This window comes from Prauserella halophila (assembly GCF_024171895.1).
In the GTDB taxonomy this organism is placed as follows: Bacteria; Actinomycetota; Actinomycetes; order Mycobacteriales; family Pseudonocardiaceae; genus Prauserella; species Prauserella halophila.
Genome location: NZ_JAMTCQ010000010.1, coordinates 401,684 through 458,233, shown reverse-complemented (window position 1 = coordinate 458,233; position 56,550 = coordinate 401,684). Strand labels below are relative to the sequence as shown.

Annotated in this window: 56 protein-coding genes, 3 tRNA genes and 1 riboswitch (1 of these 60 running past the window's edge); of the genes, 19 read left to right on the top strand and 40 right to left on the bottom strand. The window is 69.5% G+C overall.

The features are described 5' to 3' along the window. Positions 1–128: 128 nt before the first annotated feature. Positions 129–497: a GatB/YqeY domain-containing protein gene (locus tag LY41_RS14555; protein WP_253864522.1), complete on the top strand. Its 369-nt coding sequence runs from the start codon at positions 129–131 to the stop codon at positions 495–497. A gap of 271 nt (positions 498–768) precedes the next feature. Here LY41_RS14555 and LY41_RS14550 read toward each other — a convergent pair whose 3' ends face one another. The 7 genes from LY41_RS14550 to LY41_RS14520 all read right to left on the bottom strand — a co-directional run bounded on the left by LY41_RS14550 (position 769) and on the right by LY41_RS14520 (position 5,239). Then, entirely contained in the window at positions 769–1,731 is a 963-nt protein-coding gene (locus LY41_RS14550; protein WP_253864521.1) for a pirin family protein, read from the bottom strand. 265 nt (positions 1,732–1,996) lie between these two features. Continuing rightward, complete coding sequence (locus LY41_RS14545; RefSeq protein ID WP_253864520.1) at positions 1,997–2,677, bottom strand: hypothetical protein; 681 nt, start codon at positions 2,675–2,677, stop codon at positions 1,997–1,999. Positions 2,678–2,778: 101 nt separating this feature from the next. Next, complete coding sequence (locus LY41_RS14540; protein WP_253864519.1) at positions 2,779–3,573, bottom strand: thioesterase family protein; 795 nt, start codon at positions 3,571–3,573, stop codon at positions 2,779–2,781. Between the two features lie 300 nt (positions 3,574–3,873). Continuing rightward, positions 3,874–3,947, bottom strand: a tRNA-Phe gene (locus LY41_RS14535). 226 nt (positions 3,948–4,173) lie between these two features. Next, positions 4,174–4,247: transfer RNA gene (locus LY41_RS14530), tRNA-Asp, on the bottom strand. An 89-nt stretch (positions 4,248–4,336) separates the two neighbouring features. Beyond that, a tRNA-Glu gene (locus LY41_RS14525) sits at positions 4,337–4,409 on the bottom strand. A gap of 581 nt (positions 4,410–4,990) precedes the next feature. Beyond that, a complete protein-coding gene (locus LY41_RS14520; RefSeq protein WP_253864518.1) occupies positions 4,991–5,239 on the bottom strand; it encodes a hypothetical protein in 249 nt (82 codons plus the stop codon). Positions 5,240–6,082: 843 nt separating this feature from the next. Here LY41_RS14520 and LY41_RS24100 point away from each other — a divergent pair. After that, entirely contained in the window at positions 6,083–6,799 is a 717-nt protein-coding gene (locus LY41_RS24100) for a hypothetical protein (RefSeq protein ID WP_372493258.1), read from the top strand. Between the two features lie 89 nt (positions 6,800–6,888). On the opposite strand, the gene LY41_RS14510 is transcribed toward LY41_RS24100, so the two are convergent. Beyond that, positions 6,889–7,092, bottom strand: a complete 204-nt coding sequence (locus LY41_RS14510; protein WP_009156738.1) for a cold-shock protein — start codon at positions 7,090–7,092, stop codon at positions 6,889–6,891. 417 nt (positions 7,093–7,509) lie between these two features. Between LY41_RS14510 and LY41_RS14505 the strand changes: the two genes are divergently transcribed. Then, positions 7,510–8,712 (top strand): L,D-transpeptidase, encoded by a 1,203-nt coding sequence (locus LY41_RS14505; RefSeq protein WP_253864517.1) that lies wholly within the window; start codon positions 7,510–7,512, stop codon positions 8,710–8,712. Positions 8,713–9,068: 356 nt separating this feature from the next. Continuing rightward, positions 9,069–9,662, top strand: a complete 594-nt coding sequence (locus LY41_RS14500; RefSeq protein ID WP_253864516.1) for a PaaI family thioesterase — start codon at positions 9,069–9,071, stop codon at positions 9,660–9,662. A gap of 111 nt (positions 9,663–9,773) precedes the next feature. Here the strand turns inward: LY41_RS14500 and LY41_RS14495 are convergent, their stop codons facing one another. From LY41_RS14495 to LY41_RS14480, 4 genes are all read right to left on the bottom strand, one after another. Further along, the gene (locus LY41_RS14495) at positions 9,774–12,452 is read right to left on the bottom strand and encodes a serine/threonine-protein kinase (RefSeq protein WP_253864515.1); all 2,679 of its coding nucleotides are present in this window, start codon (positions 12,450–12,452) and stop codon (positions 9,774–9,776) included. Positions 12,453–12,474: 22 nt separating this feature from the next. Then, positions 12,475–13,437 carry a glutamate ABC transporter substrate-binding protein gene (locus LY41_RS14490; RefSeq protein WP_253864514.1) on the bottom strand — a complete coding sequence of 321 codons (963 nt, stop codon included), beginning with the start codon at positions 13,435–13,437 and terminating at the stop codon, positions 12,475–12,477. Next, positions 13,437–14,849 (bottom strand): GlnX family signal transduction membrane protein, encoded by a 1,413-nt coding sequence (locus tag LY41_RS14485; protein ID WP_253864513.1) that lies wholly within the window; start codon positions 14,847–14,849, stop codon positions 13,437–13,439. The genes LY41_RS14490 and LY41_RS14485 overlap by 1 nt, the downstream gene beginning before the upstream one ends. Positions 14,850–15,046: 197 nt before the next feature. Beyond that, complete coding sequence (locus tag LY41_RS14480) at positions 15,047–16,000, bottom strand: acyl-CoA desaturase (protein WP_253864608.1); 954 nt, start codon at positions 15,998–16,000, stop codon at positions 15,047–15,049. Between the two features lie 404 nt (positions 16,001–16,404). Here LY41_RS14480 and LY41_RS14475 point away from each other — a divergent pair, with 404 nt between their 5' ends. Further along, on the top strand, positions 16,405–16,770 hold the full coding sequence (locus LY41_RS14475; RefSeq protein ID WP_253864512.1) for a hypothetical protein: 366 nt from the start codon (positions 16,405–16,407) through the stop codon (positions 16,768–16,770). A gap of 142 nt (positions 16,771–16,912) precedes the next feature. Next, entirely contained in the window at positions 16,913–17,269 is a 357-nt protein-coding gene (locus LY41_RS14470) for a hypothetical protein (protein ID WP_301297146.1), read from the top strand. A gap of 212 nt (positions 17,270–17,481) precedes the next feature. Here the strand turns inward: LY41_RS14470 and LY41_RS14465 are convergent, their stop codons facing one another. The 5 genes from LY41_RS14465 to LY41_RS14445 all read right to left on the bottom strand — a co-directional run bounded on the left by LY41_RS14465 (position 17,482) and on the right by LY41_RS14445 (position 20,445). Beyond that, a complete protein-coding gene (locus LY41_RS14465) occupies positions 17,482–17,832 on the bottom strand; it encodes a hypothetical protein (protein WP_253864511.1) in 351 nt (116 codons plus the stop codon). Between the two features lie 172 nt (positions 17,833–18,004). Beyond that, a complete protein-coding gene (locus LY41_RS14460; protein ID WP_253864510.1) occupies positions 18,005–18,898 on the bottom strand; it encodes a M56 family metallopeptidase in 894 nt (297 codons plus the stop codon). A gap of 8 nt (positions 18,899–18,906) precedes the next feature. Beyond that, positions 18,907–19,269, bottom strand: coding sequence for a BlaI/MecI/CopY family transcriptional regulator (locus LY41_RS14455; RefSeq protein ID WP_308292248.1), 363 nt, complete (start codon positions 19,267–19,269; stop codon positions 18,907–18,909). A gap of 121 nt (positions 19,270–19,390) precedes the next feature. Next, positions 19,391–19,906 carry an HtaA domain-containing protein gene (locus LY41_RS14450; protein ID WP_253864509.1) on the bottom strand — a complete coding sequence of 172 codons (516 nt, stop codon included), beginning with the start codon at positions 19,904–19,906 and terminating at the stop codon, positions 19,391–19,393. Between the two features lie 287 nt (positions 19,907–20,193). Further along, positions 20,194–20,445 (bottom strand): metallothionein, encoded by a 252-nt coding sequence (locus LY41_RS14445; protein WP_253864508.1) that lies wholly within the window; start codon positions 20,443–20,445, stop codon positions 20,194–20,196. A 188-nt stretch (positions 20,446–20,633) separates the two neighbouring features. Here LY41_RS14445 and LY41_RS14440 point away from each other — a divergent pair, with 188 nt between their 5' ends. Continuing rightward, positions 20,634–21,248: a DinB family protein gene (locus LY41_RS14440; protein ID WP_253864507.1), complete on the top strand. Its 615-nt coding sequence runs from the start codon at positions 20,634–20,636 to the stop codon at positions 21,246–21,248. Between the two features lie 115 nt (positions 21,249–21,363). On the opposite strand, the gene LY41_RS14435 is transcribed toward LY41_RS14440, so the two are convergent. Continuing rightward, a complete protein-coding gene (locus LY41_RS14435) occupies positions 21,364–22,392 on the bottom strand; it encodes an NBR1-Ig-like domain-containing protein (protein ID WP_253864506.1) in 1,029 nt (342 codons plus the stop codon). Positions 22,393–22,703: 311 nt separating this feature from the next. On the opposite strand from LY41_RS14435, the gene LY41_RS14430 reads away from it, so the two are divergent. The 3 genes from LY41_RS14430 to LY41_RS14420 all read left to right on the top strand — a co-directional run bounded on the left by LY41_RS14430 (position 22,704) and on the right by LY41_RS14420 (position 24,850). Continuing rightward, positions 22,704–23,624, top strand: coding sequence for a peptidoglycan-binding protein (locus LY41_RS14430; protein WP_253864505.1), 921 nt, complete (start codon positions 22,704–22,706; stop codon positions 23,622–23,624). Between the two features lie 176 nt (positions 23,625–23,800). Then, positions 23,801–24,661: a M23 family metallopeptidase gene (locus LY41_RS14425; protein ID WP_253864504.1), complete on the top strand. Its 861-nt coding sequence runs from the start codon at positions 23,801–23,803 to the stop codon at positions 24,659–24,661. A gap of 27 nt (positions 24,662–24,688) precedes the next feature. Next, positions 24,689–24,850 (top strand): hypothetical protein, encoded by a 162-nt coding sequence (locus LY41_RS14420; protein ID WP_253864503.1) that lies wholly within the window; start codon positions 24,689–24,691, stop codon positions 24,848–24,850. Positions 24,851–25,235: 385 nt separating this feature from the next. Here the strand turns inward: LY41_RS14420 and LY41_RS14415 are convergent, their stop codons facing one another. The 5 genes from LY41_RS14415 to LY41_RS14395 all read right to left on the bottom strand — a co-directional run bounded on the left by LY41_RS14415 (position 25,236) and on the right by LY41_RS14395 (position 29,631). Beyond that, entirely contained in the window at positions 25,236–27,605 is a 2,370-nt protein-coding gene (locus tag LY41_RS14415) for an ATP-binding cassette domain-containing protein (protein WP_253864502.1), read from the bottom strand. A gap of 45 nt (positions 27,606–27,650) precedes the next feature. After that, the gene (locus LY41_RS14410) at positions 27,651–28,097 is read right to left on the bottom strand and encodes a nitroreductase family deazaflavin-dependent oxidoreductase (RefSeq protein ID WP_253864501.1); all 447 of its coding nucleotides are present in this window, start codon (positions 28,095–28,097) and stop codon (positions 27,651–27,653) included. A 7-nt stretch (positions 28,098–28,104) separates the two neighbouring features. Next, complete coding sequence (locus tag LY41_RS14405; RefSeq protein ID WP_253864500.1) at positions 28,105–28,524, bottom strand: VOC family protein; 420 nt, start codon at positions 28,522–28,524, stop codon at positions 28,105–28,107. Between the two features lie 9 nt (positions 28,525–28,533). Further along, the gene (locus LY41_RS14400; protein ID WP_253864499.1) at positions 28,534–28,971 is read right to left on the bottom strand and encodes a helix-turn-helix transcriptional regulator; all 438 of its coding nucleotides are present in this window, start codon (positions 28,969–28,971) and stop codon (positions 28,534–28,536) included. Between the two features lie 198 nt (positions 28,972–29,169). After that, the gene (locus LY41_RS14395) at positions 29,170–29,631 is read right to left on the bottom strand and encodes a cytidine deaminase (protein ID WP_253864498.1); all 462 of its coding nucleotides are present in this window, start codon (positions 29,629–29,631) and stop codon (positions 29,170–29,172) included. 223 nt (positions 29,632–29,854) lie between these two features. Here LY41_RS14395 and LY41_RS14390 point away from each other — a divergent pair, with 223 nt between their 5' ends. Next, positions 29,855–30,274, top strand: a complete 420-nt coding sequence (locus LY41_RS14390; RefSeq protein ID WP_253864497.1) for a YciI family protein — start codon at positions 29,855–29,857, stop codon at positions 30,272–30,274. Continuing rightward, positions 30,271–31,497 carry an RNA polymerase sigma factor gene (locus LY41_RS14385; RefSeq protein ID WP_253864496.1) on the top strand — a complete coding sequence of 409 codons (1,227 nt, stop codon included), beginning with the start codon at positions 30,271–30,273 and terminating at the stop codon, positions 31,495–31,497. Before LY41_RS14390 ends, LY41_RS14385 begins: the two co-directional genes overlap by 4 nt. 791 nt (positions 31,498–32,288) lie before the next feature. On the opposite strand, the gene LY41_RS14380 is transcribed toward LY41_RS14385, so the two are convergent. The 7 genes from LY41_RS14380 to LY41_RS14350 all read right to left on the bottom strand — a co-directional run bounded on the left by LY41_RS14380 (position 32,289) and on the right by LY41_RS14350 (position 40,492). Next, on the bottom strand, positions 32,289–33,482 hold the full coding sequence (locus LY41_RS14380; protein WP_253864495.1) for a low temperature requirement protein A: 1,194 nt from the start codon (positions 33,480–33,482) through the stop codon (positions 32,289–32,291). Positions 33,483–33,700: 218 nt separating this feature from the next. Further along, positions 33,701–35,101 carry a xylulokinase gene (xylB, locus tag LY41_RS14375; RefSeq protein WP_253864494.1) on the bottom strand — a complete coding sequence of 467 codons (1,401 nt, stop codon included), beginning with the start codon at positions 35,099–35,101 and terminating at the stop codon, positions 33,701–33,703. A 91-nt stretch (positions 35,102–35,192) separates the two neighbouring features. Next, complete coding sequence (locus LY41_RS14370; RefSeq protein ID WP_253864493.1) at positions 35,193–36,269, bottom strand: ABC transporter ATP-binding protein; 1,077 nt, start codon at positions 36,267–36,269, stop codon at positions 35,193–35,195. A gap of 11 nt (positions 36,270–36,280) precedes the next feature. Continuing rightward, complete coding sequence (locus LY41_RS14365) at positions 36,281–37,105, bottom strand: carbohydrate ABC transporter permease (RefSeq protein ID WP_253864492.1); 825 nt, start codon at positions 37,103–37,105, stop codon at positions 36,281–36,283. 1 nt (position 37,106) lies between these two features. Next, positions 37,107–38,039, bottom strand: a complete 933-nt coding sequence (locus tag LY41_RS14360; RefSeq protein WP_253864491.1) for a carbohydrate ABC transporter permease — start codon at positions 38,037–38,039, stop codon at positions 37,107–37,109. Between the two features lie 49 nt (positions 38,040–38,088). Beyond that, entirely contained in the window at positions 38,089–39,459 is a 1,371-nt protein-coding gene (locus LY41_RS14355; RefSeq protein WP_253864490.1) for an ABC transporter substrate-binding protein, read from the bottom strand. 28 nt (positions 39,460–39,487) lie between these two features. After that, the gene (locus LY41_RS14350) at positions 39,488–40,492 is read right to left on the bottom strand and encodes a zinc-dependent alcohol dehydrogenase family protein (RefSeq protein ID WP_253864489.1); all 1,005 of its coding nucleotides are present in this window, start codon (positions 40,490–40,492) and stop codon (positions 39,488–39,490) included. Positions 40,493–40,743: 251 nt separating this feature from the next. On the opposite strand from LY41_RS14350, the gene LY41_RS14345 reads away from it, so the two are divergent. Continuing rightward, positions 40,744–41,718: a sugar-binding transcriptional regulator gene (locus tag LY41_RS14345; RefSeq protein ID WP_253864488.1), complete on the top strand. Its 975-nt coding sequence runs from the start codon at positions 40,744–40,746 to the stop codon at positions 41,716–41,718. A 488-nt stretch (positions 41,719–42,206) separates the two neighbouring features. Here LY41_RS14345 and LY41_RS14335 read toward each other — a convergent pair whose 3' ends face one another. The 5 genes from LY41_RS14335 to LY41_RS14315 all read right to left on the bottom strand — a co-directional run bounded on the left by LY41_RS14335 (position 42,207) and on the right by LY41_RS14315 (position 45,756). Then, positions 42,207–42,512 (bottom strand): DUF1416 domain-containing protein, encoded by a 306-nt coding sequence (locus LY41_RS14335; RefSeq protein ID WP_253864487.1) that lies wholly within the window; start codon positions 42,510–42,512, stop codon positions 42,207–42,209. 1 nt (position 42,513) lies between these two features. Continuing rightward, a complete protein-coding gene (locus tag LY41_RS14330) occupies positions 42,514–43,359 on the bottom strand; it encodes a sulfurtransferase (RefSeq protein ID WP_253864486.1) in 846 nt (281 codons plus the stop codon). A 97-nt stretch (positions 43,360–43,456) separates the two neighbouring features. Beyond that, positions 43,457–43,894 (bottom strand): DUF4395 domain-containing protein, encoded by a 438-nt coding sequence (locus LY41_RS14325; RefSeq protein WP_253864485.1) that lies wholly within the window; start codon positions 43,892–43,894, stop codon positions 43,457–43,459. Between the two features lie 222 nt (positions 43,895–44,116). Continuing rightward, positions 44,117–44,680, bottom strand: a complete 564-nt coding sequence (locus LY41_RS14320; RefSeq protein ID WP_253864484.1) for a thioredoxin family protein — start codon at positions 44,678–44,680, stop codon at positions 44,117–44,119. Positions 44,681–44,799: 119 nt separating this feature from the next. Next, on the bottom strand, positions 44,800–45,756 hold the full coding sequence (locus LY41_RS14315; protein ID WP_253864483.1) for an LmeA family phospholipid-binding protein: 957 nt from the start codon (positions 45,754–45,756) through the stop codon (positions 44,800–44,802). Between the two features lie 279 nt (positions 45,757–46,035). Between LY41_RS14315 and LY41_RS14310 the strand changes: the two genes are divergently transcribed. From LY41_RS14310 to LY41_RS14290, 5 genes are all read left to right on the top strand, one after another. Further along, the gene (locus LY41_RS14310; RefSeq protein WP_253864482.1) at positions 46,036–46,827 is read left to right on the top strand and encodes a response regulator transcription factor; all 792 of its coding nucleotides are present in this window, start codon (positions 46,036–46,038) and stop codon (positions 46,825–46,827) included. An 81-nt stretch (positions 46,828–46,908) separates the two neighbouring features. Next, positions 46,909–47,868 (top strand): mycothiol synthase, encoded by a 960-nt coding sequence (gene mshD / locus LY41_RS14305; RefSeq protein ID WP_253864481.1) that lies wholly within the window; start codon positions 46,909–46,911, stop codon positions 47,866–47,868. A gap of 38 nt (positions 47,869–47,906) precedes the next feature. Beyond that, positions 47,907–48,095, top strand: a riboswitch (cobalamin riboswitch). A 59-nt stretch (positions 48,096–48,154) separates the two neighbouring features. Beyond that, the gene (locus tag LY41_RS14300) at positions 48,155–49,198 is read left to right on the top strand and encodes an ABC transporter substrate-binding protein (RefSeq protein WP_253864480.1); all 1,044 of its coding nucleotides are present in this window, start codon (positions 48,155–48,157) and stop codon (positions 49,196–49,198) included. A gap of 68 nt (positions 49,199–49,266) precedes the next feature. Continuing rightward, a complete protein-coding gene (locus tag LY41_RS14295; protein ID WP_253864605.1) occupies positions 49,267–50,268 on the top strand; it encodes a FecCD family ABC transporter permease in 1,002 nt (333 codons plus the stop codon). Beyond that, entirely contained in the window at positions 50,265–51,053 is a 789-nt protein-coding gene (locus LY41_RS14290; protein ID WP_253864479.1) for an ABC transporter ATP-binding protein, read from the top strand. Before LY41_RS14295 ends, LY41_RS14290 begins: the two co-directional genes overlap by 4 nt. 252 nt (positions 51,054–51,305) lie before the next feature. On the opposite strand, the gene LY41_RS14285 is transcribed toward LY41_RS14290, so the two are convergent. Continuing rightward, the gene (locus LY41_RS14285; RefSeq protein ID WP_253864478.1) at positions 51,306–52,121 is read right to left on the bottom strand and encodes an SDR family NAD(P)-dependent oxidoreductase; all 816 of its coding nucleotides are present in this window, start codon (positions 52,119–52,121) and stop codon (positions 51,306–51,308) included. A 109-nt stretch (positions 52,122–52,230) separates the two neighbouring features. Between LY41_RS14285 and LY41_RS14280 the strand changes: the two genes are divergently transcribed. After that, positions 52,231–52,821 (top strand): TetR/AcrR family transcriptional regulator, encoded by a 591-nt coding sequence (locus LY41_RS14280; RefSeq protein WP_253864477.1) that lies wholly within the window; start codon positions 52,231–52,233, stop codon positions 52,819–52,821. Positions 52,822–52,924: 103 nt separating this feature from the next. Here LY41_RS14280 and pstB read toward each other — a convergent pair whose 3' ends face one another. From pstB to pstS, 4 genes are all read right to left on the bottom strand, one after another. Next, positions 52,925–53,704 (bottom strand): phosphate ABC transporter ATP-binding protein PstB, encoded by a 780-nt coding sequence (pstB, locus tag LY41_RS14275; RefSeq protein ID WP_253864476.1) that lies wholly within the window; start codon positions 53,702–53,704, stop codon positions 52,925–52,927. 26 nt (positions 53,705–53,730) lie between these two features. Beyond that, positions 53,731–54,816, bottom strand: coding sequence for a phosphate ABC transporter permease PstA (gene pstA / locus LY41_RS14270; RefSeq protein ID WP_253864475.1), 1,086 nt, complete (start codon positions 54,814–54,816; stop codon positions 53,731–53,733). Beyond that, positions 54,816–55,763 carry a phosphate ABC transporter permease subunit PstC gene (gene pstC, locus LY41_RS14265; RefSeq protein ID WP_253864474.1) on the bottom strand — a complete coding sequence of 316 codons (948 nt, stop codon included), beginning with the start codon at positions 55,761–55,763 and terminating at the stop codon, positions 54,816–54,818. The genes pstA and pstC overlap by 1 nt, the downstream gene beginning before the upstream one ends. Before the next feature lie 181 nt (positions 55,764–55,944). Beyond that, positions 55,945–56,550, bottom strand: partial view of a phosphate ABC transporter substrate-binding protein PstS gene (gene pstS / locus LY41_RS14260; protein WP_253864473.1) — the 3' portion only. Its footprint extends 483 nt past the window's final position; the window shows 606 of its 1,089 coding nt (coding positions 484–1,089); the start codon falls outside the window, past its right edge; its stop codon occupies positions 55,945–55,947.

The following is a 56,550-nucleotide window of genomic DNA, read 5'->3' as shown; positions in this document are numbered from 1 at the left end:
CCGACGGCTGGTTCGATCTCGTCGACCGCAAGAACGACCGGATCCGGAGGCCGTGTTGCGGATTCCGGGGGCCGTGTTGCGGCGAAAACGGGAAGCGTGTACCGGCGCGGCGTTGCTACGTTACGCCGGTGACGGAACAGGTGACCGAGCTGCGCGCCGCCATGCGGACGGCGTTGAAAGATGCCATGAAGACGAAGGACAAGGGAGCGACGTCAGCGTTGCGTTCGGCTCTCGGCGCCATCGACAACGCCGAAGCCGTGCAGGCCGAAACCGCTCCCGATGCGGGTTCGGACAACGTCGCGGGAGCCGTGGCCGGGGTCGGCACGGCCGACGTCGCACGCCGGGAGCTGACGGGCGAGGACGTGACCGGCATCGTGCGCTCGGCTGTCGACGAACGCAGGGCGAACGCGGCCGATTACGACCGGCTCGGGCAACACGACGCAGCCGAAGCCGTCCGGTACGAGGCGTCCGTGCTGGCCCGGTTCGTGGACGGCTGAACCTACGTCCGAATCGGCTGGTGGGCGAGGCCCGGTCGCACGAACGACCCGCACCCGTACCCGTACCCGTACCCGTACCCGCACGATGGCGTGGACCGGCGCCCGCGTCCGCAGGCTCCGGGCAACGCCCAGGTGCAGAACACGCGGTGCCGAATGCAGGACACGCGGGGCTGAGTGCAGAACACGCGGGGCGGACCCGAACTTGCAACACGGGCCCCGGAAAGCGCAACACGATCCCCGGAACCTGCAACACGGCGTCGAGGGCGGGGAGCTAGCTGCGCGGGCGCAGGCGGACGTTCGGCAGTTCGGGGGCGGGGATGGTCTGTTCCCATTCCTCCGGCATGCGGCCGAACCGGCCCGGCGTGCGCGACGTGCGCTCGTGCTCCCATTCGCGCCGGTACTCGGCGATCTCGTCGTGTGAACGGCCGACGAAGTTCCACCACATGACGATCTGCTCGTCGAGTGGTTCGCCGCCGAGCAGCAGCACGCGCGTGTCGGACTCGGCGCGCAACGTCAGGGTGCCGGGCCCCGCGGGCTGGTGGACGAGCATGCCCGCCTCGGCGGTCACCCCGGCTGTGTCGACCGATCCCCGGTCGACCAGCACGCCGTGTTCGAACGTCGGATCGACGTCCAGCTGCAGCTCCCGCCCGGCAGGCAGGGTGAGCTCGGCTCCGAGCAGCGGCGTGAACGTCCGTACCGGCGAGACCTGCCCTGCGAGTGAGCCGAGGAAAACGAGCAGCTGCGCGCCGTCGACGTCGACCGCGGGCGGCGCGTAGTGCTGGAACCCCGGCCGGGTGAACCGCTCGGCTTCGGGCAACGCGAGCCACAGCTGCACGCCGTGCAGCACGTCGGTGTCGGCGGTGGAGAACTCGGAGTGCGCGATCCCGGCGCCCGCCGTCATGAGGTTGAGCTCGCCGGGGCGCACATACGCGTGAACGCCGGTCGTGTCGCGGTGCTCGATCTCGCCGCGGAACAGCCACGACACCGTCTGCAGCCCGGTGTGCGGATGACCTGCGACGCGCATACCGCCGGTCGCCGACACGTCGTCGGGGCCGTAGTGGTCGACGAAACACCACGCACCGATGAACGACTGCGCCCGCTGCGGCAACGTGCGGCGCACCGCCATCGCCCGCGGACCGCCGAGAGGCACGCTGCGCGGTTCGAGCACGCGCCCGCGGTCGTTCGGTGCCGACGTACAGGTCAGCTCCTCGGGTGTGGCCTCGAGATTGCTCATTCCCGCCTCCAGGTGCTCGTCGGATCCACGCGCGCCGCCAGGTCCACGCGAGCGTCACCGTTCACCATGCCCGACGCGCTGCCACGGGACATCGCGCACGTCGACCGACCGCGGCGGCCGGAACGGCACGCGCGGTCGAGCTGTCCGACGCCCGCGGCACCGTCACCGCCGTCGGCTGACCGGCCCCGCCTGCGGCCGTCGTCCGCGGCGCCGTCGTCCGCGGCGCCGTCGTCCGCGCAGGCCGGCCCGGTGTTCGCCGCCCGCCTCAGGCAGGAGCGCAGCCGGCCGGGTCGGCCTGCACCACGGGCGCGTTCTCGGCGGCACCGTGGAACTCGGTCCGTCCGTGCAGGAGGACCGTGTCGCGCCGGACCGCGTAGCGGGTGCGCACGCCGTCGAGTCCGGTTTCGGTCCGTTCGGCGCGCACGGTCGTGAAGGTCGCGCCGCCGGTGACCGGTTCGTGGCAGGTATACGACGCCGCCGACGTCGCACCACCACCGTCGTGGAAGGCGAACGGCACCCCGTCGGTGCCGGTCACACGCACGAGCCCCTGTTCGGGGAGGTACGTGAACGCGGCGAGGGTCCGCGTGTTGGCTCCGGTCGCGATGGTGACGACGACGTCGTCGGCACCGTCCCTGCCCAGGTCGGCCACGCGCGGATCGAGCTGCAGCCGTCCGGGCACGTCCGCGGGGAACGCCGATTCCACATAGGAATGGTCGGCGAAGCGTGCGGACACGACACGGTCGTCGCCGCGGTCGCGCACGGTGATCAGCTCAGGGCCACCGTCGCCGTCGATATCGGCCTGCACGGACGCCGAGTCCGGCACGTCGCGGTCCCCGTCGGCCATCGATACGCCCGGTGCCGCCAGAGCTCCGCTCAGCACGGCGGCCGTCGTCAGGCCCACCGTTCTCGGCACGTTGCCCGCGCGGGTGTTCCCGGCAGTTGTCATCGCAGCCCCCTCGCGATGTCGACCCGCGCCGTGTCGCGCGGACTCGCTGCCAGGACGAGGTGAGCGTGCCCGCGGGTTGCACCCGCCGTTCGAAACGGCCGTTACAGGGGGCGGACGGTGAGGATCTGCTGGGCGTGGCCGACGTGACCGCGGAGGTCGTGCAGGGCGGTGCTCGTGATGCCGCGCCCCTCGGGGCCGAACGTGACGGTGGTGTCGAGGCCGGTCCAGCCCGGCTCCGGGGTCCGGTGCAGGTGGACGGTCAGGTCGACGTTCGGGAACATCCACTCCGTCGGTGGCCTGCGCACGGCGATGCCATTGGCCGCGTCGACGTGCGTGACGAACGAGGCGAACGGTCCCGCGGATTCACCGGCGACGAGATCCAGGGTGTGCGCGAGCCAAACCGTGCCGCGGCCCGGTTCCGGCGACGAGACCGGGCGGGCGTCTAGGGAGGCGATGTACCCACCGGACCACAGCTCCGACATCCCCCACGGTTCGAGATCGTCCGGTGGGGTGAGCGGCGCGTCCTCACCACCCGCGACGGACGCGGTGTCGCCCGGGGTCAGCAGCCATGCCCGCGCGCGTACCGCGGTACGGCCGCCGAGGTCGGCCACGGCCTCGACCAGCTCGATCGTCCGCCCCGGACGGATCACCTCGACCCGGATGTCGCATTCGTCGAGGGCGAGTGTGCCGAGGATGTCGAAGCTGATGCGGGAGACCGCGAGCGCGCTGCCGCGTTCGTCGCGGTCGCGTTCGATGGCGTGGGTGATGAGTCCCCCGAGAGGGCTGAAATGCTGTTCGTCCGGGTTCCACGCGCCGCTCGTGTGCAAAGTCGGCTTGTACCGCCGCTCGTCGATGCGCTCGTAGTAGCTGCGCGGATGGTCGATGCCGGTACTCACCAGGCGGGCTCCCTCTCTCCTCGGTCTCCCCGGTGAAGATAGGCGATGAGCAGCGAATCTAGTACGTTACACATGTCTCGTCCCGCGACATGGCCATCGCCGGGTGACCACGAGCCGCCGGACAAGGGACGATGAGTCGCCGAACGCGACGGAGTCGTCGCCGGGCGGTTGCTCATGGAAGGGCGACTGGGACCCGAACTGAGCACCCGACACGAAAACGGCCCTGATACGACAGTGGCCCTGATACGAAAACGGTCCCTGCGAGAGTCTCGCAAGGACCGTTTTCGCTCGTCAGCTACGTGGCCAGGGCCGGGGTCGAACCGGCGACCTTCCGCTTTTCAGGCGGACGCTCGTACCAACTGAGCTACCTGGCCGTTCGCTGTTGTACACAGTAGCGCATGTGTACAACAGCGCGTGCGGCGGGTCCGGTCGCGCAGGGCAGCGACAGTTGCGGAGCGGCACGACCACCACTGTCGAAACCGCCCAGCGCCGAAACCGCCCAGCGCCGAAACCGCTCAGCGCCGAGACCACCCGGCGTCGAGAACTCCCGTCGATGCGAAAGGAGCGGGTCCGTCTCATGACGAACCCGCTCCTTCGATGCGACCCTGACGGGACTTGAACCCGCGACCTCCGCCGTGACAGGGCGGCGCGCTGACCAACTGCGCCACAGGGCCTTGCTGTGTTCCGACTGTCGGGTTCCGATGACCGTCACCCGAGCCGGCATTCTGTTGTCAGCTGCACGTCTCACGTGCAGTGTACTGCGTACTCCCAACGGGATTCGAACCCGCGTCGCCGCCTTGAAAGGGCGGAGTCCTAGGCCGCTGGACGATGGGAGCCCGGCCCGGTTTCGGATAACCGACCCGACCACGCTCTCCAGGTCGTCTCCCCGGGAGCGATGACTACTTTACGACACCTGCCCGACTGCCGAAACACCGGGGGCCAGTTTTGCCCTGACCTGCGAAAACTTCCGCACCGGTGGAGTTCGCCGCCGGCGCCCGCCGAACCCGCCGACACCCGAGGCCCACTCGATCAGCGGGACGACCTGGATCACTCCGGATGACCTGGATCACGCCGGATGACGCAGCGCCCGGACGACACCCGGCCCGGCCACACAGCGCCCGGATCCGTGACGTCGAGGCGTCCACCACCGCCGCCGGGTTAACGACGCCCCACCGGGAGCTGCCAACCCGGTGACAGCACGGGCGAACCCGGCGCAACCGCGTTGCCCTGCACCGTTGCCGGCAATTAGCGTGACGAAGTGCTGTCCAGGTGCACGACCAGGGGGTGTGCACCTGGACGCACACGCTCACCACGTGCCACAGCCGCCACGGCCGATTCGACCCGTCACCGGGTCGAATCGGACGACGAGGCGGCGGGAGCCTGCGACCAGCGGCCTACGGACCTGCGAGCGATACCGCTAACGCTGGGCCGGCACGTTGCCGTCGTCATCGGGTGTCAGGCCGAGCATGCCGAGCAGCTCCGCGCAGTCCTCGACGTCGAGCGCACCGGAGGCCACTGCGATTCGCGCCCTGCGCACCTGATCGTCGGACACCCGCGGCGCCTCCGCCTGTCCCGAACGCTGCCCCGGAAGCCCGCCGACATCGGAAACCTGCCCTCCTCCCTCTTGCCGAAGGAGAAACTGCCGCACTTCCACAGATCCGCTCATTGCTCCTCCAAGGGGCTGCGCCGGATCGCAGACGGTCCCCCGCGTCACGGGCTTCCGCCGGATCGAGGGGTGGTCGAGTACCGGCCTCGGCGCCGAGGCTAGCCACGCGGCGATCACAACCCCAGCCCCCCGCAGAGTGAACTCCCGGCCACGCAGCGAACTCGGCTCGTCGGTCGCACCGGGCCCCGCCAGGAGCGTGCGACGACCCGGAACGGTCCGTGTCGCGCAATTTCCGTACGTCGTGCCTGCCGACGAAAGATCTCGCGGACACAGCGTGCCGTCTCCGGAAGAATGTCAACCTATTCGCGGTAGACACGGCGGAGTACAAACCGATGGCGATCCGCCAGTACCGACTCGTGGCCTTATTTTCATCCACAAGTCTCGCCACTCGCGGCCGGATCGTGTAACAATCGACGTGCTGACGCACCCCCGGTCAGCGCCTGTGGAGATCCCCTCCGGCCCCCGCGTTCCTCCCCCTGGCGCGGGGGCTTCTCCATTTCTGCAGCACCCTCCATTTCTGCAGCACCTTCCGCGCATCCGGATCGCAGCGGTGGTCACGGCCGTTTCAGTCGCTCGTTCGCCACCGGCGTCCCGGCCCCGCACTGCACCTCGGCAGCATTCTCCGGTCGGCGGCAGCATTCTCCGGTCGGCGCAGTCCGCAATCCGCACGGCATCGGAAATCACGATCCGTGCAAGAATCCACAACGCGGCTCGGTTGTGCCCACACGAACGGCCTATCGACATACTCGACGACGACAAGCTGACGATGGCAGTCCGTCACGCGACGTGTCGGAAGCCATGTCGCGTGCACGTCGGTGAAACACAACCGTTATCGTGGCCGCCGTGCCTAAACCTTCATTCGGACGGCTGTCCGGCCGCGGCAAATCCGGCTCCAGACGCCGGGACGACGCGGACAACGCCACGCCGCGCGCCGCCGCACCGGCAGGCCGCGACGACACCGACGACCACGGCGGCGAGGACCAGGAGCTCTCCAGCTACCTGAAGGCCCTCGCCCCGGACAACGACGTCGAGAGCACCGGCTCCGGCAGGAAGTTCGGCGAAGCGCAGGTCTACCAGCTGCGCATGACCCACGCCGCAGGCGAGGAACTCAGTGAGCTCGCCGAGGCCCGTGGCACCTCGCCGCAGGCGCTCGCGCTGGAATGGGTACTCGAGCGTCTCGCTTGGGAAGCGGAGTCCGTACCGTCCGCGGACCCGGCCGGCGCCGAGGCGGCGCAACCGGAAGCCGGGTACCGGGAGTCCGAGCACCGGGAGTCCGAGTACCGGGGCAGCATGTTCCAGGACGAGCACCAGGACGCCGGGGTCCGGGCGGCTCCGTACGCCGAACCTCCGGCTGCAGCCCCGGGCGAGGACGTTCCGCGGCCCGGCGAGGACGTTCCGCGGCCCGGCGAGGACACCGATCCGCACGGTCGCGCGGTTCCGCCGCTCGCCGCCGCACCCGGGGGACCGCGCCACGCGTCGGGGCCCGGCCGCATCGAACCGGAGGCCCGCACCGACGAGCACTTCTTCGACCGCTCCGGCTGGGACGCACCAGGCCGCTGACCGGCCCCGAAACGCAAGTGAGCCCCCGGCGACGATGTCGCCGGGGGCTCACTTGTCAGTCAGTGAAAGTCAGTAGGTGACGCACGCCCTCAGAGAGCGCGGACCTTCTGAGCCTGAGGGCCCTTCTGACCCTGGCCGACCTCGAACTCCACTCGCTGGTTCTCCTCGAGGGTGCGGAAGCCGCGGCCCTCGATCTCCGAGTAGTGGACGAACACGTCGCCCTCTCCGCCGTCCTGGGCAATGAAGCCGAAGCCCTTTTCGGCGTTGAACCACTTCACAGTGCCTTGCGCCACCGTTTACTCCTCGTTGCTGTTGAGCTGGACCCCACCGCAGTGAGGTCCCGGCCGATCCGGACGGTTCCAACGAGGTTCTACGAAAGAGCGCATGTCCGCCTCACGCCCCGCGTTAGAAGTTCCGCGAGTGTGAAGCCACGAACACGCAAAACAACGGCCACTTCGCAGCCTACCCCTCCTCCGTCTTTTGGACAGCCCCGCATCCGGATTGGTCCGACCGGGCCGATCGACCCCCGAACAGGTTTCGGCCTCCTCCATAGCGGCCATGTCACCTGGGTAGCCGCATGGTCACGGCCGGCGGCGATCGGAACGTTCGAACCAACCAGCGAGATGTGATTACCATCACTATTCTCGAATTCGTGGCGAAGACGCGGTCGCGGCCGCATCCGCCGGGGACTTCGAAGGGGGCGAATCGGCGTGACGGGGAGACAACCGACCGGGCCCGGTCGCAGATCCGCGCAGGTCGTTGCACTGGCGCTGACGGCGTTGCTCTGGCTGACGGCCTGCACCGGGACCGCACCCCGGCAGGGCAGCGCAGGCGCACAGGGCGCTGAGCCCGAGCCCGCACCCGCGGCCGAGGTCAGCCTCCGGCCCGGTGACGGTGCCACGGACGTCGAACCGCGCGACGAGGTGTCGGTGACCGTCGAGCACGGCAGACTCAGCGAGGTCACGCTCGCCAACGGCATGGGCGAGCCGGTCGACGGCGAACTCGCCGCGAACGAGCGATCGTGGACGACCACCGAACGGCTCGGCTACGACAAGGTCTACCGCTGGAAGGGCACCGCGACGAACGCCGACGGCAAGGAAACCCCGGTCACCGGCTCGTTCCACACCGTGAAGCCGGCCGCGATCCACGGCGCCAGCCTGAACGTCGGCGACGGCGGAACCTACGGCGTCGCCATGCCGATCTCGATCACGTTCGACGAACCCGTCGAGAACAAGGCGGCGGTCGAACGAGCGCTGTCGGTCGAGCCGTCCAACGCCACCGAGGGTTCGTGGGCGTGGCTCGAACTCGACACGGCCGTGCACTGGCGCCCCAAGGAGTACTGGGAGCCCGGCACGGAGGTGTCGGTCCACGGCGACCTGTACGGCCTCGCGCTGGGCGACGGCGCCTACGCCGAGAGCGACCTGTCCTCGACGTTCACGATCGGCCGCAGGCAGCTCGTGCGCGCCAACACGCAGACGCACCGGATGAAGGTGTTCGTCGACGGCAACCAGACCGCCGACTACCCGGCGAGCTTCGGACTCGACTCCGACCCCGGGCGCGTCACCCGCAACGGCACCCACGTCGTGATGACCAAGCACTCCGAGTACTACATGACCAATCCCCAATACGACTACGAGGACTTCCGGGTCGAATGGGCCGTGCGGATCTCCAACAACGGCGAGTTCACCCACGCGGCCCCGTGGTCGGTGGGCAGTCAGGGCCACACGAACGTCAGCCACGGGTGCGTCAACCTGGCCCCGGCGGACGCCCTCGAGTACTACAACCTGGCGCAGACCGGCGACCCGTTCGAGGTGCGCGGCAGCAGCGTGCCCCTCGGCCCGCGGGACGGCAACTACCACGACTGGTCGTACTCCTGGTCCGAGTGGACGTCCATGTCCGCGCTCCAGGACTGACGTCCGGCGTCGTAACCCGGTCCGGTGCCCGCCTCACCACCCGAGCTTCGACAGCGCGGCCTGAACGGTCTCGGCTGCGACCTCGCAGTAGTGCTCACGACCGCTGTCGACGTCGGCGGTGCGCACCCGCAGCTGCACGTGCCACCGCAAGCGGTGAGGCCCAGAGCGCAAACCGCTGCCACGACGTGCCGTGCTGCCCTCGTCACGATGATTGCGCTCCCCAAGAGTGAGGCCGAGTCGACCCGACCGGCCGCTCCGACCGGAACAGTCGTGCCAGCCGGCAACCAGCCGCGGCATTCACCACAGATCGGGGCCGCAGGCGAGGCCACGGCCGAGCGGCCGGATAGCTTGACCCGATGAGTTCACGCACCGACAGCTGGCCGCCCGCCGACGCCGAGCCGGTCGGCCCGCACGCCGACGCACCCGCCCCCGGCACGCAGCTCGCCGAGCACTACGCCGAGTGCTTCGGGTGCGGCCACGAGGTCGAATCGGGCCTGCACCTGCAGTCCACGGTCGCCGACGACATGTCCGTCGTGTCGACGTTCACCGTGCAGAAGGATCACCAGGGCGCTCCCGGCCTGGCCCACGGCGGGCTGCTGGCGTGCGCGTTCGACGAGGCCCTCGGGTCGGCGGTCGGCAATCTGCTGCGCAGGCCGGCCGTGACCGCCCGACTGGAGACCGACTTCGTCGCGCCCGTACCCGTCGGCTCGACGCTGCACATCGCGGCCAAGCTCGACGGCGGTTCCGGCCGGAAGACGTACGTCAGCGCCGAAGGTCGCCTCGACGCCGCCGACGGTCCGGTCGCGCTGCGCGCCAGGGCACTGTTCGTCACCGTCGGGGTCGAACACTTCACCACGCACAGCGACCCCGACGCGCTCGACAAGTTCCGCGAGACCAACGCAGCCGAGGCCGTGGCCACCGAGGACAGGGGCTGGGACGTCAACCCCTGATGTCCGCGGCGGTGGCGTGGTCGTGGCTGCGGTGACGATGCGCCCCGAAGGGCACTTTCGGGGCGCTCAACAACCCGCGGCCTGATCACGCCCCGCGGCCGTCATACCTTGTCACGTCAGGGTGCGGGGCCGCAGGGTGTTCGCCTGGTCGACGAGCTCGATGCGCTCGGCGGTCGTCGACACCAACCGGGCCAGCGATCGGTAGTGCTGCTCGAGGCCGAATCGCACGTCGCGGTCGCGCAGCGCGCACCCCACCACCCGGGCACTGTCGGACGCCTCGTTGGAGCCGACCCACGCCAGCGCTGCCGACAACACCTCGATCGCGAGCCGCGTCCGCCGCTCGGCGTCCAGGTGCAGCCGCTCGAATCGCACGCTCGCGTCCACGAGGTCGGCCTCCGTCACCGGCCTGCCCTCGAGCGGCGTGATCTTCACCTTGATCGCCGCCAGCTGCGCGGACACGTGGTGCGTCGACGTCGCCGGCACCGATTCGAGCACCTCGATCGCGCTCGCCCGCGCCCCCTGCGCCAGGTACACCCGCGCCAACCCGAACGCGGCGCTCACGTACGACCGGTCGGTGCGCCACACCAGCTCGTACAGCCGCGACGCGCCGAAGTACTCGCCGGTCGCCTCCGCGCTGAACGCCATCGCCAGCTTCGGCGCCGTTTCACCCGGCAGCTCGTCGTAGACCGTGTCGAACGCGACGTGCGCCACCCGCGCACGCCCGCCCGCGAGCTCGATCAGCCCGCGATACCAGTCGATCCGCCAGTCGTGCGGGAACCCGGCCTTGATCGCCAGGTACTGCGCCGCCTGCAACTGCCGGTTGGCCTCGGCCAACTCGCCCAGCTCGATCCGTGCGCGCACCACCCGCAGCCGCACCTCGATCGACTCCCGCGGCGCGCCGGCCAGCGCCTCGATCGCCGCCCGCGGATCCGCACCCAGCGTCGCGGCGAGGACACCCGCGCCTGCGTCGTCAGTGTCGACCTGCGGCACGGGAAGTCCCGACACCACTTCGACCGGATCGGGCAGCGGCACGTCCTGCCCACGCTCGGGCACCACCATGTCGACGCCGAACGTGTTCGTCTCCGGACCGAACACAGTGGACTGCCCCGGACGCTGTTTCCCCGTTCCCAGTGCCATGATCTCGCGCAGCACGCCCGTAAGCTGGTCGGCCATCTCCTCGGCGGAGGTGAACCGGCGCGCCGGATCCGCATTGGTCGCGCGTCGCAGGAACCGATAGTACGAACCGAACAACTTGAACAGCGGAACGTCGTCCTGGCTCGGCAGTGTCGTCTTGAACTTCGTGGTGTAGCCGGTGAATTCGAAGCTCAGTACGGCGAGCGTACGGCCGACCGTGAACAGGTCCGACGCGACGGACGCACCATCGCTCGCCAACTCCGGTGCGCTGTAGCCGCTCGTGAAGAACAGCGGACTGTTGTAGTCGTCCATCCGCCGCACGGCACCCAGATCGATCAGCTTGAGCTGATCTCCGGTCTGGATCACGTTGTCCGGCTTGAGATCGCAGTACAACAGGCCCTGGTTGTGCAGATATCCCAGCGCGGGCAGGATTTCCAACCCGTACGCGATGACCTGCCCGATCGGCAGCGGTTCGGCGCGCCCGCTCTCCCGATGGTGGTCGAGCGCGAGCTGACGCAACGACTGCCCGCCGATGTACTCCATCACGATGTAGTCGACGGCCCCGCCCGTTTCCGGATCGGGGTGCTGCACGAAGTTGTAGATCTTGACGATGTGCGGATGCTCGACCTCGGCGAGGAACCGCTTCTCGTTCACGGCGGCGGCCATCGCCGTCGCATCGCCGGTATTGATCAGTCCTTTGAGGACGACCCAGCGGCCGTCGACGTTGAGGTCACGCGCGAGATAGATCCAGCCGAGCCCGCCGTAGGCGAGCGCGCCCAGCACCTCGTACTGCCCGCCGACGAGATCTCCCGGCTGCAGCTTCGGCACGAACGAGAACGGTGTGCCGCACTTGGTGCACGTGCCCTGCGGATCTCCCGCGTCACCGTCCGAGCCACGGCCGACCTTCGCGTTGCAGCTGCTGCAGAAACGCTTCGACTCCGACACGACCGGGTCGGACAGCACCGCCTCGGCCGGGTCGCGATAGGGCACCGGCGGCACTTCGACCATGCCCGCGCCGAGACCGCCGCGGGCCGCCGTACGTCTCGACGTCCGCCGCGACGTCCGCGAGAACGCACCGCCGGCAGTACCCGCACCGGACCCCGTCCACGGGCCACTGCCGGTACCACTTCCCGCACCGCTCCCGGGGCCGCTACCCGGGCCACTCCCGGGGCCGCTCCCGGGGCCACTGCCCGGGCCGCTTCCGGGCGCGCTGCCCGGAGCGCTGCCGGGGCCACTCGTGTACCCACTGGGCGGGCCCATACCGTCGCTCGGACTGTCCGATTCGGACGGCGGCAGGGGTGGCATGACGAGCTCGGTGCCCGGAGCGTGGTCGAGCACACTCGTCGACATCGGCTCGGGCGGCCCGCCCGGCGGCTCCGCTGCCTGCGCTTCCTGCGGTGCCTGCGGTGACTGCGGTGCCTGCGGTGACTGCGGTGACTGCCGGCCCGGCGGTACCTGCGACGGCTGCTGCGGTGCCTGCTGACCCGGCGGTTGCTGACCCGGCGGTTGCTGGCCGGGTGGTTGCTGGCCGGCGTTGTCCGGAGCGGCATGCCGGGGCGTTCCGCCGTTCGGCCACGCCGGGGCAACGTACTGCGTGTGCTGCTCGTCGTCCTCGTTCGGCGCCGCGTGGCGAGGGTGACGTGGCTCGTCGGTCACAGGTTGCCTCCTCGGTTCGCGGTCACCGGTACTGCGGCTTCGGCGGTTTCAGGTTGCCGAGCACCCGTTGCAGCCCCCAGTGCCGGAACCGGTCGCGCCACATGTCCTGCCGGAAGTCCTCGAGCGTCGCGTTCACGAACCGGACCATGTCCTTGTTCCCCTTCGGGACGCCGACGCCGTACAGCTCCTCGGACAGCGGCGGCCCGACCACGCGCGTCGACGGGTCCTCCTCGGTCATGCCCGCGAGGATCGTGTCGTCGGTCGACACACCCGAGACCTGGCCCTGCTGCAACAGCACGAGACAGTCCGTCCAGTTGTTGGTCACCACGGGCTCCGGCTTCGGGTCGGCCTCGGCGAGCCTGCCCACCGACGTCGAACTGCCCGCGGCGCACACCTTTTTGCCGCCCAACTGCGAAATGTCCTCGATCCCGGACTTCTCGGTCACCAGCACCCGCTGCGCCGCCTCGAAGTACACCGACGAGAACGCGACCTTCTGCAGCCGCTGGCAGGTCACCGAATAGGTGCGCACGACCACGTCCACATCGCCGTTGACGAGCACGCTCTCGCGCTCGGAGGAGTTGATCGCCTTGAAGCGGATCGTGTTCGGGTCGTAATCGCCGAAGATGTCGTGGGCGATCTCCTTCACGACATCGATGTCGAACCCTTCGAGCTCACCGGTCTGCGGATTGCGGAAGCCCCACAGATTCGTACTCTGATCCACTCCCGCGATGAGGTAGCCGCGTTTCCTGATGTCGTCCATTGTGGAACCGGCGGGGATCGAATCGTTCGGCCGCAAGCTCTCGCGCGGGTTGCAGTCCGGTGCCTCCGAACCGCCCTGCTCGATCTTCCCGGACACATCGGTGCCGCCGGGCATCGGCCGCTGCACCGATCCGACCGGGGCGGGATCCACGGGCGTTCCCGCCGACCCGCATCCGGCCACCAACGTCGCCACCAGCACCCCGGCGAGCCATGTCCAGCGTTTCATCAGCGGTACTCCCGAAGACGTTCACGGATACCGAGGATCGAGCCCAGCATCGCCACCAGCGACAACACCGCGAACCCCGGTGAGAGCAGCGTCAACGCACGCGAAGCATTCGTCGTGTCGCCGAGGAACAACTGCCTGCTGTCGGCGATCCCCCTGGCCAGGTCGCCGTCGAGGCGCGTGAACGCAGCCGTCGCGCCCTCGTCGCCCTCGGTCTGGATGGCCAGTTCGACCGCGTCCCCGTAGCGGCCGCCGTTGTCGAGGTTGCGCACCTGCCCGTGGACGTCGCGCCACGCCCCTGCGCTGCGAACGGCCGCATCGACGTGGTCGGCGGCCGGCAGGCCCTCGGTGCCTTCCCTCGCCTCACCGAGCAACCCGCCCTCGCCGTTCGCGCCGGACAGCTGCCGGATGGAAGCCTGGTACTCCTCCTCGTACGCGGTGCCGTTGCCGCGGGCCAGCAGCGTCAGCGTCTCGTCGGTACGAGCCTGCAGCGCCGCGATCCGGGCCTGCACCATGACGTCGGTCTGTTCCGAGCCCGAGGACTGACCGCTGCCGACGAGCACGCTCTGGACCGTCACGGCCACCGCCGACCACAGCACCGCCAGCCCGACCGCGATCGTCGCCACGACCAGGCCGACGTTGAACACCCGGTTCGTCTTGCGCTTGAGACACACCTGCGTGGCGATCAGCGCCGCCAGCAACGCCAGCGCCAGCAGGCCGGTCAGCCACGGCACGGACATCGCGTCGTCCTGCTCCTCCGCGAGGCGCTCGACGTCGATCTCGTACAGCGTCTTCGCGGCAGGCAGGATCTCCGACCGCATGAGCTCCGAGGCCTCGGCGAGATAGGCCGCGCCGACGGGGTTGCCCTGGCGGCTGTTCGTCCGCGCCGTCTCGACCAGCCCGGTGTAGACCGGCAACTGCCGCGACAGCACGTCGACCTGCTCCACGGCCTCGGGGTTGCCGGCCGAATCGCCGGCCGCCTTCGCGAGTGCAGCCCCGGCGCGGGCGACGTCGAGGTCGTAGCGATCCCGCAACGCGACGCCTTCGGAGTCGGCGTTGAGCAGTGTGCCCGCCGCGGTGGCGTCGGCGTCCGACAGCGAGCGGTAGACCTCCTGCGCGGCCGCTGTCAACGGCTCGCGATGGTCGACGAGACCGTCGATCGTGGCCTTGCGCTCACTGAGTTCGGCGCTGGCGACCGTGCCGACCAGCAGCGCGAGCAGGGCAAGCCCGACACTGATCAGCGTCAATCTGCCCGGCGACGTCGCCGCCGAACGACGCAGGCCGTGCACCGCCGCACTCGGCAGCCGCACCAGCCATGCGAACCCGGAGCGTCCCCCGCGCGGCTCACCCGCGGGTTCCGGTCCGGGCACCTGCTCCTGCCCGTCCGGACCGTGACGCGTCACGGTGCTCGTCATTGTCCCTCCACCCAGTTCGCCTGCCGCGCACGACCGTAGCCGAGCCGCCCCTCCTGCAGGCCACGGACCGGTGCAACAGACGAAGATCGTGAAGATGTCGTATCACGAGCAACGGGTGCGCCGAGCCCCTGCCACCCGAAACGAGGAGCCGCCCGACCGAGGCGGCGACGCCCGGTGACCAGCGAACGGGTGGGCCGCTAGCGAGCCAACCTGGTGAGACGGGTCGGGGTCGGCCAGCGGACCTTCGTCGCCCAGCCGAGCTTCTCGAAGATCCAGATCAGCCTGGCCGAGATGTCGAGCTGACCACGCAGCACGCCGTGGCGGGCACAGGTCGGGTCAGCATGGTGCAGGTTGTGCCATGCCTCACCGAACGAGAAGACCGCGAGCGGCCAGAAGTTCGCCGCCTTGTCCCTGCTGCTGAACGGACGTTCGCCGATCATGTGGCAGATCGAGTTCACCGACCACGTCACGTGGTGCAGCAGCCCGATCCGGACGAGACCGGCCCAGAAGAAGGCCGTCACGCCGCCCCACACCGACCACGTGATGAGCCCGCCGAGCAGGGCCGGCAGCAGGAAGCTCGCGAGCACCCAGACCGGGAAGAGGCGGTCGACGGTGCGGATGTCCCGGTCACCCGCGAGGTCGGGGGCGAACCGCTCGACGTTCGTGACCTCGCGGTCGAACAGCCAGCCCATGTGCGCGTGCCAGAAGCCCTTCGCCAGCGCGGCGGGTGACGTGCCGTACCGCCACGGTGAATGCGGGTCACCCGCGCGGTCGGAGAACGCGTGGTGCCTGCGGTGGTCCGCCACCCACGTCGTCACCTGGCCCTGCGCCGACATGCTGCCCGCGATCGCCATTGCGATGCGCAGCGGCCGGGCCGCCTTGTACGAACCGTGTGTGAACAGCCGGTGGTATCCCGCCGTCACTCCGAGACCGCTGACGACGAAGAACGCGGCACCGATCGCGATGTCGATCCAGCTCAGGCCCCACCCCCACGCGAACGGCACCGCTGCGGCGATCGCCACCAGCGGCAGCAGGACGAACACCTTCACGGTGACGTGTTCCGGCAGGGAGGTCCGACCGGACGTGACCGGCTTCGGCCGCCGCGACCCGGCTGATTCGTGAGTTTCCGCGTCAGTGGAGACGGGGGACATGGACACCTCGTGTTGGTTACGGCCCGCAGGGGCCTGCGACCTCGCTCGGGCACCCGGTGAGATGCCGGGTCCGGCGGTCGCGGCATCCGCGGTCGGATGTGCAGGGAGCGCCCCGTGCGGGTTCGGCACGGCCGCGGGAAGCGGCGGACTGGGGCTCCGATCTATCGGGGTCGTGTTGGCAACTGCCCGGCCGTCTGCCACCGACGCTACCGCAGGAACCGGCCACTGACCATGGCCTCGCACCGGCATCCCGCGACGCCGAACCCGCCGGTCCGGCGTCGCGGTACCCGTACCCGCGCGGCCGACTCGGCCGGCCGTCACCGGACCGGAGACGAACACCGGCCGCGGACCGGTCGGCGGCATCCGGGTCGTAGACTACGAGCGGTAGTAATCGTGGAGGTCCGGTGATCACTGGCTATGCGATCGCGGTATCCGCCTGCGCGGCGGGAATCGCGGTATGGGCGTTCGTCCTCGTCGTGCTGCACCGCGAACCGGAGAAACCGCTGCTCGTAGGCGTTGGCGTGCTCGAGGCACTGCTCGCCGTGCAGGTCGTGATCTCGGTGGTCATGCTGATCGGTGGTGGCGAGCCGGGCAGCATGCTCACGTTCCTGGCCTATCTGTTCGGCTCGTTGCTCGTGCTGCCGCTGGGAACCGTGTGGGCACTCGCCGAACGCACGCGGTCGAGCACCGCGATCCTCGGTGTCCTGTGTCTGACCGTCCCGGTGCTGTTGCTGCGCATGGTCGAGGTATGGGGCGGGGCCAGTGCCTGACGAACCCGCGAGCCCGCAGTACTCGAACCCGCAGTACTCGAACCCGCAGCACTCGAGCCGTGGGGGTTCGAGCCGTGGGGGTTCGAGTCACCGGCGCCCGAGCACCGAACGACCCGCGACCGCCAGCGGCCCGGGGCGCGTCCTGATCGTCGTCTACGCAATCTTCGCCGTGGCGGCGACGTCCCGCGCCGCCGTGCAGATCGCCACCCGATTCGGCGAGGCACCGGTGCCGTACGCACTGTCCGCGTTCGCGGCGGTGGTCTACCTGCTCGCGACGTTCGCGCTCGCCCGCACCGGAACGACCTGGTGGCGCGTCGCGCTCACCGCCTGCTCGGTCGAGATGACGGGGGTGCTGGTCATCGGCGCGCTGAGCGTGTTCGACCGCGCCGCATTCCCCGACGCCACGGTGTGGTCAAACTTCGGCATGGGCTACCTGTTCATCCCACTGGTGCTGCCCGTCGTCGGCCTGCTCTGGCTGCGCAGGACCCGGCCCGCCTGACGCAGGGCGCGACCGTACGGTGCGCACGGTCAGCCCGCCTGGCCGAACAGCACGAACGCCGCCGTGGCCGCGACGACCGCACCGCCCCACCGCGATGCGCCCACCACCCGGGAACGGCCCGGCGCGCAGCAACTACACGCCGTACGGCACGAGCGCGGCGCGCCTGCGGTGATCACGGGACATACCGGAACCCTGGCGACGCGGCTGGTCGTTCACACCCACATCGCGGCGATCACGATGTTGACCAGCGTCGCGGCGGTGAGGCCGTAGAAGACGTTCTTGCCGGTGTCGGGGCGGCGCCACAGGATGTGCGCCAGCACGAGCACCACGACGGCGACGCCCAGCTTGACGCCGATCTTCATGTGGTTGGCCTCGCCGCCGACGAGGCCTGCCGACACGATTCCGGCGAGCGCCAGACCCGTGACGACCTGGGCACTCGCGCCCCACAGCATGATCTTGCCCGCCTGCTCGGCGTGGCCGACCCACCGCACGACGATGCCGCTCACGAGATACGCCATGCCGAGCAGGTGGAGCACGACGAGGAGGTTGTAGACGATGTCCATGCGCGGAATCTACTACATCTCGTAGCAACGCGGCTGCGGGTACGAGAGAACGAGTGTGAGCAGGCACGAGTAGGTGGCGGCCACGAGTAGGTGGGCGACCACGCGGGGGCCGAGTGCGAGGGGGCGAGCGCGAGGCGAGTGCGAAGGTGCCTTTGGGGGAACTCGACCTCGCTTACAGCGGGACCGCGAACAGCGACACCGATGTCGCCAGCGCCGCGACGGCCACCGCACACGCCAGCGGCCACGCAAGCGGCAACCTGCCGCCGTCGGGGTTGCGCAGCCTGCGGATCCGGGCCAGCACCAGCGCATCGGCCGCCGCGAGCGCACCCGCAGGCGTTCCGCCACCGCTGCCGTTGGCGCGGAACCGCTCCAGCGCACTCGCCAACGCCTCCCGGCCCCGCGACCGTGCAGCGCGATCGTCGGCACACATCTCGACGAGCAGCTCGATCGTCGAACACACCCTGGTCAGCAGCGTGCTGGCCGGCAGCAACCGCCGCAACGCCTGGAACGGCGCGACGACGAGGTGGTGCCGTTCGCGCGCGTGCGCGCGCTCGTGAGCGAGGACGGCGTCGAGTTCGTCATCGGTGAGCAGCCGCTGCGCACCCGCGCTCACGACGATGTGCGGGGTACGGCCGGGCAGGCAGTACGCCACGGCGGCGGGATGGTCGACCACGAGCGCATCCCTGCCCTGGGCCTCGCCGTCCTGCGTCGCGACGAGCTGCAACAGCAGCCGGTGCCGTGCCCGCGCGCGGGCCGTACTGACCAGACAGAGCAGCTGATTCACCACGAGCCAGCCGCCGACGGCCAGACCGAGGCCGACCGCGCCGAGATGCCAGACGTCCAGCTCCCGGAACCGCCACGGCAGATCGACGAGTGCGGGCAAGAGCCCGCGCCCGAACGGTTCGAGACCGAACGACAGCAGCGCGCCGACCGCCGACACGATCAGCGCCAGCGAGCTGAGCTGCCACAGCACCAGCGCGGCACGTGGATGCGAATGGGTCCAACGTCCGCGCAGCAGCCAGAGCGACACGAGCACGGCCGCCGTGCCCGCTACGAGGTGATGCACGGCGAGTGTCACGGTGATTCGCCCCGCTCCAGTGCCTTCCGCAGCGCATCGGCCTCGTCGGTGGTGACCGACTGGGCGAACCGCACCAGCGCGGAATCACGGTCGCCGGTCATCTCCAGCGCTTCGAGCATCAGTTCCGCGACGTACTCCTCCCGGCTCGCCTCCGGCGCGTACAGCCACGCCCGCCCCGACCGCTTCCTGCGCACGACGCCCTTCGCCGCGAGCCGGGTCAGCACGGTCATGACGGTCGTGTACGCCAGACCGCGGTCGACCAGCTCGTCGTGGACCGAACGTACGGTGGCGGGTTCGGCCCGCGCCCAGAGCACTTCCATCACCGCGCGCTCCAGTTCACCCAGCTTCGCCACGTCCACCCTTTCTCCGTGATTCCACCCGAAATTCAACCACGACCCGCAGCGCAACGGGTGCAGCTTGTGATTCGTTCGGCGAGAGGACGCTCGGCGGATGGGGGTGTCGGCGCAGGTCACGGGCGGTTCATTCCACAGGTACGGCGAAGGTGACGGGGTCGAGCGGCAGGCCGGCCGCGTACTGCTCGTCGAACAGCTCGACACCCTGCTCGGTGAGCCGTGCGGGAACCCCGGACCACACGCGAAGCCCCTGATCGGCGACCGGGTCCGCGGGCTCGAGCGTGGCGAGCGGCATGCGCACGGAGGTGTCCGGCCAGTGCTCGACGTCGACGACCGTGAGCACGGCACCGTCGGGAGTGAACTCGACCCACGGGTCCTTCAGCATCACGAACAGCAACCCGGCATGACCGACGAGCCGCACGTCGCCCTGGAAACGGAGCACGTCCCCCGCTGCGTGCGCAGCGGAACCGGTGCCCGAGGCCCCGGCCGCGCCCTCGCCGACGGCGGGTTCGAAATGGAAGAAGCTGCCGTCGACGACGGACCCGCCGTCCTTGGCGCCGCAGCCACCGTCCCTGAGCCGGGACACGTACGCCACGAAGCTGCGTTTCAGGCCCCAGGTCAACCCCGGTCGACCGACGTCCACGCGACCTCCTCGTCGCTCGCCGGAGTCACGAATCGGGCACGACGGTACGGGATCGCACCACTGGGCGACAGTGTTCGCGCGCCGCTGTCACGGCGGCTCGCGCGGCGTTTCGCGCGCCGCTGTCACGTCGGGCAGGCCGGCACGTCGCAGGCCGGCCGGTGCCACTATTCCGGCCGGTCACAGACCTCCCCGAGTTTTCCGGAACCGACAGTACCGACAGTACCGACAGCGGGGACAATACCGCCGAACCGGCGGCCGGTGCGGCAGGAGGCGGTATCGACGAATGCCTATGCGGTGCCGACGGCGTCCTGCAGCTCGGCTCCGATACCGGTGGCCGTGCGGGCACAGTGCGCGCAGCAGAAGAACCGGCCGTCGACCGACGCCCCGTGGCCGATCACCCGGCAGCCGCAGTGTTCACACACGGGCGCCAACCGGTGAATCGCGCATTCGAACGAATCGAAAACGTGCACGCCGCCATCCTGGGTACGAATCTCGAACGTCAGCTCGTAGTCGTTGCCGCAGACCTCACAGGCGGCCATGGCCGCTCCTTCCTTCGGGATCCATCAGGGCACGCATAGACGTTCCCGCATCTCTCGAGCGGAAACCTCGCGGACGAATCGCTCTCGCGGCCAGGCACCACCGGCGAGCCGAGCCCGAGAACACCGCCCGGCCCTTCGACCGGACGGCTGTGTCGATCACGTTTCCCGAACGGCTTAGGCTCACCGTGGTGAACGATCGAGCACCGGAAACCGGCGATCCCGGCACGCAGACCGGAACCCTGCTGCGATACCTGCAGCAGGCACGCGACGCGCTGCTGTGGAAACTCGACGGTGTCGGCGAGTACGACGCCCGCAGACCTCTCACGCCGACCGGTACGAACCTGCTCGGCCTGGTGAAACACGCCGCAGGAGTCGAGTTCGGCTACTTCGGCGAGACGTTCGGCCGCACCCCGCGCGGCGCTCCCGCATGGCTCGACGAGGTGGACGCCGACCCCCTCGTCGACATGTGGGCACAACCCGGCGAATCCCGCGAGGACATTTTCGCGCTGTATCGCACTGCCTGGGCCAACACCGACGCCGTACTCGGCGACGCGAACCTCGACACGCTCGGTCACGTCCCTCACTGGCCTGCACATCGCAATCCGGTGACGCTGCACCAGATCGCCGTGCACGTCATCGCCGACGCGCAGCGGCACGCGGGACACGCCGACATCCTTCGCGAGCAACTCGACGGCGCGGTCGGCTACACCCGATCGGCCTCGAACCTCCCGTACGAGCAGCGTGCGGCATGGCAAGAACACGTCGCGAAGCTCGACGAGGCGGCCGCGCTGTTCCGGCAGTGACCCACCGGAAGGCGGGCCACGTCCGCGCGGCACGGCACGCCGGTACCCGCCGACGGCCGCGCACCGCCCTACCGGACGGCGAGGCCACGCACGTCGGCGATGCGCTCGTTACCTCCTAGTCGCTCGGACCCGACGAGCCGGCGCGGACGTGGACGAGGAAGTACGCAGGCCGGTACTCCGGCAGCAGCTGCCTCCCGGTGTGATCGACCATCTTCCAGTGCACCTTGCAGTTCGTGGGCTCACTCGCCGCGCGCGCGGTCACCGGCACCGTCACCTTCTCGCCAGGGGGTGTGTCCGCGATCCGGACGCGTCTCGGGGCGGTGCAGTGGCGCGGGCCCTGCTCGTGATCCATCCGCTGCAAGTAGCGGCCCTTCCACTCCACCGTGCCGACGTTGTGCAGTTCGAACGTGCGCGTGAACTGTTGCCTCGGCGCGACGACCGCACCGTCCTGGATGCCGAGGTCACGGGACAGTTTGCTGGCATCGCCCTCGTGCACCGGTTCCGTCAGCGCCTCCGGCTCGGGTGAGCTGCTGGTGTCGCCGCTGCCGCCCTGCTGGTCGCCCGCCTCGGCACGCCCGTCGTCACCGCCGAACATCCACAGCCCGGCCACCACCGCGACCACCGCGAGGACCGCCACCGGCACCGCGAGCCAGCGCCGCGAGAATCGGCGACCTGCCGACGAGTCGCCGACCGCAACACCGGCGCCCGAGTTCTCGTCCAGCTCGGCCGTGTCGACGGGGAGGCCGGTTCCGTCCGACGCGGCTTCCGAGGATGCTCCCGGGGACGCCGCCGTGCCCGCAGCGTCCGCCGACTCCGCCGAGTCATCGGTTCGGGTGCCGTCGGCACGGCCCGCGCGCTCTGCCGGTTCCGGCAGTTCCCCCGACAGCACGGCGCTGGTGCGGCGGTACCGCGCACACCACTCCGCTTCGTCGCCGCCGCAGGCACGCACGAACTCGCGCACCGTCTCCCACGGCTGCAATCGGCGCCCGGTCACGGTCAGATGGAGCGTCGCGTGCGACACCGCACCCGAGAGCTCGGCCATCTTGCGAAACGACGGATTCCCCGCCTGCTGTCTGAGTCGCTTCAGCTCCGCCATGAACTCCTCGAGCGCAGGCGACCTCTGCTCACCTTCGGCATCGGACACGGCTCAGGTCCTCCTTCTCGAGCGTCTGCGAGTGTGACGCCGGCTACCCCGCAGCGGTTGCCGATCTGTCAAAAATCACGTCCCGGACTTCGGCGGGCGCCCGGAGCGTCACACGATGCGGCGCTCGACCTCCTACCGACCCCGGCTGCCATACGGTCCTGACCAGCTATTTTGCACGGAAACGGGCGGATCCCGGAACTGTCAACCGGTGTCATACGGCGTCAGGAGGATCGCCGAACGCGTTCCGGACACGGGTCGTGTTCGCCACTCTTCGTTCCAGCAAGAACACACCACAGCTGGAAGAGGAAGCGATGAAAGCGAAGCGCCGCACCACGAGACTGGTGCCGACGTCGGTGACCGGCCTCGCCGCGGCGGCGGTGCTGGCCGTCCTGCCGGTGTACGCGGCCGCCGGCAACCCCGGTCTCACGGCCGGAGGCGGCGGCGCGGCTGCGGCAGGCGGTGCCGCCGCAGCCGGACCCGCGGAGCTGCCGAAGGTGAACATGGCAGCGGTCCTCGAGGCCGCGCAGATCGACCCGCAGCGACCGGACCAGACCCTCACCGGCGGGGCGGCCGAGCACGTCAAGAAGGTCGAGCTCGAGCTCGCCGAACGCGGCGTCCTCGAGCGGCGATACGTCGACGGCCACTACGGCACCGCCACCCTCGGCGCCTACTCCGCGTTCCAGCGTTCGCTCGGCTACGAAGGCCTCGCCGCCAACGGCATCCCCGGTCACCGTTCCCTGACGGCGCTCGGCGACCACGCCTTCGACGTCACCCACATCGTGCGCCCCGGCACGCGCGTGACGCTGGACGGCGCGACGTTCAACAAGCGCACCAAGGAGATGCTGCTCGAATCGCAACGGCTGACCGGCGTGACGTTCGACGTCGAGCAGGGGTCGTACAACCCGGGCGGCGACCCGACCTCGGCCGGCACCCATGACGGCGGCGGCGCGGTCGATCTGTACGTCGACGGGATGAGCAGGCAGAAGCGCACCGAGGTCGTGCGCGCGATGCGCGAGGTCGGATTCGCCGCCTGGTACCGCTCGCCCGCGCAGGGCAACTGGGGTCCGCACATCCACGCCGTTGCGCTCGGCGACCCGGACCAGTCCGAAACCGCCCGCGCACAGACCGGCGACTACTACCTCGGCAAGAACGGACTCGCCAACGACTTGCCCGACTACGGGCCCAAGGTCGAGCCGATCCGCACCTGGGAGGGATACCAACGGACGCAATGATCACGCAGGCCGCGCCGAACGCAGCGGCCGCACGCGGAGTGCGCATCGATTTCGATTTCTGAACGCGGGAACCGGCGAGACCCTCCCACGGGTCCGGACGACCGGAACCACACCTGCTCGTTCAATCCCGTCGTCACCGATTCACGTCTCATCAACCTGTTGAAGCGAGGAGAGTCATGAAGTTCCGTAAGATCTCGGCGGCCATCGGGGCCGTCGCCGTCGCGGCGACCGCCACGCTGGTGTCGGTCGGCGCAGGCCAGGCGTCCGCGGCGCCGGCATTCAAGATGCCGTTCAAGTGCGGATACACCGCGACCGCGGCCACGTGGCGGGATCACAGTCCCGAGAACTCCGTCGACTTCCAGAAATCCGGCATCTGGAAGACTCCGGTTCTCGCGTCCGCATCGGGCACCGTCAAGCGGGTCGCCAATGAGGGCAGCACCAGCTACGGCAAGTGGATCGAGATCGACCACGGCGGCGGCTGGACGACCCGGTATGCGCACCTGTACTCGCAGGGCGTCAGCGTGGGCCAGAAGGTCAACGCGGGCACCCGGATCGGCCGCGTCGGCAACACGGGCGGTTCGACCGGTCCGCACCTGCACTTCGAACAGCGCCGCTACGGCTCGGCCAAGCGCGTCGTCCTCGGCGGCAGGAACGTCCCGTACTTCACCAAGACCGATTTCACGAGCAAGAACTGTGGCGGTGGCGGATCCAACCCGTACACGCCCAAGGAGATCTGCGGCAACGGCTTCAAGGTGATCAACCAGCGGGGCCTGGACGGCAACGGCCGCGTGTACCTGATGTACAACACGAACACCGGCAAGAACTGCGTCACCACGATCAAGAACACCAACATCGGCAAGGCCAGCTGGACGGTGTCGTTCCTCGAGGTCCAGGGGCAGAACCGCAAGCGCGACCGGGGCCAGTTCAGCTACTACGCGGGCCCGGTGAAGGCGCAGGCCGCGAACCAGTGCGTCAAGTGGGGCGGCGCTGTCGGCGGCAAGTCGTTCGCAAGCAACTTCGGCCACTGCGGTTCCTGATCCCGAATGCGACGCGGAGGACACCCCATGCGCAAGTCCGCAGCGACGGCGTTGCTGACGGCGGTGGCCGCGGCGGGACTCGCACCGGCCACGGCCGCCAGTGAGCCGAACACCGCAGGGCAGACGACAGCGGCCGGTTCGGTCAACCTGGAGAAGGTCACGTGGGAGGAGTCCCGGCGCAGTAACTGATCGCCCCCGCGGGCCGGTCGAGCCCGGTGAGAACCGTTCGGCCCGCGGAAGGAGTTCCTCCGCCGCACGGGCGAGTGGCACGAGCCCCGGAAGCTCCCTCCCACTCGCGCGGTGGTCCAACCACCGGTCCCACCGGGCCGCTGGGGGTATGCACAGGCAGCGGCCTCCCCCTCGCGCCTTGTCCGTGCATACATGGCCCGGCCTGGAGCCGGCCGGAACCGCCCCGGTTCGTCATCCCCCGAGGACCGAACCGGGGCGGTTCTGTGTGCACACCCCGGGAACTGCAACACGAACCCCGGAATCGACAACACGAACCCCGGACGCCGCAACACGATCCCTGGAAAGCGCAACACGGCCTCCGGAATCGACAACACGGCCCCGGTGGTCAGGCGACGTAGCCGGCGAGGTGCTGGCCCGTCAGAGTCGGGCGGGAGGCGACCAGGTCGGCGGGCGTGCCTTCGTAGACGATCCGGCCACCGTCGTGGCCGGCACCGGGGCCGAGGTCGATGATCCAGTCGGCGTGAGCCATCACCGCCTGGTGGTGCTCGATGACCACGACCGACTTGCCGGAATCGACCAGCCCGTCCAGCAACGCCAGCAGCTGATCGACGTCGGCGAGGTGCAGACCGGTGGTCGGCTCGTCCAGCACGTACACGCCCGCGCCCTCGGTCATCCGCGTGGCAAGCTTGAGCCGTTGCCGCTCGCCGCCGGACAACGTGGTCAACGGCTGTCCGAGCGTCAGGTACCCGAGGCCGACGTCGTCGAGCCGCTTCAGGATCTTGTGCGCCGCAGGGATTTTCGCTTCTCCCGAGGAGAAGAACTCCTCGGCGTGCGCCACCGACATCGCGAGCACCTCGCTGATGTCCTTGCCGCCCAGTTCGTACTCCAGCACCTCCGCCTGGAACCGCCTGCCCTCGCACACCTCGCAGGGCGTCGGGACTCCCGCCATGATCGCCAGGTCGAGGTAGATGACACCAGCGCCGTTGCAATTCGGGCACGCGCCGTCGGAGTTCGCGCTGAACAGCCCCGGTTTGACGCCGCCGGCCTTCGCGAACGCTTTGCGGATCGGGTCGAGCGCGCCCGTGTACGTGGCCGGATTCGAGCGGCGCGAGCCCTTGATCGCGCTCTGATCGACGATCGCGACGTCGTCGCGTCCGCCCAGCGAGCCGTGGATCAGCGAACTCTTGCCCGACCCGGCCACACCCGTGACAACGGTGAGCACGCCGAGCGGGATGTCGACGTCGACGCCGGTGAGGTTGTGCAGGTCGGCACCGCGGATCTCCAGTGCCCCGGCGGCGGCGCGCACCGACGGCTTCAGCGCAGCACGGTCGTCGAGGTGCTTTCCGGTGAGCGTGTCGCTGCCGCGCAGCCCGTCGAGCGTGCCCTCGAAACACACCGTTCCGCCGTCGGTGCCCGCGCCGGGACCGAGATCGACGACGTGGTCGGCAATGGCGATCGTCTCCGGCTTGTGTTCGACGACCAGCACCGTGTTGCCCTTGTCGCGCAGGCGCAGCAGCAGGCCGTTCATGCGTGCGATGTCGTGCGGGTGCAGACCGATGGTCGGTTCGTCGAAGACATAGGTGACGTCGGTCAGTGACGAGCCGAGGTGGCGGATCAGCTTGGTGCGCTGCGCCTCACCGCCGGACAGGGTTCCGGACGGCCGGTCCAGCGACAAGTATCCGAGCCCGATCTCGACGAACGAGTCCAGTGTGGACTGAAGCGTCTCCAGCAGCGGCCGCACCCGGGGAGCGTCGATACCGCGCACCCATTCGGCGAGGTCGCTGATCTGCATCGCGCACGCGTCGGCGATGTTCACGCCCTCAATCCTCGACGAACGCGCGGTCTCGTTCAGCCGGGTGCCGTCGCACTCGGGACACGCCGTGAACGTGATCGCCCTGTCGACGAACGCACGGATGTGCGGCTGCATCGCCTCGCGGTCCTTCGACAGCATCGACTTCTGCAGCTTCGGGATGATGCCCTCGTAGGTGAGGTTGATCCCGTCGACCTTGATCTTCGTGGGTTCCTTGTACAGCAGATCGTCCAATTCGGACTTGCTGAACTCACGCAGCGGCTTGTCCGGGTCGAAGAAGCCGCAGCCGATGTAGATGCGCCCGTACCACCCTTCGGCACCCCAGCCGGGAATCGTGAACGGACCCTCTCGCAGCGACTTGCTGTCGTCGTACATGGCCGACAGGTCGAAGTCGGTGACCCTGCCGGTGCCTTCGCACTCCGAGCACATGCCGCCGAGCACGTTGAAGCTGCGCCGCTCCTTGACCTTCTTGCCGCCACGTTCCGTCGTGATCGCACCGGCACCGCTGACCGACGCGACGTTGAACGAGAACGCCTTCGGCGACCCGATGTGCGGCTCGCCCAGTTTGCTGAACAGGATCCGCAGCATCGCACCGGTGTCGGTCGCCGTGCCCACCGTCGACCGCGGATCGGCAGCCATCCGCTCCTGGTCCACGATGATCGCCGTGGTCAGGCCGTCGAGAACGTCGACGTCCGGGCGCGCCAACCTCGGCATGAAGCCCTGCACGAACGTGCTGTACGTCTCGTTGATCAGCCGCTGCGATTCCGCGGCGATCGTCGCGAACACGAGCGAGCTCTTGCCCGACCCGGACACGCCGGTGAACACCGTCAGCCGCCGCTTCGGCAGTTCGATGCTGATGTCGGCGAGGTTGTTCTCCCGCGCACCCTGCACGCGGATCAGGTCGTGACTGTCGGCGGCCGGCACCGCCGGCGTGTCCATGCTCATCGGTTCTCCAGTGGGTGGGTTCGTCTCGGTCGCCTGCGACACGCCTCAGCGGCGGGTCAGCCGCACGACGGGATATTGCCTGCTGTGTTTGCGCTGGTACTTCGCGATGCGGGGCTGCTCGGTGACGATGCGCCGCCACGCCCGCTCGCGTTCGGCACCGTCGAGAACCTGCGGGGTCACGCCGACGGGCTCCTGCCCGTGCCACTCGGCGGTCGCCTCGTCCGGACGGGCCATCAGGTTGACGTACCAGTCCGGGGCCCGCTCCCCGCCGCCCGAGGCGATGACCAGCCAGGCGTCGGAGTCGTCGTCGGCGAACCAGGTCAGCGGGGTTTCCCGCGGCTCGCCACTGCGCTTGCCCACGGTGTGCAGGATCAACAGGTCCATCCCCATCGAGCGGCCACCCTTGCGCCGGATGCGTTTCGCCGTGGAGGCGTTGGCCCGGTGCTGGATCCACCGCGACAGCGCATTCGGGCCCGAGGTCTTCGCGGTCATCGCCTGCTCACCCCGCCTGCTGGATGCGGATCATGTTGCCGGCGGGGTCGCGCAGGGCGCAGTCTCGGATGCCGTACGGCTGGTCGATCGGCTCCTGGACGACCTCGACGTCGCCCTGCTGCACCCTGGCGAACGCGGCGTCGACGTCCGGGGTGGACAGGTTGATCATGGCGTACGTGCCCTTGGCCATCATCTCCTCGATGAGGCTGCGCTCGGCGTCGGTGAGGCCGGGCGTGGCCTCGGGCGGGTACAGGACGATGGACGTCTCCGGCTGGCCCGGCGGGCCGACGGTGATCCAGTGCATGTCGCCGTACTCGACGTGGTTGCGAACCTCGAAGCCGAGGACGTCACGGTAGAAGGCCAGCGATGCGTCCGCGTCGGCGAGGGGAAGCATCGCCTGGGCGATGGTGAGATCTGTACCGGTCATGGCTTCACGCTAGGACCTGCGTGGCGCGGGCGCTTCTCGATTCCTGATCGGCCTGGTGACCTGTTTCGCCACGCACGCGGGCATGCCCTCGGTCGCCCCGGCCTGCTCCGCCCGGTACCGGCTCGGGGACATGCCGACGAGCTCGCTGAACCGCGTGCTGAACGTGCCCAGCGACGAACCGCCGACCTCGAAGCACACTTCCGTGACGCTCAGATCGCCGCGGCGCAGGAGGGTCATGGCGCGTTCGATCCGCCGGGTCATCAGGTAGGAGTACGGCGATTCGCCGTAGGCCTCGCGGAACCGCCTGCTGAGGTGACCCGCCGACAGGTGCACACCACGCGCCAGCGCCTCGACGTCGAGCGGCTGGGCGTACTCCCTGTCGATCCGGTCGCGCACCCTGCGCAGGAGCGCGAGCTCACGCAACCTGGCCGCGTCGGTGGTACTCACCCCGGTAAGCCTGCCACGAAACCACCACGCCCCGGGAACGGCCGAACGCCCCCAAGGGCACCTTCGGGGCGTCCAGTGCCCCCAAGGGCACCTTCGGGGCACTGGACACAGCCACGCGACCGCGCCTCGCTGGCGCCCCCTCGCTGGCGCCCCCTCGCGGCCGCTCCTCACGACCGCCGCCTCGCGACGGCGTCGGGCTCAGCGCCACGCGACGTCGTCGAAGACGGCCGCCCAGTAGTGCGGCAGCGCCTCGCCGAGCGTGATCCACGCCGGGTCTCCGCGGTCGCCGCCGGGCTGCGGCACCGCGACGCGGACGTCCGGCCCGTGCCCTGCAAGCCGCTCCCGGCACACCCCGCAGGGGCTGAGGACGACGAATCGGCTCGGCGCCTCCCGCGCCAGGCACACCGACGCGACGATCGTCCTGCCGAGCCGGAACGCCGCCGCGAACGGCTCGGTCTCGTGGCAGAGCTCCACACTGGGGTTCGCGACGTCCGGAGCCGTGCCGGTGACGATCGTGCCGTCGTCGAGCAGCATGGCCGCGGCCCCGCGTTCGACGTCGTCGGGAAAGCGGGTCTCGATCAGCTCGCGGCACGCGGACACCGTCGCGGCGAGCCGTTCCGGCGGGGCGGGGTCGGTCGGGGCAGGGTCGATCGGAGTCACGCGCCGCACCGTACGTCAGGGCGCGACACCGGGACGCAGCATCGGAACGAAAGGCGCCAAGGACACTCCTCACCTGCAAAAACAGCCGCACCACCCCCGCCGTGCACGGCGACGGCGAAGTTTGTCGCAGAAAATTCGCCCCACCTGTCGATTTCCGGGGGTGCCCGTTCGACCTCCGGGTGAGAAGCTCCACGAGGGGGCTTCACCGGCGAAGGAGCAGACAATGAAGTTCATGCTGATCATGCGGGTCACCGACGAGACCCTCGAGGCGTCGAAGGATCTCGACTTCAACGAGATGATCGCGGTCATGGGCCGGTTCAACGAGGAGATGGTCAACGCCGGGGTCATGGTCGGCGGTGAAGGCCTCGACCCCCAGGACCCGGGTGTGGTCGTCGATTACTCCGGCGAGACCCCGGTCGTCACCGACGGCCCGTACGGCGAGACCAAGGAGCTGTTCAACGGCTTCTGGATGCTCGAGGTCGCCTCGAAGGAAGAGGCCGTCGAATGGGCCAAGCGCGCCCCGCTGCAGGGCCCCGGCAGCAAGATGGAGGTCCGCCGCGTGACCGAGGTCAACGAGTTCCCGCAGGACAACGAGTGGGTCCAGAAGGAGAAAGGCTGGCGGGAGCAGCTCGGCACGGCGTGAGCGGAGCAGCCGAAACCGTCACGGCCCGGCGCCGGGTCGAGGCGCTGTGGCGAATCGAGTCGGCGCGGATCGTCGGTGCACTCGCGCGGTACACCGGCGATCTCGCGCTGGCCGAGGACGTCGCGCAGGAAGCCCTGGCGGAGGCACTGGTGAACTGGCCCCGCGAGGGCATCCCGCGTGATCCGGTGGCGTGGCTGCTGACGACCGGCAGACGACGGGCGATCGACACGTTCCGCAGGCGGTCGGCCCTCGACGACCGCCTGCCGCAGCTCGACACCGGCCCAGCCCCCGAGCGGCCCGACGACACCGACGACGACGTCCTCACACTGATGTTCACCGCGTGCCACCCCGTGTTGTCCCGCGAAGCCCGGGTTGCGCTGACGCTGCGCGTGGTCGGCGGGCTGACGAGCGACGAGATCGCGCGGGCGTTCCTCGTCTCGACGGCCACCGTGCAGGCGCGCATCACGCGTGCGAAGAAGTCGCTCGGCGCGGCGGACGCGGGATTCGAAGCGCCGCAGGCGGATGAGCTCGGCAGCCGGCTCGCGTCCGTGCTCAGCGTCGTGTACGTGATCTTCACCGAAGGGTCGTCGGCGAGTTCGGGCGGTTCCCTGATCCGGTTCGACCTGGCAGGCGAAGCGCGGCGGCTCGCGAGGGTGCTGGCGCGGCTGATGCCGGGCGAGAACGAGGTGCACGGGCTGTCGGCACTGCTGGAGCTGACGTCGGCACGGTTCCCGGCGAGGACGGATGCCGATGGCGAACCCGTGCTGCTCGAGGATCAGAACCGGCGGTTGTGGGACACCTCGGCGATCCGCAGGGGCAGGGCGGCGCTGCGGTCCGCCGAGCGGATCGGCCGCGGCCTCGGCTACTACGGGTTGCAGGCGGCGATCGCCGAATGCCACGCCGTCGCCCCGTCGGTGGCCGAGACGGATTGGGACCGGATCGTCGCGCTGTACGAGGCGCTGGGGACGTTGGCGCCGTCACCGATCGTGGAGTTGAACCGCGCGGTGGCGGTGTCCCGCGACCCCGCCGAAGCGCTGCCGCTGGTCGACGCGGTCGCCGAGGGACTCCCGGGCTCGCACCAGGTGGCAGGCGTGCGCGGGGAACTGCTGCTCCGGCTCGGCCGCACCGCCGAGGCACGCGCCGAATTGGAACGTGCCGTGTCGCAGTGCGGCAACGACCGCGAACGCACCGTCCTGACCCGCAAACTCGCCACCCTCGACTAATCCCACCGCGCGGGTTGCCTACGTGGGCGCGTGTTCTGCATTCGGCACCACGTGTCCTGCATTCGGCACCGCGTGTCCTGCATTCAGGTCGACGTCCCGGCGACGTTTCCCGGCGTCGTTCCCGGCCGCGAATCGACGCCCCGACAGCTGCCGGCCCGCCGAACACCGACCGGCAGGCGAGTTGTCGATGCGCCGGTAGGATGACGGCCGGCTCGCCCGTTCGGCACGTTTAGCGCAAGCGCCCACGAGGTAGGGCCCTGACCGGGCAACGACAGGAAAGACTCTCGCCTGAGGATCGCTCCGACTCGGCCTCGTATTACAGCTTTGACCTGCGATTTTTTGCACATTTGCGGGCTGGCGTCCGCGGAGTCACCCATGGCACATTGTGGGTGCGTTGGGCAACGTCCCCCAGCGCCGAGGGACTCACCCGGCAACCCCACAACTCGCGAGTGCGGCAGCGTTGTGCGCCGACGGACGAGTCCCCTCGCCAATGGGACGGCGAGCGCGGTCAAGAAAGGAGGTGTCAAAAAATGCGAGTGATCTACACCGCGATTCGTCGCTACGTCGCCGAGCTGAACCGGATGCAGGACGTTGGCCGTGGCCTCTCCACGCACAAGGGAGAGAAGGCCGGCCGCTGACCATCACCGGTAGTCCCAATGGTGTTTTCCGGTCCGGGGTTCACACGCCGCGGTCGAACATCGGGCCGTCACATTCTTTTCGGGTTGAATGATCGGCATGCCCACCGGGGCATGCCGATCTCCTTGTTTCCGGCCCGGGTCCGCGTCACGACGTCACTCGGTCGCCTCGGCGCCGGCGTCCTCCTGGCGTTTCGAGCGCAGCTGGGTGGCGACGGCGAGAGTCGTCATCACGAGGACCACTGCGAGTCCCACGACGATCGGCGGGACGGAGTGCCCCAGTGTCAGCCCGAGAACGCCGATGACCACGAGTGCCGTTGTCGCGAAATACCGTTCGCGGGCCACCGCTCCGGTACGCGAACGCAGGAACAGGATGTTGCCCGCGAGATAGACGAGCGGTCCGCCGACCGTGGTCAGCACCAACGCGGGGTCGGTGTGCTCGTGGGTGATCCGCAGTTCGATCGACACGGCGACGACGATGGCGCCCGCGACCATCAGTGCGTGGGCGTACGCGAACGCCGACCGCAGCGCGCTGGTGCTCACATCGCCCTGGCTGGCCTGCGTGTCGTGTCCCGCGAGCGCGAAGTACGCCCACCACATGACGAACAGCCCGACGAACCCGAACAGCGATGCCAGCACGGCACGTGTGGTGATCGGGTCCATGCCGTACAGCGTGTTGCCCATGATCAGGATCGACTCGCCGAGCGCGATGATGAACACGAGCCGATTACGTTCGGCCAGATGCGCGGCGTCGGTCGGCCAGGTGTGCATGGGTGCCGAACCGAGACCCGGGAAACGGAACTCGAACCGCGGCCCCGAGACGTCGATCAGCAGCGCGACGGCCCAGACGATCAGCCGCGGCACCGTGTCGAGGAAGGCGCCCGCGAGGAACAGCACGCCCGCCGACGCGCTCCACGCGAGCAGGTTCGTGTAGTTCTTCGCGAGGACGTGGCCCCGCATCGCCACAGCCATGAACGCAGGGCGGCCGACCTGCGCGGCCACGTAACAACCCGCGAACAGCAGGCCGTCCTCGGCGAACGCGTGCGGCAGGGCGAGCGCCATGCCCAGCGCGGCGAGCATCAACAGCCCGTTGAGGACGCGCACCAGACCACTGCTCGGGTCGAGCCAGTTCATCGCCCACGCGGAGTAGTTCCACGCCCACCACACCGCGCCGAACAGCACGGCCACCTCTGCGAAGCCGAACCACGTGAGGTGGTCGAGGAGCGTGTGCGAGACCTGGATGATCGTGAAGACATACACCAGGTCGAAGAACAGCTCGATCGGAGCGACCTCCGACCGTTCGCGCCCTTCCGGCCGCAGCAGTCGTGGCCGTGTCGCCTGCGAGTTCACGGGGAATCCTCCAGAAAGCCGACCCTGATCATGGACTGCCGGGATTGTATGCGCCGGTACCGCACTCGGCCGTTCGGATGATCGCCAACCGTGTCGCTCCCTCCGGGACCCGTGGCGCGGTGCGGATTCCAGAAGCCGTGTTGCGCGGTGCCGAGTGCAGAACACGCGGGTCTGAGTGCAGAACACGCGGTGCCGAGTGCGGGACACGCGCAAGGTGGTCAGGGGTGGAGGTGCCGCCTCGCCGTTCGGTGCGCTTCCGCCACGCCTGCTCCTGCGTCGAGGTCGGCTGGGGACGGCGTGAGGGTGATGCCGTCGTCGTGGGCTCGCCAGGTCGGCGGCTCGGGCCCGCCGCGCAGCGCCCACGCCGCCTGCCGGGCCGCGCCGACGGCGACATGCTCCATCTCCGGCGGGACGACCACGCTCGTGCCGAACACGCCGGGAGCGATCGCCCGTACGGCCGCCGACCGGGAGGCACCACCCGTGAGCAGCACCCGCCGCACCGCCACGCCGTGTTCACGCAGCGCATCGAGGCCGGCTGCCAGCCCGCACAGCATCCCCTCGACGGCGGCGCGCGCCACATCGGCGGGTGTCATATTGGCTCGCGTGAGCCCGACCAGCGAGCCCGAGGCGTCGGGCAGGTTCGGCGTCCGCTCCCCGTCCAGATAGGGCAGCAGCGTCAGCCCGCCGGCGCCGGGCGAGGCCGACAGGGCCAGCTTGTCGAGACCGTCGAGGTCGGTGCCGAGCATCGCGGCCGTGGAGGTGAGCACCCGCGCGGCGTTGAGCGTGCACGCCAGCGGCAGGTATCGGCCCGTGGCATCGGCGAACCCGGCGACCACGCCTGAACCGTCGGCGACCGGCTTCTCGGACACGCCGAACACGGTGCCGCTCGTGCCGAGCGAGACGGCCACGTCGCCGTCGGCGAGTTCGAGCGCGAGGCCCGCGGCCATGTTGTCGCCCGTGCCCGCGGCCACGAGTACGCCGTCGGCGGTGCGTCCCGCAGGCTCGGCCGGTCCCAGCACCGCCGGCAGTCCGACCTCCCTGCCGAACGCCCTGACCAGCAGGTCCTCGCGGTACGCACCGTCGACGGCCGAGTAGTAACCGGTACCGGAGGCGTCGCCGCGGTCCGTGGTCGGCTCGCCGCGCCCGCCGAGCAGGCGCCAGGTCAGCCAGTCGTGGGGCAGCAGCACCCGCGCGACGCGCTCGGCCGCGTCCGGTTCGTGCTCGGCGAGCCAGCGCAGCTTCGTCACCGTGAAGCTGGCCAGCGGCACGGAGCCGACGGCCTCCGCCCACGGCTGACCACCGCCCAGTTCGGCGACGAGTTCGTCGGCGGCACCCGCGGAGCGGGTGTCGTTCCACAGCAAGGCATCCCGCACCACCTCGCCGTCGTCGTCGACAGTCACCATGCCGTGCTGCTGACCGGCAACGGCGATCGCAGCGACGTCGCCGCGCAGCCCATCACCGGCGGTGCCCAGCGCCCGCCACCACTCCGCGGGATCGACCTCCGTGGCGTCCGGGTGCGCGGCCTGCCCGGTCCGCACCACCTCGCCACTCGCGGCATCGCACACGACGACCTTGGTGGACTGCGTCGACGAATCCACCCCGGCTACCAGCTCGCTCACTGTGTCAGGCGCCCCTTCGCTCCCGGCCCGGGCTGACGGGCCACTCGGCCACGGCGGGCCGTCCCCGCCGGACGTCACTGCCCGGAGCCGGTCATTCCGCGCCGATCCGCAGCCCGGACTCCGGGTCGAAGACGTGTACCTCACCAGTGTCGCAGGGCGCCACCCGTATCGCCTCACCGAGCTTCGGCGGCGTGCGGCCGTCGGTGCGCACGACAACCTTGTCGGCGTGGCCGGCGAGTGTGCCGTGCACGTAGGCGTCCGCGCCGAGCTCCTCGACGAGCTGCACCTGCAGGTCGAAGCCGTCCTCGCCCGCGCCGACCGGCGACAGCGACTCGGGCCGGATCCCGACCGTGACCTCCCCTTGCTCGGCGCGCACGGGCAGTTGCACCTTCAGCTCGCCGAGTTTCACCCCGCCGCCGTCCACGGGCAGGGTCAGCAGGTTCATGGCGGGTGAGCCGATGAACCCGGCGACGAACACGTTCCGCGGTGTGCCGTACAGCTCCTGCGGGGAGGCGCACTGCTGCAGCACCCCGTCGCGCAGCACCGCGACCCGGTCGCCCATCGTCATCGCCTCCACCTGGTCGTGTGTCACGTAGATCGTCGTGGTGGCGAGTCGCCGCTGCAGCGCAGCGATGTTGGCCCGCGTCTCCACGCGCAGTTTGGCGTCCAGATTGGACAACGGCTCGTCCATGAGGAACACGCTCGGTTCGCGGACGATGGCCCTGCCCATCGCGACACGCTGTCGCTGACCGCCGGACAGTGCCTTCGGTTTGCGGTCGAGGTACTGGGTCAGGTCGAGCAGGTCCGCGGCCTCCTCGACCTTGACCCGGACGTCGGCTTTGGACATCCCGCGCAGCTTCAGCGAGAAGGCCATGTTCTCCCGCACACTCATGTGCGGATACAGCGCGTACGACTGGAACACCATCGCGATGTCCCGGTCCTTCGGCGGCAGCTGCGTGACGTCGCGGTCGCCGATCGCGATCGTTCCCTCGTCGACGTCCTCCAGACCTGCGGCCATGCGCAGCGCGGTCGACTTGCCCGAACCCGACGGCCCGACGAGTACGAGGAACTCGCCGTCGCCTGCACACAGATCCAGACCGTCGACGGCCCGCACGGAATGCGCGCCCGGGTAGATGCGGGATGCACCGGCATATGCCACTTGCGCCATCGGTGACTCCTTTACTTGACCGCGCCCATGGAAAGGCCGCGTACCAGGTGGTTCTGTGCGACCCAGCCGATGATCATCACCGGCAGCGAGGCGAGCAGCGCCGCGGCCGACAGTTGGGCCCAGAACAGGCCCTCGCTGGTGATGAACCCGACCAGGAACACCGGCACGGTGCCGGCCTGTGCGGCCGTGAGGTTGACCGCGTAGAAGAACTCGGTCCACGCGAAGATCACGCAGATCAGCGCCGTGGCCGCGATTCCCGGTGCCACGACGGGAAGAACGACCCGGTACAGCACCGTGGGCAGCTTTGCACCGTCCACTCTGGCCGCCTCGATCATCTCGGTCGGCACCTCGAGGAAGAACGAGCGCATCATCCACACCGCGAGCGGCAGATTCATGCCCGCGTACAGCACGATCAGCGCCCACACGTTGTCGAGCATGCCGAGGTTCTGCGAGATCACGTACAGCGGAATGATCGCCGCGACGATCGGCAGCATCTTCGTCGACAGGAAGAAGCCGAGTGCGTTGGACGTCTGCTTGACCGGCGCGAGCGACAGCGCGTACGCCGCGGGCACGCCCAGCAGCAGCACCAGCAACGTCGACAGCCCCGTCACGAACGCCGAGTTCGCCAGGTACGGCAGGAACCCGCGGTCGAGGATGGTCGTGAACTGTTCCAGCGTCGGCGTGAACGCGAACGTCGGCGGATCGGTTGCGGCGTCGACCTCGTGCTTGAACGAGGTCACGACCATCCAGATCACCGGGAACACGAACAGCAGCGCGACGAGCCAGGTGAGCCCGGTCAGCGCGCCACGGCCGAGCCGGTTCGTTCTCGCAGTCATGTCACTTCACCCCACGCGAGACGTCGAAAGCCCGGAACATCAGCCGCAGCGCAAAGGTCGCCACGATCAGGGTCATCGCCACGACGACCACACCCATCGCCGAGGACTGGCCGACGTCGAATCCCTCGAACGCGCGCTGGTAGATGTAGTACGGCAGGTTGGTGCTCGCCGTGCCGGGGCCGCCCTGAGTCATCAGGTAGATCGCGTCGAAGCTGTTGACGATGTAGATCGCGCCCAGCAGCACGGCGAGCTGCAGATACCGCGACAGTTGGGGCAACGTGATCGACACGAACGTCCGCCACCGGCCCGCGCCGTCGACCTGCGCCGCTTCGAGGACCTCGCGCGACTGCGCCTGCAGGCCCGCGAGGATCAGCAGCATCATGAACGGCGTCCACTGCCACACGATCTGCGTCATCACCGCGGCCAGCGGATAGTTCGACAACCATTCGACCTCGACGCCGAAGGCCCAGTTGAGCAGGCCGTAGGTCGGGTCGAACATCGTCGTCTTCCACAGCAGCGCACCGGCCGCGGGCAGGATCAGGAACGGCGTGATCAGCAGTGTCCGCACGATGCCGCGGCCGGGGAACGTACGGTCCAGCAGCAGCGCCAGCCCCAGGCCGAGCAGCATCGCCACGAACACGCACACGACGGTCAACGTCACCGTGTTGCCCAGTGCCTGCAGGAACACCGAGTCGGTGAACACGTCGACGTAGTTGTCGAACCCGACGAAGTGCTGAGATCCCGGGCGGACCATGTTCCACGACTGGAACGAGTAGAACACCGTGACCAGGAAGGGAACCTGCGTGACCGCGATCGTGAACAGCAGTGCGGGCAGCAGCGGAGCACGGCGTTTCCACGCGGCCGACCGTTGGCGGGACCGGGTTCGCGTGGACGGCGGCTCCGCCGACTGCGGCGCCTCGACGAGGGTCGTCATCGCTCACCTCCCGCTGCGGCAGTGTGTATCGGTGTCATCGTGCGCCGGGTCATTGCCCGCTCTCCTGATAGGATTTGCCGACCGTCACCGCGTATTCGTGTGCCTGCGCCAGCGCCTCTTCGGAGGTCTTCTGCCCGGCGATCGCGGCCGAGAGCTGTTGCGACACCCGCGTCCCGAGGTCCTGGAACTCGGGGATGCCGAGGAACTGGATCCCCTCGTACGGCACGGGTTTCGTCATCGTGTGCTCCTGATCGGCGACACTGATGGCATCCAATGTGGGCTGTGCATAGGCTTCTGCGGCCTGCCGGTACTGCGGGATGTCGTACGTGGAGTTCCGGGAACCGGTGGGCACGCGGTTCCAGCCGAACTCGGTACCGACGGTCTGCACGAACTCCTTGCCCGTCATCCAGCGGAGGAAGTCCCACGCCGTGTCCTTGTTGTCCGTGACCTCCGGAATGGCGAGTGACCACGTGTACAGCCAGCCGCCCGCCTCGGTCCGCTGCCGCGGCGCCGGCGCGTACCCGGACTTGCCGACGACCTCGCTGCTCTGCGGGTCCTCGTTGGTACCGGCCATGACGGTCGCGTCGTACCACATGGCGGCCTGTCCACGGCCGTATCGGTTGCCGCACTCCTGGAAGCCCGCCGAGGAGGCACCGGGCTCGCCGTGATCGCGCACCAGGTCGACGTAGAAGTTCCACGCCCTGCGGAACTCCGGCGAGTCGAGCCGCGAGTTCCAGTTCTCGTCGTACCAGCGGCCGCCGAAGGTGTTCACGACCGTGTTGAACGGCGCGAGGCTCTCACCCCATCCGGGCTTGCCGCGCAGGCAGATGCCCGCGATGCCGGCCGACGGGTCGTGCAGCCGTTTCGCGAAACCACGGATCTGTTCCCACGTCGGGTTGTCCGGCATCTCCAGGCCCGCCTTCGCGAACAGATCCTTGCGGTAGGCCACAAAGGACGATTCGCCGTAGAACGGGACGGCGTACATGTCGCCCCGGTGGGAGAGCGCTCCGCGAATGCTCGGAATGAAGTCGCCCGCGTCGTAGTCCGGGTCGGCGTCGATCCGCGGCTGCAGGTTCTCCAGCCAGCCGTTCTCCGCCCACTGGGGCGTCTCGTAGTTACTGATCATCACCGCGTCGAACTCGCCGCCCTCGTTGGCGACCGACGCGGTGATCTTCGCGCGCGCCTGGTTCTCGGGCAGCTGCACGAACTTCAGCTGTACGCCGGGATGCTGCGCCTCGAACCGGTCCGACAGCGCGACGGCGTCCTCCATCTGCGGATTCGACACGATCGCGATGACCAGGGTCTCGTCGCCCGCACCGAGTGCGCCGGCGCCCGCACAGCCCGCGGCGGGCAGCACCGCGGTGAGCAGAATTCCCAGCCGGGCCAGGAATCCACGACGCCGTGGCCGCGTCCTGTGCATCGGGCTGCGCGTCGGCCTACCCATCGGCTTACGCATCGGCCGGCCCCGGCAGCACCTGCGTCTTCAGGCCCTGCCCGCTGCGCATGAGCTGCAGCGCGTCGTCGAACTGCTCCAGCGGCAGGCTCTCGGTGAGCAGCGACGACGTGTCGATCACGCCCGTTGCCACGAGGTTCAGCGCCGCGCCGTAGCTGTGCAGCACCGCCATCGAGCCGACAACGGTGATCTCGTCGTTGTAGATGCGGAACGGCGACAGCGACACGCGCGCATCTTCGGGAGCCACGCCGAACACGAGGAGGCGACCACCGCGGCGCAGCGAGTCGAACGCGGCCTCGATCGCGGCCACGGCACCGGTGCAGTCCACTGCGGCGTCGAACTTCTCGTCGTCGAGCTCGGCGACGTCGGCGACCGCGGCCTCGGCGCCGAGTGCGCGCGGCCTGCCGAGCCGTGCGGTGTTGCGGTCGACCGTCGTGACGACCGCGCCCGCGCGCTGCAGCAGCTGCTGCATGATCAGACCCATCGTGCCCGCACCCAGCACCAGGAACCGCTCACCGGCTTCGACGCCGATCCGCCGCACGCCGTGGACCGCGCACGACACCGGTTCGACGAGCGCACCCTGTTGGTACGTCATCGCGTCGGGCATGCGGTAGCAGGTGGCTGCGGGGACGGCGACGTACTCGGCGAACGCACCGTCGACGGTGTCGCCGGTCGCACCCCAGTTGGCGCACAGGTTGCCGCGCCCCGACCGGCACGGACCGCAGTGGCCGCAGAACAGCGACGGATCGACGGCCACGCGGTCGCCGACAGCGAACCCGCCGGGCGCGTTCGCTCCGACCTCGACGACCCGGCCCGCGAACTCGTGACCGGGGACGATGGGGTAGGGCGTCGGCGGGAAATATCCGTCGGCGATGTGCAGGTCGGTACCGCAGATGCCGCACGCGCCCACGGCCACGACGACGTCGTGGTCTCGCGGCTTGGGGTCGGGGACCTCGCCGACGCGTACCGAGCCCGGGGTGTCGATGATCGCGGCCCGCATGAAGCGCCACCCTCCTGATGCTCACTCCGGCAATGCCCGCCCGGCTCGTGTCGACCGTGCCGCGGCCGGCCGGCTGTCACCTCGGTGGCACCCGCTACGGCGTCGGAGCGGCCGATCAGGACCAACCGGACTGGAGGTGCTCAACTGAGCACTTCTGCCCACTGCCTGAACGTTGACTGACAGATGCATTGAATGCTTCTGCTCAACGGTGAGTCAACGTTTCCAGGCGAAGTTTGTGCTAAGTTGCTCATATGAGCGGAAAACGGCGCCGTGGCGATCCAGGACCGGCCGAACTGCTGCTCGCCACGTCGATCGGACGGCGGTTCTACGTCCAGGGCGCGTCGAAACTGGAGATCGCCGAGGAGTTCGGGATCAGCCGGTTCAAGGTGGCGCGCATCCTGGACCAGGCACGTGACAGCGGGCTGATCAGGGTGGAGTTCGACGTGCCCGCACCGCTCGAGCCGACGCTGTCCGACGAGGTGGCCTCCGCATACGGACTCCGCCGCGCACTGGTGCTCGAACGAGCGGACCGCACCGAGATCGAGCTACGCAAACGCCTCGGCGCCATGGCCGCGGACCTGCTGACCGAGCTGATCACCGAGGACGACGTGCTGGGCCTCGTCTGGGCACGGACCGTCAACGCGATGACGGACTCCCTGCGCGGGCTCGCGCGCTGTCCCGTGGTGCAGCTGTGCGGGGTCTCCTCGCGGATCGACACCCGGGAACACTCGGCGGACCGCTCCGTCGAAACGGTCCGCCGAGTGGCCGCGGTGTCCGGCGGCGAGGCGTTCCCCGTCTTCGGCCCGCTCGTGTTGCCGGACCACCGCACCGCGCAGACGTTGCGGCAACAGCCGGGCATCGCCGAGGCTTTCGAACGGTTCGCGAAGATCACCACGGCGGTCGTCAGCATCGGCGCGTGGCGGAGCGGGCAGTCCACCGTCTACAGCGTGCTCGGGCAGCAGCAGCGTGAGGAACTGGCCCGCAAGGGTGCCGTCGCCGAGGTCGCAGCACGCCTCTTCGACGCCGACGGCAACGAGCTCGTGGGCGAGCCCGGCCACCACGTCCTCGCGGCGAGCGTCGCCGATCTGAAACGCATCCCCGAGGTCATCGCCCTCGGCGGCGGAGCGGGCAAGGCCGACGCCATCGCCGCGGTGTTGCGATCGGGCATGGTCGACACCCTCGTCACCGACGCGGGCGCCGCGGAGCGCCTCCTCGCACAGGCGTAGGCGGCCACGAACTCCCGCCGCACAGCTCACGCACAGGTTCGCCACAGGCGGTTCCCAACGGCGTACGCGACGACGGCCCCAGGACCAGCCTGGCACAGCGAGTCACCCGGCTCGACGCCGACGGTCCGCGCCCTCGTGGTGGACGACGAGCCGCCGATCGCCGAACTCGTGTCGATGACACTGGGCTACGAAGGCTGGGAGGTGCGCAGCGCGGGGGACGGCGCCGCCCTGCCCGCCCGAGTGCCACGTGGACCTCCGGAGCGAGTTGTCCACAGCGACGCCAGTTATCCACAGCTTTGGGGACAACGCGGCCTCGATGGGCACAGCCGCGTATGAGCGCGGCCGTGGGGTGGATTGGGCGACGGGCGGATGCAACACGGCCTCCGGAATCCGCAACACGAGCCCCGGAACCTGCAACACGAACGCAGGACACGCGCATGGGAAAGCCCCGCGGGCCTGCCGGCCCGCGGGGCTGTACCCAGTTCAGCTCAGGAGACGGCGATCGTCACCTGGTGCAGGCCGGGGCCCGCGGCGTCGACCGTGGCCTCGCCGTTGCCGTTGCGGTGCAGTGCGCGCACCTTCCACGCACCCGGCGCGGCGTAGAACCGGAAGTCGCCCTCCGGCGATGCCTGCACCTCGCCCGCGAACTCGTCGTCGCCGTTGAGCAGCCGCACGTACGCACCACCGAGCGGGCTTTCGCCGCCGGTGACCGTGCCTGCGACGACAACCTGGTCGCCGGTGTCCTCACCGGTCACGACCGCCGTCTGCTCGGGAGCTCCGCATCCGTCGCTCATGTCACTTGCCTCCGTTCGAACCGGTCTCGACCGGCACACCGACCAGCGAGCCGTACTCGGTCCACGAACCGTCGTAGTTCTTGACGTCCTTCAGGCCCATCAGCTCGTGCAGCGCGAACCACGTGTGGCTGGAGCGCTCGCCGATGCGGCAGTAGGCGATCGTCGCCTTGCCGGTGTCCAGGCCCGCCTCCTCGTAGAGCTCCTTGAGCTCGTCGGCGGTCTTGAACGTGCCGTCCTCGTTGGCGGTCTTCGCCCACGGCACGTTCAGCGCCGACGGGATGTGGCCGCCGCGCTGCGCCGACTCCTGCGGCAGGTGCGCCGGGGCGACCAGCTTGCCGGAGAACTCGTCCGGCGAACGCACGTCGACGAGGTTCTTCGTGCTGATGGCGTCGACGACCTCGTCACGGAAGGCCCGCAGCGACAGGTCCTGGTCGGATGCCGTGTAGTTCGTGGCGGGCCGGTCCGGAACCTCCTTGACGAGGTCGCGGCCGTCGAGCTCCCACTTCTTGCGGCCGCCGTCGATCAGCTTGACCTTGTCGTGGCCGTAGAGCTTGAAGTACCAGTACGCGTACGCCGCGAACCAGTTGTTGTTGCCGCCGTACAGGATCACCAGGTCGTCGTTGCCGATTCCCTTGGCCGACAGCAGCTTCTCGAAGCCCGCCTTGTCGACGAAGTCGCGGCGCACCTGGTCCTGCAGTTCAGTCTTCCAGTCGATCCGGACGGCACCCGGGATGTGGCCGCCTTCGTACGCGGTCGTGTCTTCATCGACCTCGGCGAACACGACACCCGGGGTGCTCAGGTTCTCCTCGGCCCACTGTGTAGTGACCAGGACGTCTTCACGGCTCATGGAGCGGAACTCACTTTCTGTTACTCGTGTTCGGTGCGGATGAGACTGGCGGTGTTGCTGCCCGCGAGGTGGCGGACCGGGAGAGTGCAGGTGCCTGTCACGACGTACTCCCCGCCCGCGGCGAGATGCGCTGCAGCAGCAGGTACATCTCGCAACCGAGGCAGAAGCCGAACACCGCGTTGAGCAGCGCCGCGAACAGGGCCAGCGCCGTGGCGACGAGGCCGACAACGATCACGCCACTGGCGTACCCGATGGTGCCCACCAGTGCGAACGCGAACCCCACCGCCTGGGCGAACCGCAGCGGCGCCACGTCCTCGCGTTCGTCGGTCGGCTGCAGCCGCGGTGCGATCAGCAGGCGGTATAGCACCGAGTACGGCGCGGGCCGCAGCCCGACGAACGCGCCGATCGCGAAGACCACCGTCTGCGCGGCCAGCAACGGCCACCAGCCGGTCGCCAGCACGATCACCAGCACGACCGTGGTGACGATCGCGGCGAATCGGGGACCACGTGGATCGACCGCTTGCGGGGCGGACATGACACCTCCTCCGACGGGCTGTCTCCTGCGGCGGAGTCAGCGGCTCGAACTGCGCGCGCACCGCCGACTCGGTGCGTGAGCCGGGGTACACAGGCTGCTACGCACGCGGCAGAAGTCAACCGCGCGCCGCTGGGTCAGCTCGACGCCCGGCACGGGGAGGTGAGAATCCGGCCTGTCCACGGCGGTAAGCCTACTCAGGCTCCCCAGGAGCGGGAACCGTGTTCATTCTGTGGGATGCCCGACGTCGGAGCGGTCGGCTGCGGACCGCCCGTCCGCGGGTAGCCGGGGTTCGAGGGCTGCGAGCAGCGTCTCCCGATCCGGCACCCCGGAGACCCGCAACAGCTCGCCACCCGATCGGGTGTAGGCGATCGTGGTCGGCGTGCGCAGCACACCCAGGTCGCGGGCGATCCCGGGCCGGTCGGTGATGTCGAGGTCGACGTGACGCAGCCCCTCGGTGCCCTCGGCGACGTGCGTGAGCAGCGCCCGCGCCTGCCGGCAGGGGGCGCAGAACGTCGTCGAGAGCTGCACCAGCGTCACGTCGGCTGCCTCACCGGCGAGCGCGTCCCGCACGTCGGCAGGCAGTCCGGCCTGCGCAGGCGTGCCGTCGCCGGAACCCCGGTCACCGTCACCCGATGCGGGGATCGCGGCGGAGGAACCGGGACCGGCCGCGGCATCCGGCTCCGACGGCGGTGCGGACATGCGGATCCGCCCGTTGCGGGAGCGCAGGGCCAGGCCGACGATCACCGCGGCAACCAGCGTCACCCCGGCGACGATCAATCCCGTCATACGTCCTCCCGTCGTACTCGCTCCTGCCGGTCTCCCCCAGCGCCGGCTCCCCCAGCGGGGGCCGGCCGCCCTCGCTGAGGGCGGAGGCGCCGCCACGCCCGCGTCGGCGAGGGCGGCCCCTAGCGTGAGGCGTTCGCACCGGTGAAGGCCACGTGTTCGGCCTCACCTCGCACGGTGATGCCGTCCGGCGACGCGACCACCGCGGTCGGCGTCACGGTGAAGGGCAGCTGACCCGCGTTGATGTCCGCCTCGAAGCTCGGCAGCAGCTGCCGCTGCACCGCCCGGGGAACAACCGTCGTCTCCTGGTCATTCCCGAACTGCAGCCGGTGCGGGGTGATCGTGATGCTGGAGCCGTCGAGCTCGATGATCGCGAACGCGAAGATCTCCTTCTCCTGACCCGCGACCTGCACCTTGCCCGACAGTCGGATGCCCGCGGAGCTGTCGTCGTTGTCGTCGCCGTCCGGGCCGTAGACGGGGTCGCCGTCGGAACCGTCGCCCGCTCCCGCACCGGGAGCGCGGTCGGCGTCGCCACCGGTGTTGGCGCTGTCATCGGTGTCGGTGGCCTGCTCGCCCGAGCCCTCGCCGTTGCGGACGTAGGCCTCGCTCGACGCGGCGATCTGCAGGTCCTCGATGTTGTCCAGCGGGCTGACCCGGTTGATGTCGCTGGCCTTGAGGGTGACCTCGCCCTCGACCCGGTCGATCGTGACGTTGTCGACGTTGCCCTGGGCCAGGTCGGACAGCGGGGCGTCGACGTCGTACAGCTCGGCCTTGATGCCGACGTCCTGCAGCACGTCCTGTACCGGCACCGACTTCGCCTCGACGGTGATGTGGCCGTACTCACCGGCGACCGCCTGCGTGAGGAACGGGAACCCGCCGATCCCCACGTCGGGGTCGCTGTCGAGACCCAGCTGCTGCCGCGCCTTCTGCGACACCGTGTGCTCGGCGAACGCCGCGCCCGCGAAATCGACGCCGACCAGTACCGCGAGCACCACGAGAACCACCGTGACGATCTTGCGGACGCGGCGTCCCGAGCTCGGGGAGGAGGACTTCGACGGCGGGGACACGGTTTCACTCACGAGTGGCTCTCAATCGGCGGCTGGCAGGCAGGCGGCTGGCCGGCACTGTCGAACTCCGGGAATGGGCAGGAACCGACACACCCCGGGATGCAATGTGACCGGGGACGTACGAAACCGTAAACACGCCGTTGTGTGATGCCCGTTTCACGACTGCAGACACCCGCGGGGTGTCAACGCTATTGTCACCGATGACCGGCCCGAGTTTTACTTGAGGCGCTCGAAACTTGTGAGGCGGTGGCACTTGTCTTGTGAGGCGACGGCACTTGTGAGGCGATTGCGATGAGCCTGGGCTTGCTGGTACTCACTGCAGAATCCGATGCCACGTCGGTATTGCCTGCTCTCGACCTGCTCCCGCACACGGTACGCGTACGGGCCCCCGAGGTCACCGCGCTGCTGGATGCCGGTCACCGCGACGTCATCCTGCTGGACGCACGCTCCGACCTCGCGTCGGCCAAGAGCCTGAGCCGGCTGCTCAAGGGCGCAGGCGAGGAGGACGCGACGACCCCCGTGATCGCCGTCATCGGGGAAGGCGGACTCGTCGCGGTGAACTCGGAATGGCGCACCGACGACATCCTGCTGCCCACCGCGGGCCCCGCCGAGGTCGACGCCCGCCTGCGGCTGGCCACGACCCGCGACGGCGGCGCCCCTCAGGTCGACGCCGAGCTGCGCGTCGGCGATCTGGTGATCGACGAAGCGACCTACACCGCCCGCCTGCGCAAGCGCACCCTCGAGCTCACCTACAAGGAGTTCGAGCTGCTCAAGTACCTCGCCCAGCACGCGGGCCGCGTGTTCACGCGCGCCCAGCTGCTGCAGGAGGTGTGGGGCTACGACTTCTTCGGCGGCACCCGCACCGTGGACGTCCACGTGCGGCGCCTGCGCGCCAAGCTGGGGCCCGAACACGAGCAGATGATCGGCACCGTCCGCAATGTGGGTTACAAGTTCGAGCGGCCCGCGAAGTCCACCGGCCCGGTAAAAGGCGGTAATCCCGGCGGGACCGTCCCCGGCGGGAACACGCCGGCCCGGCCCATCATCTCCCGGCCGTCCGCCCGCGACGAGTACTCGGGACACTGACAGCCGCGACGTCGGCGCTTTCCTTCCCACGAACCGGGCGAGGACGGCACCGACACCGGCCGTCCGGCTAGCCTGGCGGGCATGCTGGAGCTGCAGTGGGCCGAGGATCTGGACGACGAACGCACCGCGGCGGTGCGCGAGCTGCTGACGGCGGCACGCGGCGTCGACGGTAAACCCGATGCCGAACCGGACGGCCCGCTGCCCGGCGAGTTCGCCGGTGGCCGGTATCTGCTGGCGACGGCCCGTGACGCACTCGTCGGCGTCGCACACGTCGACGAGTCCGGTGATGCGTTCGGCAGGTGGGTCGCCGAGCTCGTCGTCCATCCCGGGCACCGCCGGTCCGGATACGGCACCGCGCTGGCCGAGGCCCTGGTGGCGGAGTATCCGCGGAACCTGCGGGTGTGGGCTCACGGCGACCGCGCGGGAGCAGCCACGCTCGCCGAACGCTTCGGGCTGCTGCGCTCCCGCGAACTGCTGATCATGCACGTCGGAACGGCGGGCGCCGACTGGCCCGAGCCGGCCCTTCCCGAAGGCGTCACCCTGCGCACGTTCACACCCGGCGCCGACGAACAGGCCGTCGTCGACGTCAACGCCCGCGCGTTCCATTGGCACCCGGAGCAGGGCGAACTCACGGTCGCCGACCTCGCCGCGACCGAACGGGAGGACTGGTTCGACGCCGACGGGTTCTTCCTCGCCGAGAAGGCGGGCACCGTGATCGGCTTCCACTGGACGAAGGTGCACCCGCCGAACCCTGCGGCCCCGGAGCCGGCGAGCGCGGCGCAGAGCGCCTCCGAAGGCGGCGGCCCTCCCGGCGACGCCGCAGGCGAGGTCTACGTCGTCGGCGTCGACCCGGACGCCCAGGGCAGCGGGCTCGGCCGCGCACTCACCCTCGCGGGCCTGCGCCACCTGGCCGACCGCGGCCTGCGCCGGGTGATCCTCTACGTCGAGGGTGACAACACGCCCGCCGTGGCGGTCTACCGCCGGCTCGGCTTCACGCCGTACGAAGTGGATGTGCAGTACGCGACGGCGGACGCCGCGTGAGCGTGCGCACCTGAGGCGGGTCCGCACGCAGGCCGGTGGTAGCGTCGCCGGCGGCCAGTCGTGCTCACGGGTGACGTGAGTCAGGGAATCCGGTGCGAATCCGGAACTGACGCGCAGCGGTGAGGGTGACGGCCGGGACACACGCCACTGCGGCCCGACGGGCGGCGGGAAGGCGTTCCGGCCGGATGACCCCGAGTCCGAAGACCTGCTGGCCCGGGCTCTCACGAGCCGGCAACCGGTCCGACTGCGGGCTCCGCGCATGAGTCCTCGACATCAAGGGAACCCTGTGCAGATCCTCCCGTCACGATCACGAGCCATCCGCACCTCGGCGGCACTGCTGCTCTCGACCTGCCTCACCGTCGGCCTCGCCTCCTGCGGCGCGCCCGCCGCCGAACGCGAACAGGCCGCACCCGGCTTCCCGCGCACGATCGACAACTGCGGTCACACCACCGAGGTGCACGAACCGCCGCAGCGCGTCGTCACCCTCAACCAGGCGAGCACGGAACTCCTGCTCTCACTGGGCCTCGAGGACCGGATCGTGGGCACGGCGACGTGGACCGACCCGGTGCTGCCCGAGCTGAAGCAGGCCGCCGAGGGCATCCCGCGCCTGGCCGACGACATGCCGTCGTTCGAATCGGTGCTGGACGCCGAGCCGGACTTCGCCGCCGGATCGTTCGCCGCGACCCTCGGTAAGGGAGGGGTAGCCACGCGCGAGCAGTTCGACGAGCTGGGCGTGCCGACGTATCTGTCACCCACCGATTGCGGTGCGAAGGACAACAGCGGCTCCGGCGACGGCATCCGGTCGGAAACGCTCACCATGGACGTGCTGTACGGCGAGATCCGCGACCTGTCCCGGATCTTCGACGTGCAGCAGCGCGGGCAGAAGCTGATCGACGAGCTGAAGCAGCGGCTCGACGGACTCGACGTCGACGCGACGGGAACATCCGTTCTGTACTGGTTCGCGAACTCCGACTCGCCGTACCTGGCAGGCTGCTGCGGTGCACCCGGCATCATGACCCGCGCCGTCGGTGCGGAGAACGTGTTCGACGACACCAACGCCGAGTGGCCGCAGTCGGGCTGGGAGAACGTCGCCGAGCGTGATCCCGACGTCGTCGTGCTCGGCGACCTGACGCGTCGTTCGCAGACCGCGGAATCGGCACGGTCCAAAATCGACTTCCTCGAATCGCATCCGGTCACCCGGGACATGACGGCGGTCAAACGCGAACGCTACGTGCGGGTCTCGGGACAGGCACTGAACCCGACGATCCGCACCGTCGACGGCGCCGAGGAGCTCGCCACCAAGCTCCGCGAGTTCGGGCTGGTGCAGTGAGCACCGTGACGACCGACCGCGGGACGAGCACGCCGCCTGCGGCCACCGCCGGTGCGGCGCGGTCGCGACTGCCGGCGCTGCTGCTGGGCGGCTGCCTCGTGCTGATCGCCTCGATCGCGGTGGCCGTCACGATCGGACCCGCCGACATCGACGTCAGCGACGTGTGGACGACGCTGCTGTCCCGCGTCGGGCTGGCCGAACCGACGCTGTCGGTGCTGCGCGACGGCATCATCTGGGACCTGCGACTCCCGCGGACGCTACTGGCCGCGGTGTGCGGGGCGGGGCTCGCGGTGTGCGGCGTGGTGATGCAGTCGCTGTTGCGCAACCCGCTCGCCGACCCGTTCGTCCTGGGCGTCTCGTCCGGTGCATCGACGGGCGCCGTGCTGGTCATCGTCCTCGGAGTGGGCAGCGGCGTGCTGTCGATGTCCGGCGGCGCGTTCCTCGGCGCGGTGGCGTCGTTCGCGCTGGTGCTGACCCTGAGCCACACGCTGGGCGGGACGACCGACCGGGTCGTGCTCTCGGGCGTGGCGGTGATGCAGCTGCTGTCGGCTCTGACGTCGTTCATCGTGCTGACCTCCGCCGACGCCCAGACCACGCGCGGCGTGTTGTTCTGGCTGCTCGGCTCGCTGGCGAACGCCAGCTGGTCCGAAGTGACCACCTGCGCGGTGGTGCTGGCAGGCACCCTGTTGGTGTGCAGCGGATACGCGCGCTCGCTGGACGCGTTCGCCTTCGGCGAGGACGCGGCGGCCACGCTCGGCGTCTCGGTCGGGCGCACGCGCGTGGTGCTGATGTCGGTGACGGCGCTGCTCACTGCGGTGCTCGTCAGCTCGGTCGGGGCGATCGGCTTCGTCGGTCTCGTGCTGCCGCACGCCGCGCGGCTGCTCACCGGTCCGGGGCACGCGCGGCTGCTGCCGGTGAGCGCGGTGGCCGGTGCGGTGCTGCTGGTGTGGGTCGACACGATCGCGCGGACCGTGCTGGAACCGCAGGAAGTGCCCGTCGGGGTCGTCACGGCGCTGATCGGCGTACCCGCGTTCGTGCTGATCCTCTACCGCTCGCGGGGTGCGCAGTGACGGCGGCGGAATCCGATCCGGACGTGGGCCTGGCGGCCACGGGAGTGTCGCGTTCACTCGGCGGCGGGCTGGTGCTGGACGGCGTGAGCGTCGCGCCTGCCGACGGTTCGACGGTGGGTGTTCTCGGGCCGAACGGGTCGGGCAAGTCGACGCTGCTGCGGGTGCTGGCCGGCGTGCTCAAGCCGTCGGCGGGCCGGGTCACCGTGGACGGCCAGGACCTGTCCGACGTGGCCCGGCGGACGTTGGCGCAGCGCGTTGCCGTCGTGGAGCAGCATTCGGACACGCAGATTCCACTGACGGTGCGCGACGTCGTCGGGCTCGGCCGGGTGCCGCACCGGCGCGCGTGGCTCGCGTCGTCGGCCACCGACGAGGCCGCGATCCACGAGGCGCTGGAACAGACCGGAATGACGACCAAGGCCTCGCAGCGCTGGCAGACCCTGTCGGGCGGCGAACGCCAGCGGGTGCAGATCGCCCGTGCACTCGCGCAACGTCCACGCGAGCTGCTGCTCGACGAGCCGACGAACCACCTCGACGTGCAGCACCAGTTCGAACTCCTCGACCTGCTCTCCTCGCTGCCCGTGACGTCCGTGATCGCCCTGCACGACCTGAACCTCGCCGCGATGTACTGCGACGAGATCGTCCTGCTCGACCAGGGTGCCGTCGTGGCGGCGGGCAGTTCCGCGGACGTGCTCACCGAGGACCTGATCCTGCAGGTCTACAACGTCAAGGCCGAGGTCACGACCAGCCCCGAAGGCCACCCCCACGTCCGCTTCCTCCGCAACTGAAGCAAGCGGCAACCGACTCCGGGGCCCGTGTTGCGGACTCCAGGGCCCGTGTTGCGGATTCCAGGGCCCGTGTTGCGGATTCCAGGGCCCGTGTTGCGGACTCCGGGGCCCGTGTTGCGGACTCCGGGGCGTCTGTTCAGCATTCGTGCGCGCGTGTCCTGCGCCCACCCGTCGCCGGACCGCCCCCTCATGGCGCGCTCACGCGGCTGCGCCCTCGCGCGTGTCCTGCACCCGTGCACATCGGCCACCCCGTCAGTCGCCCTGCCTGCTCAACTCCTCCCACTTCGCGAACTCGGCAGTCGTCGCGCGGAACATGTCCATCGACATGTCGTAGGCCGCACCGCCGAGGATGATGCGCCGCGGCGGCTCGTCGAGGTCGACGATCTCGACCAGAGCCTCCGCCGCCCGTGCCGGATCGAGATCCTCGGCGTCGCCGAGCAGGGCGTCGAGCCGTTCCCGCAGTGGCGCGTACTCCGGATTCGGGCTGGTCGTCGTCAATCCGCGGGCGAACAGGTCGGTGTCGTATCCGCCGGGGTGCACGGTCGTCACGGAGATCCCGAACGGTTCGACCTCCATGGCGAGCGCGCCGCTGATCGTCTCGAGCGCGGCCTTACCCGCGCCGTAAAGACCGGTCGACGCGAATCCGCCGCCGGCTCCGGGCATCGTCGCGATCTGCAGGATGTGCCCTGAGCCCTGCTCGCGCAACAGTGGAACTGCTGCTTGGCAGACCCACAGCGCGCCGAACAGGTTCGTGTCGAAGTGCTCGCGCACCTGCTGCTCGGTGGCCTCCTCGACCATCCCGAGCAGCGCACCGCCCGCGTTGTTGACGACCACGTCGATGCCGTCGAACTCGTCGAAGGCGTTGCGCACACCGGCCATGACCGCCGACCGGTCGGACACGTCGAGCGAGAACGTCGACAGCGCGCCATCTGATCGGGCGACGAGCTCGGCCAACGGGGTGACGTCGCGAGCCACGCCCACCACTCGATCCCCCGCCGCCAACGCCGCCTCCGTGAAGGCCCGCCCCAGACCTCGGGACGCACCGGTGATGAACCAACTTCGCGTCATGCCGACCTCCCATATCGAGACGAGACGGTCCGTCTCGAATGGGTTCAGAGTCCGCTCGTTGGCATGGATTGTCAAGACGAACCGTCTCGTTTCGTCGTACGATGTCGCCATGGCACCGGAGTCCGGACCCCGCCGCAGCGAACGTTCTCGCCAGGCAATCCTCGCCGCGACCAGGGAACTCATCGCCGAAGTCGGCTACGGAAAGCTGTCGATCGAGGGAATCGCGGCACGGGCGGGAGTAGGCAAGCAGACGATCTACCGCTGGTGGCCGTCGAAGGGTGCGGTCGTGTTCGACTCGCTGCTCGCACTGAGCCAGGACAGCGCAGGCGACATCGAACTGCCCGACACCGGCGACATCCGAACGGACCTCAGGTCGGTCCTACGGGCGACGGTCGCGGAGTTCGCCGACGACGAGTTCCAAGCGCCCATCCGCGCGCTGCACACCGAGATCATGAACGATCCGCAGCTCGCGACGGCCTATCGCGAACGGATGGACACACCCGTTCGCGAAGCGAAACTGCGGCGGCTGCGGAGCGCGCAACGGGCGGGTCAGGTCGCGGAGGACGCCGATCTCGACCTGCTACTTGACATGCTCTACGCACCGCTCACCCAACGCTGGCTACTCCGCTCCGGTGGCATCGACGCAGCCTTCGCCGACGCTCTCGTCGACGCGACGCTCCGGGCTTTCGCCCCGGCCTGACTGCACCCGTTCCCGCAACCCGCAACACGGTCCCCGGAACCCGCAACACGGGCCCCGGAACCTGCAACACGGCGCCCTGAGTGCAGGACACGCGAGGCAGGGATCAGCCGAAGCGGCCCGAGATGTAGTCCTCCGTCGCCTTCTGCGCCGGCGTGGAGAAGATCTTCGTCGTCTCGTCGATCTCGACGAGTTCACCGGGCTTGCCGACGCCCTGCAGGTTGAAGAACCCGGTGGTGTCGGATACGCGCGCGGCCTGCTGCATGTTGTGCGTGACGATGACGATCGTGTAGTTCGTCTTCAGCTCCAGCATCAGGTCCTCGATGGCCTGCGTGGAGATCGGGTCGAGCGCCGAGCACGGTTCGTCCATCAGCAGCACCTCGGGCTGTACGGCGATGGCACGCGCGATGCACAGCCGCTGCTGCTGCCCACCCGACAGTCCCGAACCCGGCTTGTGCAGGCGGTCCTTGACCTCTTCCCACAGGTTGGCCGACTTCAGCGACCGCTCCACGAGATCGTCCATGTCGGACTTCTTCAGCCGCTTGTTGTTCAGCTTGAGGCCCGCAGCCACGTTGTCGTAGATGGACATCGTGGGGAACGGATTCGCCCGCTGGAACACCATGCCGATCTGCCTGCGCACGTTCACCGGGTCGACGTTGGGCCCGTACAGGTCGTCGTCGTCCATGACGACCGAACCCTCGACCCGCGCGTTCGGCACGAGCTCGTGCATCCGGTTGAGCGTGCGCAGGAACGTCGACTTGCCGCAACCCGACGGCCCGATCAGCGCCGTGACCGACCGCGGCTGGATCGTCATCGACACGCCCTGCACCGCGAGGAACTTGTCGTAGTAGATGTCGAGGTCCTTGACCTCGATGCGCTTAGCCACAGTTACTTCCTACTCTTTCCGGGCCGTCAGCGGGACTTCGGGGCGAACAGCTTGGAGATGGCCCGAGCGACGAGGTTCAGCACCATCACGATGATCATCAGCACCAGCGCGGCACCCCACGCGCGGTCGAAGGACGCCTCGGCGAACAGGCCGGGGCTCTGATACTCGTAGTACGAGAACACCGACAGCGTCGTCATCCGGCCGTCGAACGGGTCGAAGTTGTCGCCGTCGGTGAGGCCCGCGGTCACCAGCAGTGGTGCGGTTTCGCCGATGACACGGGCGATCGCCAGCGTGACGCCCGTGGCGATGCCGGCCAGGGCCGTCGGCAGCACGACCTTCAGGATCGTCCGCCACTTGGGCACGGCCAGCGCGTACGAGGCCTCGCGCAGCTCGTTGGGCACGAGCTTGAGCATCTCCTCGGTGGAACGCACGACGGTCGGGATCATCAGCACGCTGAGCGCGACGGCGCCGGCCAGGCCCATGCGCACCCCCGGCCCGAAGACCATCACGAACAGCGCGTAGGCGAACAGACCGGCGACGATCGACGGAATACCGGTCATGACGTCGACGAAGAACGTGATGGCCTTGGCGAGTTTGCCGCGGCCGTATTCGACGAGGTAGATCGCGGTGAGCATGCCGACCGGTACGGAGATCAGCGTGGCGAGTCCCGTGATGATCAGCGTGCCTATCATCGCGTGGTAGATGCCGCCGCCTTCGCCGGTGACGCCGATCATCGAGTACGTGAAGAACTCGGCGTCGAACCGTGCCACGCCCCTCGTGACCACGGTGGCGATCACCGAGATCAGCGGCAGCAACGCCAGCAGGAACGCGCCGGAAACGAGCGCCGTGACGAACCGGTCGGTGGCCTTACGCGGCCCCTCGACGGTGCGCGACCAGGTGTAGACGATCACCACGTAGGCGGCCGCCGCGAGCAGTGCACACAGCACGATGGCCCAGTCGGCCAGGAGCCAGAGCAGCAGGCCCGCCACCCCCGCGGCGACGAGCGTGGTCGGCGCGGCGCTCCGCGGCAGCTGACCGGCCGTGAGCGACACCCCGCCGAGCGGCGTGTTCAGGTCCGGATCCTGTTCGGGAGTCTTGAGCGAGGTGGACATCAGTTGGCTCCGTCGAAGTCTTTGCGCCGGTTGATCACCGCGCGGGCGATCATGTTCACGGCCAGCGTGATGGCGAACAGCACGAGACCGGACGCGATCAACGTGTTCATCCCGACGCCGGTCGCTTCGGGGAACTGCAGCGCGATGTTCGCGGCGATGGTCGGCGGGTTCTCACTGCTGATCAGGTCGAACGTGACGCCCGCGGACGCCGACAGCACCATCGCGACGGCCATCGTCTCGCCGAGCGCGCGGCCGAGGCCGAGCATCGAGGCGCCGATGATGCTGGAGCGGCCGAACGGCAGGGCCGCCATGCGGATCATCTCCCACCGGGTGGCGCCGATCGCGAGCGCCGCTTCCTGGTGCAGCTGCGGCGTCTGCGTGAACGCCTCGCGCACGACGGCGGTGATGATCGGCAGCACCATCACGGCGAGCACGATGATCGCCACCAGCATGGTGCGGCCCGTCGACGACGCCGGGCCCGCGAAGAACGGGATCCACCCGACGTGCTCGGACAGCCACGACGCCGGATCGACCGTGACGGGCGCCAGCACGTTCATGCCCCAGAGGCCGAAGATGATGCTCGGGACCGCGGCGAGCAGGTCGATGATGTAGCCGAGGGCCTTGGCGATGCTGCGCGGTGCGTAATAGGTGATGAACAGGGCGATCGCCACCGCGAGCGGTACGGCGATGACCAGCGCGAGCACCGCCGAGATCAGCGTGCCGAACAGCAGCGGCCAGATGTAGACGACGAGTCCCTCGCCGCCGGGGATGTCCTCGGCGGGCGCCGTGAGCGCCGGCCACGCCTCCGTCACCAGGAAGACCGCGACACCCGCGAGCGCCACGAGGATCAGCACGCCGGACCCGGTCGAAACACCGGCGAAGATGCGATCGCCCGGACGTCGCGGCGTCCGGTTCCTCCGGGGCGGGGCCTCGGTACTGGAAGCCACGTTCTATTCCTTCCGTTCTTGCGTTCGGCCGCCGCGGCGGCGCACGACCCGGCTCACGAACAACTCTCCTGACACGCGTGTGTCCGGGTGGTCACCTCATCGCCGAGGAGACCACCCGGACAGTGCGGGGACGCCACTCGGGTCGCCCGTTATCGCTGTCTGCGACGGTTGCCGACGGGTGTCAGCTGCCGGAGTTCGACGAGCTGATCGCCTCGATCGCCGGCTCCACATTCGAGCGCAGGTCGTCCGAGATCGGGGCGGACCCGGCCTGCTCGGCCGCGGCGTCCTGGCCCTCGGCGCTGACGATGTAGTTGAGGTAGTCCTTGACCATGGTGGCCTTGTCGGCGTTGTCGTAGTTGCTGCAGGCCAGGACGTAGGACACCAGCACGATCGGGTAGGTGCCCGACTCGGTCGTGTCGCGGGCCAGGTCGAAGGCGAAGCTGTGGTCGCCGCGGCCCTCGACGCGCTCGGAGACGTCGAGCACGGCCGACGCGGCCTCCGGGGAGTACTGGACGAACTCGTCACCGACACCGACCTCGACGGTCGTCAGGTCGCCTGCCCGGCTGGCGTCGGCGTAGCCGATCGTGCCGTCGCCGTTCTTGACGGCCTGCACGACACCGGAAGTGCCCTGCGCAGCCTCGCCGCCCGACACCGGCCACTCGTCGCCGACCTCGTGCGGCCACTGCTCGGGCGCCGCGGCCTTGAGGTATTCGACGAAGTTCTCGGTGGTGCCGGAGCCGTCGCCGCGGTTCACCGGGACGATCCTGGTGTCCGGCAGGTCGACGCC

Excerpts from the sequence above, each read along its gene's own strand:
- LY41_RS14550 (WP_253864521.1), bottom strand. The coding sequence starts at position 1,731 with ATGAGCAATCTCGAGGCCACACCCGAGGAGCTGACCTGTACGTCGGCA.
- LY41_RS14545 (WP_253864520.1), bottom strand. The coding sequence starts at position 2,677 with ATGACAACTGCCGGGAACACCCGCGCGGGCAACGTGCCGAGAACGGTG.
- LY41_RS14520 (WP_253864518.1), bottom strand. The coding sequence starts at position 5,239 with ATGAGCGGATCTGTGGAAGTGCGGCAGTTTCTCCTTCGGCAAGAGGGA.
- LY41_RS14500 (WP_253864516.1), top strand. The coding sequence starts at position 9,069 with ATGAGTTCACGCACCGACAGCTGGCCGCCCGCCGACGCCGAGCCGGTC.
- LY41_RS14490 (WP_253864514.1), bottom strand. The coding sequence starts at position 13,437 with ATGAAACGCTGGACATGGCTCGCCGGGGTGCTGGTGGCGACGTTGGTG.
- LY41_RS14485 (WP_253864513.1), bottom strand. The coding sequence starts at position 14,849 with ATGACGAGCACCGTGACGCGTCACGGTCCGGACGGGCAGGAGCAGGTG.
- LY41_RS14480 (WP_253864608.1), bottom strand. The coding sequence starts at position 16,000 with ATGTCCCCCGTCTCCACTGACGCGGAAACTCACGAATCAGCCGGGTCG.
- LY41_RS14465 (WP_253864511.1), bottom strand. The coding sequence starts at position 17,832 with ATGGACATCGTCTACAACCTCCTCGTCGTGCTCCACCTGCTCGGCATG.
- LY41_RS14445 (WP_253864508.1), bottom strand. The coding sequence starts at position 20,445 with ATGGCCGCCTGTGAGGTCTGCGGCAACGACTACGAGCTGACGTTCGAG.
- LY41_RS14430 (WP_253864505.1), top strand. The coding sequence starts at position 22,704 with ATGAAAGCGAAGCGCCGCACCACGAGACTGGTGCCGACGTCGGTGACC.
- LY41_RS14425 (WP_253864504.1), top strand. The coding sequence starts at position 23,801 with ATGAAGTTCCGTAAGATCTCGGCGGCCATCGGGGCCGTCGCCGTCGCG.
- LY41_RS14420 (WP_253864503.1), top strand. The coding sequence starts at position 24,689 with ATGCGCAAGTCCGCAGCGACGGCGTTGCTGACGGCGGTGGCCGCGGCG.
- LY41_RS14415 (WP_253864502.1), bottom strand. The coding sequence starts at position 27,605 with ATGAGCATGGACACGCCGGCGGTGCCGGCCGCCGACAGTCACGACCTG.
- LY41_RS14410 (WP_253864501.1), bottom strand. The coding sequence starts at position 28,097 with ATGACCGCGAAGACCTCGGGCCCGAATGCGCTGTCGCGGTGGATCCAG.
- LY41_RS14405 (WP_253864500.1), bottom strand. The coding sequence starts at position 28,524 with ATGACCGGTACAGATCTCACCATCGCCCAGGCGATGCTTCCCCTCGCC.
- LY41_RS14390 (WP_253864497.1), top strand. The coding sequence starts at position 29,855 with ATGAAGTTCATGCTGATCATGCGGGTCACCGACGAGACCCTCGAGGCG.
- LY41_RS14370 (WP_253864493.1), bottom strand. The coding sequence starts at position 36,269 with ATGGCGCAAGTGGCATATGCCGGTGCATCCCGCATCTACCCGGGCGCG.
- LY41_RS14365 (WP_253864492.1), bottom strand. The coding sequence starts at position 37,105 with ATGACTGCGAGAACGAACCGGCTCGGCCGTGGCGCGCTGACCGGGCTC.
- LY41_RS14360 (WP_253864491.1), bottom strand. The coding sequence starts at position 38,039 with ATGACGACCCTCGTCGAGGCGCCGCAGTCGGCGGAGCCGCCGTCCACG.
- LY41_RS14355 (WP_253864490.1), bottom strand. The coding sequence starts at position 39,459 with ATGCACAGGACGCGGCCACGGCGTCGTGGATTCCTGGCCCGGCTGGGA.
- LY41_RS14350 (WP_253864489.1), bottom strand. The coding sequence starts at position 40,492 with ATGCGGGCCGCGATCATCGACACCCCGGGCTCGGTACGCGTCGGCGAG.
- LY41_RS14345 (WP_253864488.1), top strand. The coding sequence starts at position 40,744 with ATGAGCGGAAAACGGCGCCGTGGCGATCCAGGACCGGCCGAACTGCTG.
- LY41_RS14335 (WP_253864487.1), bottom strand. The coding sequence starts at position 42,512 with ATGAGCGACGGATGCGGAGCTCCCGAGCAGACGGCGGTCGTGACCGGT.
- LY41_RS14330 (WP_253864486.1), bottom strand. The coding sequence starts at position 43,359 with ATGAGCCGTGAAGACGTCCTGGTCACTACACAGTGGGCCGAGGAGAAC.
- LY41_RS14325 (WP_253864485.1), bottom strand. The coding sequence starts at position 43,894 with ATGTCCGCCCCGCAAGCGGTCGATCCACGTGGTCCCCGATTCGCCGCG.
- LY41_RS14320 (WP_253864484.1), bottom strand. The coding sequence starts at position 44,680 with ATGACGGGATTGATCGTCGCCGGGGTGACGCTGGTTGCCGCGGTGATC.
- LY41_RS14310 (WP_253864482.1), top strand. The coding sequence starts at position 46,036 with ATGAGCCTGGGCTTGCTGGTACTCACTGCAGAATCCGATGCCACGTCG.
- mshD (WP_253864481.1), top strand. The coding sequence starts at position 46,909 with ATGCTGGAGCTGCAGTGGGCCGAGGATCTGGACGACGAACGCACCGCG.
- LY41_RS14285 (WP_253864478.1), bottom strand. The coding sequence starts at position 52,121 with ATGACGCGAAGTTGGTTCATCACCGGTGCGTCCCGAGGTCTGGGGCGG.
- LY41_RS14280 (WP_253864477.1), top strand. The coding sequence starts at position 52,231 with ATGGCACCGGAGTCCGGACCCCGCCGCAGCGAACGTTCTCGCCAGGCA.
- pstA (WP_253864475.1), bottom strand. The coding sequence starts at position 54,816 with ATGTCCACCTCGCTCAAGACTCCCGAACAGGATCCGGACCTGAACACG.